This window comes from Phenylobacterium sp. (assembly GCF_030651755.1).
GTDB lineage: Bacteria > Pseudomonadota > Alphaproteobacteria > Caulobacterales > Caulobacteraceae > Phenylobacterium.
On sequence record NZ_JAUSBZ010000137.1, the window covers coordinates 1 to 51,972 of the forward strand.

At 68.0% G+C, this 51,972-nt stretch carries 44 protein-coding genes, 1 other RNA gene and 1 pseudogene; 15 read left to right on the forward strand and 31 right to left on the reverse strand.

The genetic code is table 11. The features are described from left to right. Positions 1 to 1,871 (reverse strand): putative PEP-binding protein (locus tag Q7V15_RS12745; protein ID WP_304756038.1); only part of this gene is annotated, 1,871 nt, incomplete at its 3' end. A gap of 88 nt (positions 1,872 to 1,959) precedes the next feature. Next, complete coding sequence (locus tag Q7V15_RS12750) at positions 1,960 to 2,238, reverse strand: metal-sensitive transcriptional regulator (protein WP_304756040.1); 279 nt, start codon at positions 2,236 to 2,238, stop codon at positions 1,960 to 1,962. Positions 2,239 to 2,334: 96 nt separating this feature from the next. Here Q7V15_RS12750 and Q7V15_RS12755 point away from each other — a divergent pair, with 96 nt between their 5' ends. Beyond that, positions 2,335 to 4,665, forward strand: a complete 2,331-nt coding sequence (locus tag Q7V15_RS12755) for a heavy metal translocating P-type ATPase (RefSeq protein ID WP_304756042.1) — start codon at positions 2,335 to 2,337, stop codon at positions 4,663 to 4,665. An 86-nt stretch (positions 4,666 to 4,751) separates the two neighbouring features. Continuing rightward, positions 4,752 to 6,440: an alpha/beta hydrolase gene (locus Q7V15_RS12760; RefSeq protein ID WP_304756044.1), complete on the forward strand. Its 1,689-nt coding sequence runs from the start codon at positions 4,752 to 4,754 to the stop codon at positions 6,438 to 6,440. A gap of 6 nt (positions 6,441 to 6,446) precedes the next feature. On the opposite strand, the gene Q7V15_RS12765 is transcribed toward Q7V15_RS12760, so the two are convergent. Beyond that, the gene (locus tag Q7V15_RS12765; RefSeq protein WP_304756046.1) at positions 6,447 to 7,067 is read right to left on the reverse strand and encodes a metalloregulator ArsR/SmtB family transcription factor; all 621 of its coding nucleotides are present in this window, start codon (positions 7,065 to 7,067) and stop codon (positions 6,447 to 6,449) included. A 92-nt stretch (positions 7,068 to 7,159) separates the two neighbouring features. On the opposite strand from Q7V15_RS12765, the gene Q7V15_RS12770 reads away from it, so the two are divergent. Beyond that, a complete protein-coding gene (locus tag Q7V15_RS12770; protein WP_304756048.1) occupies positions 7,160 to 8,578 on the forward strand; it encodes an MFS transporter in 1,419 nt (472 codons plus the stop codon). 1 nt (position 8,579) lies between these two features. Here Q7V15_RS12770 and Q7V15_RS12775 read toward each other — a convergent pair whose 3' ends face one another. Continuing rightward, on the reverse strand, positions 8,580 to 9,830 hold the full coding sequence (locus tag Q7V15_RS12775) for an aspartate kinase (protein WP_304756050.1): 1,251 nt from the start codon (positions 9,828 to 9,830) through the stop codon (positions 8,580 to 8,582). Between the two features lie 160 nt (positions 9,831 to 9,990). Between Q7V15_RS12775 and ubiG the strand changes: the two genes are divergently transcribed. From ubiG to Q7V15_RS12790, 3 genes are all read left to right on the forward strand, one after another. Next, complete coding sequence (ubiG, locus tag Q7V15_RS12780; RefSeq protein WP_370689811.1) at positions 9,991 to 10,749, forward strand: bifunctional 2-polyprenyl-6-hydroxyphenol methylase/3-demethylubiquinol 3-O-methyltransferase UbiG; 759 nt, start codon at positions 9,991 to 9,993, stop codon at positions 10,747 to 10,749. Between the two features lie 68 nt (positions 10,750 to 10,817). After that, entirely contained in the window at positions 10,818 to 11,789 is a 972-nt protein-coding gene (locus Q7V15_RS12785) for an alpha/beta fold hydrolase (protein WP_304756052.1), read from the forward strand. Between the two features lie 126 nt (positions 11,790 to 11,915). Next, the gene (locus tag Q7V15_RS12790; protein ID WP_304756106.1) at positions 11,916 to 13,001 is read left to right on the forward strand and encodes a Zn-dependent alcohol dehydrogenase; all 1,086 of its coding nucleotides are present in this window, start codon (positions 11,916 to 11,918) and stop codon (positions 12,999 to 13,001) included. 229 nt (positions 13,002 to 13,230) lie between these two features. Here Q7V15_RS12790 and Q7V15_RS12795 read toward each other — a convergent pair whose 3' ends face one another. From Q7V15_RS12795 to ctrA, 5 genes are all read right to left on the reverse strand, one after another. Then, on the reverse strand, positions 13,231 to 14,463 hold the full coding sequence (locus Q7V15_RS12795) for a TetR/AcrR family transcriptional regulator (protein WP_304756054.1): 1,233 nt from the start codon (positions 14,461 to 14,463) through the stop codon (positions 13,231 to 13,233). Positions 14,464 to 14,557: 94 nt separating this feature from the next. After that, entirely contained in the window at positions 14,558 to 15,928 is a 1,371-nt protein-coding gene (locus Q7V15_RS12800; protein ID WP_304756056.1) for a peptidoglycan DD-metalloendopeptidase family protein, read from the reverse strand. A 189-nt stretch (positions 15,929 to 16,117) separates the two neighbouring features. Beyond that, complete coding sequence (gene arsC / locus Q7V15_RS12805) at positions 16,118 to 16,474, reverse strand: arsenate reductase (glutaredoxin) (RefSeq protein ID WP_304756058.1); 357 nt, start codon at positions 16,472 to 16,474, stop codon at positions 16,118 to 16,120. A gap of 43 nt (positions 16,475 to 16,517) precedes the next feature. Then, complete coding sequence (locus Q7V15_RS12810; protein ID WP_304756060.1) at positions 16,518 to 18,914, reverse strand: M20/M25/M40 family metallo-hydrolase; 2,397 nt, start codon at positions 18,912 to 18,914, stop codon at positions 16,518 to 16,520. Between the two features lie 157 nt (positions 18,915 to 19,071). Next, positions 19,072 to 19,767, reverse strand: coding sequence for a response regulator transcription factor CtrA (gene ctrA, locus Q7V15_RS12815; protein WP_304756062.1), 696 nt, complete (start codon positions 19,765 to 19,767; stop codon positions 19,072 to 19,074). Positions 19,768 to 20,085: 318 nt separating this feature from the next. Here ctrA and Q7V15_RS12820 point away from each other — a divergent pair, with 318 nt between their 5' ends. The 4 genes from Q7V15_RS12820 to Q7V15_RS12835 are packed head-to-tail and all read left to right on the forward strand — an operon-like array spanning position 20,086 to position 24,135. Next, on the forward strand, positions 20,086 to 21,273 hold the full coding sequence (locus Q7V15_RS12820) for an SDR family oxidoreductase (RefSeq protein ID WP_304756064.1): 1,188 nt from the start codon (positions 20,086 to 20,088) through the stop codon (positions 21,271 to 21,273). Positions 21,274 to 21,320: 47 nt separating this feature from the next. Beyond that, the gene (fliI, locus tag Q7V15_RS12825; RefSeq protein WP_304756066.1) at positions 21,321 to 22,658 is read left to right on the forward strand and encodes a flagellar protein export ATPase FliI; all 1,338 of its coding nucleotides are present in this window, start codon (positions 21,321 to 21,323) and stop codon (positions 22,656 to 22,658) included. After that, positions 22,655 to 23,068 carry a flagellar export protein FliJ gene (locus Q7V15_RS12830; protein ID WP_304756068.1) on the forward strand — a complete coding sequence of 138 codons (414 nt, stop codon included), beginning with the start codon at positions 22,655 to 22,657 and terminating at the stop codon, positions 23,066 to 23,068. The genes fliI and Q7V15_RS12830 overlap by 4 nt, the downstream gene beginning before the upstream one ends. After that, positions 23,068 to 24,135, forward strand: coding sequence for an endo-1,4-beta-xylanase (locus Q7V15_RS12835; RefSeq protein WP_304756070.1), 1,068 nt, complete (start codon positions 23,068 to 23,070; stop codon positions 24,133 to 24,135). Before Q7V15_RS12830 ends, Q7V15_RS12835 begins: the two co-directional genes overlap by 1 nt. A 95-nt stretch (positions 24,136 to 24,230) precedes the next feature. On the opposite strand, the gene Q7V15_RS12840 is transcribed toward Q7V15_RS12835, so the two are convergent. The 11 genes from Q7V15_RS12840 to Q7V15_RS12890 form a co-directional block, all read right to left on the reverse strand. Continuing rightward, the gene (locus Q7V15_RS12840) at positions 24,231 to 24,626 is read right to left on the reverse strand and encodes a DUF4282 domain-containing protein (RefSeq protein ID WP_304756072.1); all 396 of its coding nucleotides are present in this window, start codon (positions 24,624 to 24,626) and stop codon (positions 24,231 to 24,233) included. A gap of 105 nt (positions 24,627 to 24,731) precedes the next feature. Beyond that, positions 24,732 to 26,819, reverse strand: a complete 2,088-nt coding sequence (gene flhA, locus Q7V15_RS12845) for a flagellar biosynthesis protein FlhA (protein ID WP_304756074.1) — start codon at positions 26,817 to 26,819, stop codon at positions 24,732 to 24,734. A 27-nt stretch (positions 26,820 to 26,846) separates the two neighbouring features. Then, positions 26,847 to 28,217, reverse strand: coding sequence for a sigma-54-dependent Fis family transcriptional regulator (locus tag Q7V15_RS12850; protein ID WP_304756076.1), 1,371 nt, complete (start codon positions 28,215 to 28,217; stop codon positions 26,847 to 26,849). Positions 28,218 to 28,244: 27 nt separating this feature from the next. Then, complete coding sequence (fliN, locus tag Q7V15_RS12855) at positions 28,245 to 28,580, reverse strand: flagellar motor switch protein FliN (RefSeq protein WP_304756078.1); 336 nt, start codon at positions 28,578 to 28,580, stop codon at positions 28,245 to 28,247. Between the two features lie 18 nt (positions 28,581 to 28,598). Further along, positions 28,599 to 29,249, reverse strand: a complete 651-nt coding sequence (locus tag Q7V15_RS12860) for a flagellar assembly protein FliH (RefSeq protein ID WP_304756080.1) — start codon at positions 29,247 to 29,249, stop codon at positions 28,599 to 28,601. Continuing rightward, on the reverse strand, positions 29,249 to 30,292 hold the full coding sequence (gene fliG, locus Q7V15_RS12865) for a flagellar motor switch protein FliG (protein WP_304756082.1): 1,044 nt from the start codon (positions 30,290 to 30,292) through the stop codon (positions 29,249 to 29,251). The genes Q7V15_RS12860 and fliG overlap by 1 nt, the downstream gene beginning before the upstream one ends. After that, entirely contained in the window at positions 30,289 to 31,932 is a 1,644-nt protein-coding gene (gene fliF, locus Q7V15_RS12870) for a flagellar basal-body MS-ring/collar protein FliF (protein ID WP_304756084.1), read from the reverse strand. The genes fliG and fliF overlap by 4 nt, the downstream gene beginning before the upstream one ends. Before the next feature lie 186 nt (positions 31,933 to 32,118). After that, on the reverse strand, positions 32,119 to 34,245 hold the full coding sequence (locus Q7V15_RS12875) for a serine hydrolase (RefSeq protein ID WP_304756086.1): 2,127 nt from the start codon (positions 34,243 to 34,245) through the stop codon (positions 32,119 to 32,121). Between the two features lie 45 nt (positions 34,246 to 34,290). Beyond that, positions 34,291 to 35,112, reverse strand: a complete 822-nt coding sequence (locus tag Q7V15_RS12880; protein ID WP_304756089.1) for a C13 family peptidase — start codon at positions 35,110 to 35,112, stop codon at positions 34,291 to 34,293. Between the two features lies 1 nt (position 35,113). Next, positions 35,114 to 35,584, reverse strand: a complete 471-nt coding sequence (locus Q7V15_RS12885) for a PaaI family thioesterase (RefSeq protein WP_304756091.1) — start codon at positions 35,582 to 35,584, stop codon at positions 35,114 to 35,116. A gap of 5 nt (positions 35,585 to 35,589) precedes the next feature. Next, the gene (locus tag Q7V15_RS12890) at positions 35,590 to 36,087 is read right to left on the reverse strand and encodes an SspB family protein (RefSeq protein ID WP_304756092.1); all 498 of its coding nucleotides are present in this window, start codon (positions 36,085 to 36,087) and stop codon (positions 35,590 to 35,592) included. Positions 36,088 to 36,231: 144 nt separating this feature from the next. On the opposite strand from Q7V15_RS12890, the gene Q7V15_RS12895 reads away from it, so the two are divergent. Continuing rightward, on the forward strand, positions 36,232 to 37,632 hold the full coding sequence (locus tag Q7V15_RS12895) for an MBOAT family protein (protein ID WP_304756093.1): 1,401 nt from the start codon (positions 36,232 to 36,234) through the stop codon (positions 37,630 to 37,632). A 10-nt stretch (positions 37,633 to 37,642) separates the two neighbouring features. Beyond that, positions 37,643 to 38,743 carry a hypothetical protein gene (locus Q7V15_RS12900; protein ID WP_304756094.1) on the forward strand — a complete coding sequence of 367 codons (1,101 nt, stop codon included), beginning with the start codon at positions 37,643 to 37,645 and terminating at the stop codon, positions 38,741 to 38,743. A gap of 39 nt (positions 38,744 to 38,782) precedes the next feature. On the opposite strand, the gene ssrA is transcribed toward Q7V15_RS12900, so the two are convergent. The 6 genes from ssrA to miaA form a co-directional block, all read right to left on the reverse strand. Continuing rightward, positions 38,783 to 39,143: a transfer-messenger RNA gene (gene ssrA, locus Q7V15_RS12905) on the reverse strand. Positions 39,144 to 39,155: 12 nt separating this feature from the next. Beyond that, entirely contained in the window at positions 39,156 to 39,980 is an 825-nt protein-coding gene (locus Q7V15_RS12910) for a hypothetical protein (protein WP_304756095.1), read from the reverse strand. A 9-nt stretch (positions 39,981 to 39,989) separates the two neighbouring features. After that, positions 39,990 to 40,538, reverse strand: a complete 549-nt coding sequence (gene ilvN / locus Q7V15_RS12915) for an acetolactate synthase small subunit (protein ID WP_293316491.1) — start codon at positions 40,536 to 40,538, stop codon at positions 39,990 to 39,992. A gap of 27 nt (positions 40,539 to 40,565) precedes the next feature. Beyond that, on the reverse strand, positions 40,566 to 40,874 hold the full coding sequence (locus tag Q7V15_RS12920) for a GIY-YIG nuclease family protein (RefSeq protein WP_304756107.1): 309 nt from the start codon (positions 40,872 to 40,874) through the stop codon (positions 40,566 to 40,568). 154 nt (positions 40,875 to 41,028) lie between these two features. Continuing rightward, a complete protein-coding gene (locus Q7V15_RS12925) occupies positions 41,029 to 42,831 on the reverse strand; it encodes an acetolactate synthase 3 large subunit (RefSeq protein ID WP_304756096.1) in 1,803 nt (600 codons plus the stop codon). 188 nt (positions 42,832 to 43,019) lie between these two features. Beyond that, positions 43,020 to 43,940 (reverse strand): tRNA (adenosine(37)-N6)-dimethylallyltransferase MiaA, encoded by a 921-nt coding sequence (miaA, locus tag Q7V15_RS12930; protein ID WP_304756097.1) that lies wholly within the window; start codon positions 43,938 to 43,940, stop codon positions 43,020 to 43,022. On the opposite strand from miaA, the gene serB reads away from it, so the two are divergent. Both serB and Q7V15_RS12940 read left to right on the forward strand, forming a co-directional pair. Next, on the forward strand, positions 43,939 to 44,832 hold the full coding sequence (serB, locus tag Q7V15_RS12935) for a phosphoserine phosphatase SerB (RefSeq protein WP_304756098.1): 894 nt from the start codon (positions 43,939 to 43,941) through the stop codon (positions 44,830 to 44,832). The two genes, miaA and serB, sit on opposite strands and share 2 nt — an antisense overlap. Before the next feature lie 49 nt (positions 44,833 to 44,881). Further along, on the forward strand, positions 44,882 to 45,553 hold the full coding sequence (locus Q7V15_RS12940) for an HAD family phosphatase (protein ID WP_304756099.1): 672 nt from the start codon (positions 44,882 to 44,884) through the stop codon (positions 45,551 to 45,553). 55 nt (positions 45,554 to 45,608) lie between these two features. Here the strand turns inward: Q7V15_RS12940 and hflC are convergent, their stop codons facing one another. Together hflC and hflK are read right to left on the reverse strand one after the other, a co-directional pair. Then, positions 45,609 to 46,508 (reverse strand): protease modulator HflC, encoded by a 900-nt coding sequence (gene hflC / locus Q7V15_RS12945; RefSeq protein WP_304756100.1) that lies wholly within the window; start codon positions 46,506 to 46,508, stop codon positions 45,609 to 45,611. After that, entirely contained in the window at positions 46,505 to 47,518 is a 1,014-nt protein-coding gene (gene hflK / locus Q7V15_RS12950; RefSeq protein WP_304756101.1) for an FtsH protease activity modulator HflK, read from the reverse strand. Before hflK ends, hflC begins: the two co-directional genes overlap by 4 nt. A 337-nt stretch (positions 47,519 to 47,855) precedes the next feature. Here hflK and Q7V15_RS12955 point away from each other — a divergent pair, with 337 nt between their 5' ends. Beyond that, complete coding sequence (locus Q7V15_RS12955) at positions 47,856 to 49,049, forward strand: Mrp/NBP35 family ATP-binding protein (protein ID WP_304756102.1); 1,194 nt, start codon at positions 47,856 to 47,858, stop codon at positions 49,047 to 49,049. Here Q7V15_RS12955 and Q7V15_RS12960 read toward each other — a convergent pair. The 3 genes and pseudogenes from Q7V15_RS12960 to Q7V15_RS12970 all read right to left on the reverse strand — a co-directional run. Next, a complete protein-coding gene (locus Q7V15_RS12960) occupies positions 49,046 to 50,506 on the reverse strand; it encodes an MFS transporter (protein WP_304756103.1) in 1,461 nt (486 codons plus the stop codon). The genes Q7V15_RS12955 and Q7V15_RS12960 overlap by 4 nt on opposite strands. Before the next feature lie 172 nt (positions 50,507 to 50,678). Continuing rightward, positions 50,679 to 51,584 (reverse strand): SDR family oxidoreductase, encoded by a 906-nt coding sequence (locus Q7V15_RS12965; protein ID WP_304756104.1) that lies wholly within the window; start codon positions 51,582 to 51,584, stop codon positions 50,679 to 50,681. Positions 51,585 to 51,665: 81 nt separating this feature from the next. Beyond that, a pseudogene (locus Q7V15_RS12970) lies at positions 51,666 to 51,972 on the reverse strand (hemolysin secretion protein D); the annotation flags it as partial.

Sequence of the window (51,972 nt, forward strand, 5' to 3'; positions counted from 1 at the left end):
GTCATGGGCAGCAGGGCGTCCAGGTGCCAGATCAGCGACGGCGCCTCGATCATGGCGCCCACGTCCAGACGGGCCGGCGCGGGCCGGCCGCGACGCTGGGCCCAGGCCACCTCGTGGTCCACCAGGGCGCGGGCGGCGCGGAACTCGTCCACGCTGGCCACCAGGGGGAACATGATCCGCAGGGCCCGGCCGCGCGCCGCGGCGATCAGGGCGCGCAGCTGCAGGCGCAGCAGGGCCGGACGATCCAGCCCCATGCGGATGGCCCGCCAGCCGAGCGCGGGGTTCTCCTCCCGCTCGGCCTCGAGATAGGGCAGCACCTTGTCGCCACCGAGGTCGAGGGTGCGGAAGGTCACCGGCAGGCCGCCGGCGGCGTCCAGCACGCGGCTGTAGAGGGCGGTCTGGGCGTTGAAGCGGGGCAGTTCCTCGGCCACCATGAACTGGAACTCGGTGCGGAACAGGCCGATGCCTTCGGCGCCCGTCTCCCCCAGGATCTCCAGGTCCACATCCAGACCGGCGTTCATCAGCAGGGTGACCTTGACCCCGTCGCGGGTGAAGGCCGGCGTGTCGCGCAGCTTGGCGAACTCGGCTCGCCGCTGTGACCGGACCTCGATCCGCGAGCGGATGGCCTGCACAACGTCCAGGCGGGGTCGCAGATAGGCTTCGCCCGTCTCGGCGTCGACGATCACCGGATCGCCCTCGGTCACACGGTCGCGCAGGCCGTCCAGTCGTCCGACGCAGGGAATGTCCAGGGCCCTGGCGACAATGGCCGCATGGCTGGCCGAGGAACCCTCTTCCAGCAGGAGGCCCTTCAGCTTGTGACGGTCGTATTCCAGCAGGTCGGCCGGGCCGAGGTTGCGGGCGATGAGGATGGCGTCTTCGGGAAGCTCCCGGGCCACGTGACCATCCCCGGCCAGATGGCGCAGCAGGCGGTCGGCCAGGTCTTCGAAGTCATGCAGCCGTTCGCGCAGATAAGGGTCGCGGGCCTGGCCCAGGCGCGCCCGGTGTTCAGAGCGGACCCGCTCCACCGCGGCTTCGGCCGTCAGGCCGTTGCGCACGGCGTCCTGCAGAGACCGGTTCCAGCCGCGGTCGTGGGCGAACATGCGGTAGGTGTCGAGCACCTCGTATGAGGCCTCCACCAGGCCGTGCTGGCCCTCCAGCATCTCGTCCAGCTGGGCCTGCAGGCTGGAGATGGCTTGGGTCAGCTTGGCCTCTTCGGCCACCACATCGTCGGCCAGAAGTTGCGAGGGCGCGACCGGCGGCTCATGCAGAACCGCAATGCCCAAGGCCAGGCCGTCGGAGAACTTCGCGCCTTTCAGACGTTCTGATCGGTGGGGGGCGATCTCGACCCCAGAAAGCTCGTTCTCTGAGATCAGCTCGCCGGCGACCATCTCGGCCAGCACCATGGCGATGATCTGGACGTCCTCGACCTCGTCCTCGGTGTAGATCCGTTCGGTGCGGTTCTGAACCACCAGCACGCCGATCGCCCGCCCCCCGCGCAGCAGGGGGACGCCGAGGAAGGCGTGATAGGGATCCTCGCCGGTCTCCGGGCGGTAGGAGAAGGCCGGGTGGTTGGGGGCGTCGGCCAGGTTCAGCGGCCGGCCCAGGCGCATGATCTCGCCCACCAGGCCCTCTCCGGGCCGCATGCGGGTCAGGTGGACGGCGAGGGGATCGAGACCCTCGGTGGCGAACAGCTCCATTTCGCCGCCGGACCGGCGCATGTAGAGGGAGCACACCTCGGCGACCATGGAGCGCGCGATGATGCGCACCACCATGTCCAGGCGCTCCTGCGCCGGCGCAGTGCGCTGGACGGCCTCGCGGATCTGCCGCAGCAGGCTCCGTTGACCCCGTATGACCGCGCCGGTCATCGCCATCTTTGGTCTGTCTCCTGTCCCTCAGGAATTTCTAGCAGCATCAGACGTCGGATCAGAGACGGAATTCGCCTCGCCGACCCCGTGGTGATCATCGTGTCGCCCGGCCGAGCAGTTCGATCAGTTCGCTGGCCTTGCGACGCTGCTCCTCGGCGTCGCCGCTGACGATGGCGCATTCGATACATTGATCCAGATGGTCCTTCAGAAGCTCGGTCTCGACCCGGGCGAGGGCGGCGCGCACAGCCTGCACCTGGGTGAGGATGTCGATACAGTAGCGATCCTCCTCGACCATGCGGGCGACGCCACGCACCTGCCCTTCGATGCGGCTGAGGCGATTGGCCAGTTTCGACTTCGCGTCTGCATCCTTCATGGGGCGCCTCCTTTGGTCTGGATAACATACCCCAGGCCGGTAATTGCGATATGCCCCTAGGGGGTATAAATTGCGGGCAAAGCCGGAGTTTTGACCATGTCGGAGTTTCACCACCATCACAGCGAACACCCGGCAAAGGCCGGGGAGGCCATCGATCCGGTCTGCGGCATGCGCGTCGATACCGCCGGCGCGCGGCATGTGAGCCAGCACGACGGCGAACCCTACTATTTTTGCTCGGCCGGCTGCCGGAGCAAATTCGAGGGCGATCCGACTCGATACCTGTCTCCCCGTGAGCCTGAACCCGCGGCCCCAGCCGGCACGATCTACACCTGCCCCATGCACCCGCAGATCCGCCAGGAAGGGCCCGGCGCCTGTCCGATCTGCGGCATGGCGCTGGAGCCGGACCTCGTCTCGGCCGAGGCCCTGCCGAACCACGAGCTGACCGACTTCACGCGCCGCGCCTGGATCGGGGGCGCGCTGGCCCTGCCGCTCTTTATGCTGGAGATGGGCGCGCACCTGCTTGGGCTCCATGTGCCGCTACCAGATGGGGTCGGCCCCTGGGTGCAACTGGCCCTGGCGACGCCGGTGGTGTGGTGGGCGGGGTGGCCCTTCCTGCAGCGGGGCTGGCTGTCCCTGCACACGGGCCAGCTCAATATGTTCACCCTGATCGCGCTCGGGGTGTTGACGGCCTGGACCTTCAGCGCCGCCGCCGTCCTGGCGCCCGGATTGATCCCCGCCGCCTTCCGGGACTCCCACGGGGCGCCGCCGCTCTATTTTGAGGCCGCCGCCGTGATCGTGGTCCTGGTCCTGGTCGGCCAGGTCCTGGAGCTGCGCGCCCGGGAACGCACGTCGGGCGCATTGCGCGCCCTGCTGAACCTGGCCCCAAAGACCGCGCTGCGGGTGGAAGCTGACGGGCAGGACGCTGAAGTTCCGGTTGACCAGATCGCGCCGGGGGATCGGCTGCGGGTCCGTCCCGGCGAGAAAATCGCCGTCGACGGTGAGGTCATCGAGGGGCGCGCCGCGGTCGATGAGTCCCTGATCACCGGAGAATCCCTCCCGGTCACAAAGGGGGTCGGCGACAAGGTGACGGCCGGCGCCCTGAACACCACCGGCGGCTTCATCATGCGGGCCGAGAAGGTGGGCGCCGAGACTCTGCTGGCCCAGATCGTCCAACTGGTGGCCCAGGCCCAGCGCAGTCGCGCGCCCATCCAACGCCTCGCCGACCAGGTTTCGGGCTGGTTCGTGCCGGCGGTGGTCGCGGTCGCCGTCGCCGCCTTCATCGGCTGGAGCCTGCTTGGGCCTGAGCCTCGCCTGGCCTACGCCCTGGTGGCGGCGGTCTCGGTGCTGATCATCGCCTGTCCCTGCGCGCTGGGCCTGGCGACGCCGATCTCCATCATGGTCGGGGTGGGGCGCGGCGCCCAGGCTGGCGTTCTGATCCGTGCGGCCGAGGCCCTGGAGCGTCTGGAAAAGGTCGACACACTGGTCGTCGACAAGACCGGCACTCTGACCGAGGGGCGCCCCGATGTGGTGGCGGTTACGCCCGTTGAGGCGACGTCCGAGGACGATCTGCTGCGGCTGGCGGCCAGCCTGGAGCGAGCCAGCGAGCATCCCCTGGGGGCGGCCATCGTCCGCGCCGCCCAGGCCCGCAAGCTGACGCTGAGCGACCCTTCGGACTTTGACTCGCCGATCGGCCGCGGCGTTCTGGGCCAGGTGGACGGACGCGCCGTCGCGGTGGGCAGCGCCGCGTTTCTTGCCGACCAGGGCGCGTCGGCGACCCCGCTGAGTGACGTCGCCGAGGGGCATCGGCGGCAGGGGGCCACCGTGATCTTTGTCGCCTTGGATGGCGCCCTGGCGGGCTTGATCGCCATCGCCGACCCGATCAAGGCCAGCGCCGGTCCAGCCATCGCCGCCCTGCATGCTTCGGGTCTGCGGATTCTGATGCTGACCGGCGACAATGCGGTCACGGCCCAGGCGGTCGCGGCTCGCCTTGCGATTGACGAGGTGCGGGCCGAGGTGTCGCCGCAGGACAAGGCGCGCATCGTCTCTGAGCTGCGCGAGGCGGGCCGTGTGGTGGCCATGGCCGGCGACGGGGTCAACGACGCCCCGGCCCTGGCCAGCGCTGATGTGGGCATCGCCATGGGGGCCGGCGCCGATGTGGCCATCGAGAGCGCGGCGGTGACCCTGCTGAGCGGCGACCTGTCAGGCGTTCTGCGCGCGGTCAGACTCTCCCGGGCGGTCATGGGCAATATCCGCCAGAACCTGGTCTTCGCCTTCGCCTACAACGCTGCCGGCGTGCCCCTCGCGGCGGGCCTGCTCTACCCGGCGTTTGGCCTGGTTCTGTCGCCTGCGATTGCGGCCTTGGCCATGTCGTTGTCTTCGGTCAGCGTCGTGGGCAACGCCCTGCGGCTACGCGGCCTCAAGCTTTGAGACCGGCCTGACGGCGCGGCCTGGACGGCGGGCCGCGCTGGGGCCATCTTCACCGCCAACAAACATAAGTCCTCGGGGAGGGGGCCATGCGTCTCGGATTGACGCTGCTGGCGCTGGGCTGGGTCCTGGCCCTGGGCGGCGGCTGGACGGCACATCTGGTTCAGAGTTCTGGCGGGACAGAGGTGCGCGACGTGCGCTTTCCGGCCGGCGATGGGGCGCAGCTCAGCGGCCTGCTCTATGTGCCGGCTGAGGCGTCCGCTGAGCGTCCGGCGCCAGCGGTTCTGCTCAGCCACGGCTATATCAACACCCGCGAAATGCAGTCGGCCTTCGCCATCGAACTGGCGCGCCGCGGCTTCGTGGTCCTGGCCATGGACATGTCCGGCCACGGCTATTCGCAAGGCACGGTCGGCGCCAACGCCTTCGGCGGCCCCGCGGCCTTCGCCTATCTCAGCGGCCTTCCCATGGTCGACCGGGCCAATATCGGTATGGCCGGCCACAGCCTGGGCGGGGCGCCGATCCTGTTTGCGGCCAAGGCCAATCCCGATGGCTACCGGTCCATGGTCCTGGTCGGCTCGACCCCGGGCATATTCGGCGCGCCGGACGGGGAAGGCCGCGCATTTCCGCGCAATCTGGCGGTGGTTTTCGGCCAATATGACGAGTTTCCGGACCTGATGTGGCAGGTCCCGAAGGGCGGCGACATCGTCAATGCGTCCCGGTTGAAGTCCCTCTTCGCCACCGATGCTCCGGTAGAGCCTGGCCGCATCTATGGCGACATCGCCGCCGGCGACGCCCGCTGGCTGCAGGTTCCGCCGATCACTCACCCCTGGGAGCATTTCTCCGGGTCTGGCGTGGGCGCGACCGTGGACTGGCTGCAGCAGACCCTGGAGGGCGAGGCGCGACCCTTGCCGGCCGACAACCAGATCTGGTTCTGGAAGGAGCTGGGGACCGGGGCGGGTCTGGTCGGGGCGGCGCTCCTGATGCTGGGGACCTTCCAGGCGCTGAGCGCCCTTGCCCGGCTGCCCGCCGCCCAGCCCCGGGGCGAGACGCGCGACCGCCGCTGGTGGATCGTCTTCTCCCTGACGGCGGCGGTTCCGGCCCTGACCTATTTCCCGTTCATGGCCCTTGGCCAGCTGTTCGCCGCCGGGCCGCTGTTTCCCCAGCAGGTCAACAACCAGTTGCTGGCCTGGGCCCTGCTGAACGGGCTGATCACCCTGGTGCTGGCTCTGATCGTGCGCGGCCCCGCGCCGCGTTTCCAGCATCGCTGGCTGGTCTCGCCCCTGATCGCCGTGGCCTCGGTGGGAATGGCCTATGGGGCGGTGGTGGTCTGCGACGCGCTCTTTACGACCGACTTCCGTTTCTGGGTCCTGGCGCTGAAGCCGCTGGACAGCCGTCAGCTGGCCTACGCCCTGGCCTATGCAGGGCCGTGGATCCTGTTCTTTCTGGTCAGCCACCGGGCGGTCGCCGCCCGCGTCAGCCTGAAGAGCCAGGGGGCCGGGGCGGAGATGGCGGCCTGGGCGCTGGCCATGAGTCTTGGCTTCGTCGCCCTCCTGGCCCTGGAGTATGGCGCGCTCTTTCTGACCGGGCGGCTTCTGACCCCGGCCGAGCCGCTGAACACCATCATCGCCATCCAGTTCGCGCCGCTCCTGGCCCTGATCGGCCTGATCGGCGCCTTCGCCTATCGCCGGTCCAACTCCTATGTCCCCGGTGCGGTGATCTGTGGCCTGTTCATCACCTGGTACATCGTCGGGGGCACGGCCACCCACTGGGCGGGGTAGCGGGGCCTAGGGCGGGGTCACCAGATAGGCGCAACGCCGCGCGCCCTGCAGAATGTGGTCGATCCGTTCCACCTTTGCCGGCGCCAGCAGGTCACGAAAGAGCTGGAGCTCAGAGCGGCAGAAACCTTGGCAGGCGCTCGCCGCCGCGCAGATCGGACAGTGGTTCTCCACCAGCAGGAAAGCGCCGTCCTGGGTTGACGACCATTCGGCCATATAGCCCTCGGCGGCGCGAAGTCCGGCCAGTCGGCGCACCCTGGCCTCAAGGTCGTCAGCCCCGACCATCGCCGCCTGATATCCTCGGGCGCTGTCGGACTCCCGCCGGGCGATGAGGCGGTTGAGCCCCTCGAGGCCAAACTCCTCACGCACCGCCGCCAGCAGCTCCACCGTGAGCTGAGCGTGGGTTTCAGGAAAGCGGGCGTGGCCAGCCGTGGTCAGGGTCCAGCTCGCCCGGGGCCGCCCGACCCCGGCGCGTTCGTTGCGGCCCTCGACCAGGCCAGCCTCGGCCAGGCGTTCGACCTGCTGGCGCGTCGCCTGACGGCTGATCCCCAGCCGGGCGGCCAGGGCCGCCGTGGTCGCCGGTCCGACGGTTTTCAAATGGGTCAGAATGTCATCGGCGGAGGAGGGCATCGGCCTCGCATAATTTGACAATTATCAGGTTGCGAAATCATTGCGGTAGCGCTAGCCAGGGTCAAGTCGTTTCGCAATTCAAAGCTTGTCAAATGCCCACCGCCGCCCCCGCAGCCGGGAGCTGGAAAGACGTCCTGGCCGAGGGCCGGTTCGCCCAGTTCGTGCTGATCTGTCTGGCGGTGTGGCTGCATGCCGCCGACAGCCTGGTCACCGCCACCATCATGCCCAGCGTCGGCGCCGACCTCGGCGGATATGCCTATTTCGGCTGGGCGACGGCGGGCTTCCTGTTGGGCTCGGTGGTGGCCGGGGCCAGCGCCGGCTGGCTGACCGGACGCACGGGGCTTCGCCAGGCCTTCGTCCTGTCGGCGATCATCTATGCCTTCGGCTGCCTGATGAGCGCGGCGGCGCCTGACATCTGGACCTTTCTGGGCGGACGCCTGGTCCAAGGGCTCGGCGGCGGCTGGCTGGCCGGGTTCAGTTCGGTGGCCATCGGGCTTCTGTTCCCCGACCGGACCCTGCCAAGGGTCTATGCGGCTGCCACCGGCATCTGGGGGATCGCCACCCTGATCGGGCCTCTGATGGGCGGCGTCTTCGCCGATGCGGGCCTTTGGCGCTGGGCCTTCTGGTCGTTCGTGATCCAGGGCCTGCTGGTGGCCGGCGCGGCGCTTTTCCTGCTGCCCAAGGGCGAGAAGGGGGAGGGCGGCGGCGTACCCGCCCTGCAGTTGCTGCTGATCGCCGGCGGAGTCGGCGCAATCGCCGCGGCGGACGTCCTGGGCGTGTTCAGCCTCGCGGTGATTCTTATCGCCGTGGGCCTGGGCGTCCTGGCGCTCAGCGTCAAGATCGACGCCCGCGCCAAGGTCCGGCTGCTGCCGGTCAGCTCAGGGGACTTCCGCACCATCGGCGGCCTGGGGTTCGCCACCATGTTCCTGATGACCGCGGCATCCATGGGGTTCACCGTCTATGGCCCGGCCATTCTCCAGACCACTCGGGGCTATTCGGCGCTGGCGGCCGGCTATGTGATCGGGGTCGAGGCCCTGGCCTGGACCGGTTCGGCCCTGGCCATCGCTCACCTCACCGGCGTCTGGCGCGGGCGCATGGTGCGCCTGGGGGCTGTGCTGGCCGCCCTGGGTATTGGCCTGTGTGTCTTCGTCATCGCCGAGGGCCCGCTCTGGACCCTGCTGCTGGCCGCGATCCTGCTGGGCTCGGGCTTTGGCCTGTCCTCGGCCTTCATGAACCAGATGGTGCTTTCGGCGCTGCCCGCCGAGGAGCGTGGCCTGGGCGGCGGGGCCATCAATACGGTGCGCTTCACCGGCGCGGCGGTGGGGGCGGCCGTGGCCGGCGCCCTCGCCAATCTGGCCGGTTTTGGCCAGGCCCTGACCTTCGCCAGCGCCAGCGCCGCGGCGCTCTGGGTGTTCGCCGCCGCCACGCCGGTGGCCGCAGCCGCCATATTCACCGCCTGGCGTCTCAGCCAGAAGCAGGACGCCGCGGGCGCGGCCGTTCAGCCAGCCTGACCTAGAGCTTGTCCAGCTCGTAGGCCGCATGCAGGGCGCGAACCGCCAGTTCAGTGTAGGCCGCGTCGATCAGCACGCTGATCTTGATCTCGCTGGTGGAGATCACCTGGATGTTGACCCCCTTGTCGGCCAGGGCGCCGAACATGGTCTTGGCGACCCCCGCATGGCTGCGCATGCCCACCCCGATCACCGAGACCTTGGCCACGTCCTCGTTCACCGCCACGTCCTCGAAACCGATGACCGACTTGGCCTGGCGCATGATCTCGATGGCCCGGGCGGCGTCGCGCTTGCCGACGGTGAACTCCATGTTCGCCGTGTCCTGGGTGCGGGCATGGCTCTGGACGATCATGTCCACGTTCACATTGGCGTCGGCCAGCCGTCCGAAGATCTCCGAGGAGACGCCGGGATGGTCGGGCAGGCCGAAGACGCTGATCTTGGCTTCGTCGCGGCTATAGGCGACGCCGCTCACGATGCGCTTTTCCACGATCTCCTCCTCGTCGCAGACGATGGTGCCCTGACCGGGGGCCTCTCCGGGTTCTACGAAACTCGATAGCACGCGCACGGGCATATGCTGGGCCATGGCCAGCTCCACCGAGCGCGTCTGCAGCACCTTGGCGCCCAGGGACGCCATCTCCAGCATCTCCTCGAAGGAGATCTTGGACAGCTTGCGGGCCTTGGATTCGATCCGCGGGTCGGTGGTGTAGACCCCGTCCACGTCGGTATAGATGTCGCAGCGCTCGGCCTTCAGGGCCGCGGCGATGGCCACGGCGCTGGTGTCGGAGCCGCCGCGGCCGAGGGTGGCGATGCGCCCGTCACGGGTCACCCCCTGGAAGCCCGCGATCACGGCCACTTCGCCGGCGTCCAGCGCCGCGGCCAGTTTTTCGGGCGGAATGTCCTCGATGCGCGCGCGGCCATGGGCGTCGTCGGCGATGATCGGGATCTGCCAGCCGAGCCAGGAGCGCGCCGGCAGGCCCATATTGCGCAGGGTCATGGCCAGCAGGCCCGCCGTCACCTGTTCGCCCGAGGCGACCACGGTGTCGTACTCGTCGTCCGAGGGGGGCAGCCCCTGGGCCGCGGCGCCTGCGCCATCGGTCCAGGCCACCAGTTCATTGGTCTTGCCGGACATGGCCGACACCACCACGGCCACGCGGTGGCCTGCGGCCACCTCGGCGGCCACAAGCCGGCCCACGCGCCGGATACGCTCAAGGTCGGCCACCGAGGTGCCGCCGAATTTCATCACCAGATGGGCCACGCCGGATCGACCCCCGCTAAAGAAGGCCGCCCTTCTACCGACGGCCAAGCCGCCCTGCAACGTAACATTCGAAGGTCACAGGCCGCCGCCGCCCGGCCATGGTCCGCCCGCAGGCGGGGGCGCCCTTCCGCAAGCCTCGCCGCACGCTATATGTGAGGCCATGTCCGCAAGCCCTGATCTCCGCTCCAGCATCGACCCCGAAGAGGTCGAGCGCTTCTCCCGTATCGCCGCCGAATGGTGGGACCCCCATGGCAAGTTCGCGCCGCTGCACCGGTTCAACCCGACCCGGCTGACCTTCATCCGGGACAAGGCGCTGGCCCAGTTTGGCCGTGATCCCCTGGCCCGTCGCCCGTTTGAGGGCCTGCGGCTGCTGGACATTGGCTGTGGCGGGGGCCTGCTGTCGGAGCCTATGAGCCGGCTGGGCTTCACGGTGACCGGCGTCGACGCCTCGGAGCGCAATATCGGCACGGCCAGCACCCATGCCGCTGAACAGGGCCTGTCCATCGACTATCGCTGCGCCACCGCCGAGCAACTGCTGGCGGAGGGGACGCCCCCCTTCGACGTGATCCTCAATATGGAGGTGATCGAACACGTGGCCGATCCGGGCGAATATCTGCGCAGCTGCGCCCAGCTGCTGGCGCCCGGCGGAATCATGATCGTCGCGACCTTGAACCGCACCCTGAAGGCCTTGGCCCTCGCAAAGGTTGGCGCGGAGTACGTGTTGCGCTGGCTGCCGGCCGGAACGCACGACTGGCGCAAGTTCCTCAAGCCTGACGAACTGCGCGGCTTCCTGGCGGGCGAAGCCGTGCAGGTGGATGGCCCCTATGGGGTGGTCTTCAACCCGCTCACCGGCCGCTGGTCCCAGGCCCGGGACAGCGAGGTGAACTACATGATGACGGTGACCCGGGCGGCGGCCTGACTTTCGGCGAACCCGAAGGGCGGCTTGAGCGTTGGTTGCTGCGATCAGGCTGGACCAGGGAGTTTCATGTGGCTCGTAAACGGCCAAAGGGTGTGGTCGGCGTTGGCTGGGCGTGCTTCGCCTCGGCCATGCTGGGGCGCACCGAGCATGCGCCCATGTCCAAGGACTATCCCGACACGATGGTGCGGCGCACCAGCTTCGAGGCCGGCGGCGATCTGGGCTGGCGGATCTCGGCCCTGGAAAGCCCCCGGGACCAGCCCGCGCCGTGGAAGATCGTCGTGGTCACCGGGTCACCCTCCTGGGCGGAGTATTGGGCGCCGGTCCTGGCCGCCCTGCCGACCGACCGGGAGATGATCGTGGTCGACCGCCCGGGCTTCGGCGCCTCGGAGCCTGCCGACCATGTGCCCGACCTGGAGGTGCAGGCCCTGGCCCTGTCGCCCCTGCTGCAGGCCGCGCCGGGGCAGAAGATTCTGCTGGTGGGACAATCCTATGGTGCGGCCATCGCCACCTTGATGGCCAGGCGGCACGGCCGCCGGGTGCGCGGCCTTGTCCTGCTTTCAGGCTACTATGGAGAGCCCGGCCCCACGGCGCGCTGGCTGCTGGACACAGGCGCCAAGGCCCTGGCCCTCATCCCCCGGGACCTGCGGAACGCGGTGCTTGAGGTGACGGGGCAGCCCGAACGGCTGGGTCCCGTGCGGCAGGCCCTGGGTGAGCTGCGGGTTCCCATCCACCTGATCCACGGCGATCGGGATGATTTCGCGCCCCTGGAGGCGGCCGAGCGGCTGATGGCCGACATCCGCGCCCGACGCTCCATCCGGCTCGAGCGGGTGGAGGGCGCCGACCATTTCATCAATGACGGCCCGGTTGACCGCCTGCTGGCGGCCCTGGACGCCTGTCTGCCGCAACCCCGGCGGCGACTGCCGCGGCTCAGCTGGCCGACCCTGACGAGACCGGACCTGGCGGGGCTGTGGTCGCGCTTCCCCTCAGCATGGCGCGGGCGCGCCTGGACAGGTCTGGCGGCCGGCCGCGAGGGCGCCTAGGCGGCCCAATTGGGGAAAACCCTCTTGGCCCATCTGACCTGAACGGCGATAACTCTTCCCCAAGAGGGTCCGATCAGCGGCCCTGAACCGCCCCGATCAGTGGGCGCTCATATGGGGAAGCACGACATGAAGGCCGCCGTTCTGCGCGAAGTGGGCAAGCCGCTTCAGATCGAAGACGTTCAGATCAACAAGCCCGGCCCGCACGAGGTGCTCATCCGCACCATGGCCGCCGGCGTCTGCCAGTCGGATCTGCACTTCATCGAGGGCTCATACCCCCATCCGCTGCCAGCCGTGCTGGGCCACGAGAGCGCCGGTATCGTCGAGCAGGTGGGCTCCGAGGTCCGCACCGTGAAGCCGGGCGACCATGTGATCACCTGCCTGTCAGCCTATTGCGGTCACTGCGAATCCTGCCTGACCGGCCGGATGAGCCTGTGCGTGTCCCCTGACACCAAGCGCGACAAGGACGAGGAGCCGCGTCTGATGCAGAACGGGGTCGGCCTGCCGCAATTCCTCAACCTGTCCTCCTTCGCCGAGCAGATGCTGATCCACGAGCATGCCTGCGTGGCGATCCGCAAGCACATGCCCTTTGACCGCGCCGCCCTGATTGGCTGCTCGGTGACCACGGGCGTCGGCGCGGTGATCCACACCTCCAATGTCCGTCCGGGCGAGACCGTGGCGATCATTGGCTGCGGGGGCGTCGGCCTGTCGGCGATCAATGGCGCGGCCATTGCGGGCGCTGGTCGGATCATCGCCATCGACATGGTGCCGGGGAAGGAAAACCTGGCCAAGGCGTTCGGGGCGACGGACTTCATCTGCGCGGCCGACACCGATGCGGTGAAGGCGGTCATGGAGATGACCAAGGGCGGGGTCCACCACGCCTTTGAAGCCATCGGCCTGGCCAAGACCGCCGAGCAGGCCTTCAACATGCTCCGCCGGGGCGGCACCGCCAACATCATCGGCATGATCCCGGTGGGTCAGACCATCAACCTGATGGGCGCGGCCTTCTTGGGGGAAAAGCGCATCCAGGGCTCGATGATGGGGTCCAACCGCTTCCCCGTGGACATGCCGCGCCTGGTGGACTTCTACATGTCGGGCCGACTCAAGCTCGACGATCTGGTGTCCCGCCGCTTGAAGCTGGAACAGGTCAATGAGGCCTTTGATGAGATGAAGCGCGGTGAAATCGCCCGCTCCGTCATCGTCTTCGACGCCTGAACGCCTGAAGTCGGGGCAGGTGGGGAAAGACCGACCCGGCCTTTCCCCTATTAGGCGTGTGCGCTTGTCCCACAGCTTGGCCTTGGGCAACCTTGGTCTACTGAGGTTCGGTCAACGACGTTCCTAGGGGGGAGATCGGCCGCGGCGGCATTGGTCCGCGACGATTCTGGGGGCGTCCAAAAGGGGCGGCGGCGGCCGCCCCTTTTTCTATGGCTGATGCCTCTGGTCTCTATTCCGGCGTGAAGAAGCCCATCAGGGCCGGGCGCACATAGGCGCTGATCACCGTGTCGACCGTGGCGTCCTCGCCCCAGTGCTCCAGCAGCAGCACAGAGTTGAACATCGCCATCACCAGATGGGCCGACAGCAGCGGGTCGACGGGCCGGATGGAGCCATCGGCGATGCCGTCGCTGATGATGCCTGAAAAGGCGTTGGCGATCTGCTGGAACCGCCCGGAAATCGACCGGCGAAGATCGCCAGGCATGGCCGACAGGGCGAAATGGCGCAGCATCCGGCCGCGCTCGCCACTGGTCTGGTGGCCGGTCAGTGAGGCGGCGATCAGCCATAGTCGAGCCCATCCGGTCGCTTCGGCGCGGCCGCGGGTCTTAGCCTCGTCGATCAGATCGAAGGTCCGCTCGAAACAGGCCTGGGCCAGTTCATCCTTGTCGGTGTTGTGGTGGTAGAATGACCCCTTGGTCACATTGAGAAAGGCAGAGATCTTGTCCACCGAGGCGCCGCGGTAGCCCTCGCGATTGATGATCTCGGTGGCGGCCACCAGGAAGCGCTCGCGGGTGACCTCGTCATTGAGAGCCAGGCTGGTCCCCAGCTCCAGCAGGGGGCCGGTCGGCTGGACCTGCCCAGGGGCCGCGAGGCCGTTGATCATCACGTCAGCGATGCGTTCGGCGACCCGGCCGAAATCGCCGATCTCGTAACCGGCGATCCAGGTGTCGGACCAGCACAGCTGGTCGATGATCAGGTGGGCCAGCATGTAGCGACGCGGCCCCGTCAGCCACGGTCCATCGGCCGGGCGCAACAGGCGCGCCAGCCGCTGACGCAGGGCCCGATAGGCCTCCACCAGTTCTTCGTCCTCGGGGGCGCCGATCTGGGTGATTTCGCCGAACGGGAGAAGACGCGGCGCCTCCCCCAGAACAATCCCGCGTCGGGTCTCGAAATAGGCGCCGACAAAGGCCCGCAGCCGCGCCTGGGCGGTCTCCTCCCGCTCAGCGCTTTCCAGCATGGCGTTGAAGCGCGACAGGGTCAGCCGCATGCACTCGGCCGCCAGATCTTCCTTGCGCTTGAAATAGTAGGTGAGGCTGACCGGATGCAGATCCATCCGCTTGGCGACCGCCGCCAGGGTGAAGCCGCTGACCCCCTGATCAATGAAGACCTTGCAGGCGGCGCTCAGTATCGCGTCGCGCCGGGCGGCGTAGCGGGCGCGGGTGGCGGGGCGGGTCGCGACAGTCACGGGACCTCCGGGTGGCGACGTTCGCACATCACCTCAGCTTAGGCCCGGGGCTCGGCTTGCGAAACCCTGACGCTGGGTTAGTTGCGCCGGGGGATCAGCGACGAAGATCAGCCAGGGCTATGGTGTCGATCTCGGCGGCGGCCAGCTTGACGGCTTCCGCCCCCGGCGCCGGACCGGCGTTGGCCAGCAGGCTGTTGATATGCTTGGTCTTGGCTTTGAAGGCCGCCAGTTCCCCCCCCGCCAGGATGGTGCCCTGGGGCACCTTGGCGCCGATGGGATTGACCCGCTGGCCGTTCTTCCAAACCTCATAGTGCAGGTGGGGCCCGGTCGACATGCCGGTAGATCCCACATAGGCGATCACCTGACCTTGCTTGACGCGCATGCCGGGACGAATCCCGTTGGCGAAGCGGGAGGCGTGGGCGTAGCCGGTTTCCCAGCCATCGGCATGGCGGACACGGACCCAGTTGCCATAGCCGCCCCAGCGTCGGGCCTCGACGACCACGCCGTCGCCGGCCGCCAGGATCGGCGTGCCTGCGCCAGCCCCGAAGTCGACGCCCTGGTGGCTGCGGTGGAAGCCCAACACCGGGTGCCGGCGGGGGCCGAAATTGGAGGTGATGCGGGCGCCGTCCACCGGCGTGCGCAGCAGGAAGCCGCGGATGTTCTTTCCGGACTCGTCGAAATAATCGACGTCGCCGTTATTGCGTTCGAAGCGGTAGAACTTGACGCCCTTGACCTCGGCGTATTCGAGCTCGCCGGTCTCGACCACCCGGCCGGACTCGGTGACCTTGCGCTCGAACACCAGCTTGAACTCGTCGCCCGCCTTGATGTCGCGCTGGAAGTCCAGCTTGTGGGCGAACAGCTTGACCACCTTGGAGGTCACCGACGAGGTGGCCCCCAGCTTGGCGGCGCTCTCATAGAGGGAGCCGTGAATCTGGCCTTGGGCGACCGTGGTTTCGTTGCGGATGGCTTCTTCCATCTCGCGCAGACGCAGGGCGCCGTCGAAGGTGCGCGAGAGGGTGACGGCGGTGGCCGGCCCGGTGCGGAGAGACAGGCCGATCAATCGCGCCTGTCCCGCCTCGCCCTGCGGACGGGCGATCGCGGCGTCAAAGGTCATGCCGGCCTTGATGTGGACCGTGTCCATCGCCTCGCCGAGGGTGCGGACCGCCTGGCGGGCCTCCTCAGGAGAAACGCCGGTGCGGGCGACAGCGGCTTCCAGGGTGTCCCCCGGCAGCACCTTCACCGCGACGCTTTCGGGCCGTGCGAAGCCGGGCAGGGCCTCGGCCTGGGCGAAGGCCTCATGCTGCAGGGCGCTGATGGCCGCGGAGTCCAGCAGCGGCGGGACGGGGGCCGTGGCCTCGGCTGCGGTGAGCTTCCAGCCCATGGCCAAGGCGCAGATGCCGCCCAGACCGACCATGAGGCGGGGCGCATAGCGCAGGCTCGGACGTCTGGGATCGAACTCTTGCATCGTGCCCCCCGTATTTAACGACGTCATAGTCTGGGTCACAAGTGACCGCACACGACGTGATGCAGCAAGTGGTAGGCCATGCCAAAGTCGCGTCATGCGGTTAACCGTTGGTAACTTTAAGAAGAATGGTCGATTTGTCGCGTCTTGGCGCGCCACGGGGGAAGTTGATCGCCTCGAGCGGGAGTGTGCTCACAGGAGGTGCACAACACGTTCAGCCGGGCGGCACAGGGCCGCGCCCTTGGCCGTGGCGACGATTGGGCGATTGACCAGGGCGGGGTCGAGGATCATGGCCGCAAGGATGGCCTCTTCCGAGGTCGCCGGGTCTGTCAGACCAAGTTCTGCGGCCCGGGAGCCGCGATCGCGCAACAGGCCGCGAATCCCGCCCTCGGAACGTTCAGCCAGGTCCTGCAGTTGTTCTTTGGTCCAGCCGACCTTGAGATATTCCACAACCGTCGGCTCCACACCCTTGTCTCGCAGCAGGGCGAGGGTGTCGCGCGAGGTTCCGCAGGCGGGGTTGTGATAGATCACCACGTCGGGTCGGCTCATGGCCAAGGGATAACCGACGCCGAGGCTCAAACCAAGCAAAGCCTTACCAAGAAAGCAATTTCGTCCCCGTCACGACGGTGGAGTCAGAGGTGTCGAACGCCATCACGTCCCGGGGCCGCGGCGGCAGGGGCGTGGCGCCGGCCGGCCAGCCCGGGGTGACGGCCCCGTAGCGAACCTCCAGCTGGCCGGCGTCATCCACGGGCTGAAAGCTAAGCTGAACGGGCTGGGCCTCGGCGTTCCATCGCAGCTGCGACCATTGGCCGGGCGTCGCCAGCAGGCCGGCCGGTCGCCCGTTGACGCGGACGTCGCTCACCGGCCCGGATGACCGCAGCTCCAGGATCAGGGTCGTGGCGCCGGGCGGCGGGGTCGCCGACAGGACCTGACGCCCCGCGCCGCCGTCCAGCTCCAGCTGAGGCGACGGCAGGGCGAGGGCAGGCGCTGTCGCGGCGTGGACCGGCCGCCGCCAGACCGGCGTCGCCTCCAGAGAACGGATCTCGCCGCCATCGGCCCTCAGGGCTCGCCGGCTCCAGTCACTGAGCTCCGGGGCGGCCTCCAGGCGATAGGCCCGGTCCTCGCCCTGGTCGACCAGGTACTGGACGATGGTGGCCCTCGGATAGCGTTCCGACCAGGGGGGATCGAGGCGCACAAGGGCCAGCAGAGCCAGGCCCGCGCCCAGCACCAGGAGGGCGGTGATCCGTCCCGCGCCGCCCATGCGCGGATGGGCGAAGGGCCAAAGCAAAAAGGCTGCGAGCCATGCGGTCAGCGCCAGCAGCTCGACCATGTCCAGATTGACGAACAGGGCGTGGATGGCGAAGGACAGCCAGCCCAGACCCACGGCCCCGATCAGGATCATCGGCAGGCGCAGCGCCAGCGGTCGCGCCGCGCCCAGGGTGCTGAGGGCCGCCCCGAAGCAGGCCAGCAACAGGGGCCAGGAGACCAGAAAGGCGGCCGTTGGCGCGAGGATCTGCAGGGCGACGGCCCCGGCCAGACCCGTGGCCAGCAGCCCCGTCCAGCTGGCGCCTCGCTGGGCCGGTCGTCCGAAGGCGGCCAGGGCGACGAGGCCCGCGGCGAGCCCCAGAAGGGCGCCGGGCAGGTCCCATCCGCCAAAGACCTGACACCCCAGACCTGCGGCCAGGGCCAGCAGCCCGGTGGTCAGACGCATGCCGCCCTTGGCCAGGGCCGCCGCCGCCAGCAGAACCACGCCCAGGGCCAGGAGAATGACCACCGCCTCGAACCGGGCGGCCTGGGCCAGGAGTTCGCGCTGCTCGAGATAGCCATAGCCCACGCCGGTGGCCTGGCGGGCGAACCGCAGCACCACGGTGGTCGCCACAAGGACATAGACGCCGGCCAAGGCGCCCTGGCCGGCGTCCAGAAGACGAAACTCTATCCGGGCGCGCCGCGCCCGCAACACCGCGAGACCTAGCAACAGGGCGGAAAGGGCGATCAGGATCCACCCTAAGGGGGCCTCATAGGCCACGGTCTTTCCCCCTGGCAGCGGGGCGTAGACCTTGTCTGGCCCCGTTCCCGGAAGGGTGTCGGAATAGGCCGTGGCCACTGTCGCGGCCAGGGCCTGGTCCCCCAGGTCCTGGAGTGATCTGCGCGACAGGGTCGCCACTGTGGCGGTGGGGCTGTGATAGTCGAATTGCCGGCCGGCGAAGGCGTAGTTCAGGCCGGCCAGGCCCATTTCCCGGGGAATGGTGAAGTCTGTGTCATTGGGCATCTGCTCATAGGCGAAGGCGGCCAGGGAGTTGGACGGCGATCCCGGCGTGACGCGGGCGAAGAGGTCCACTGTGGGGCCGCCGTTTGCGCCGGTCTGGAACATGTTGACCCGGCCCGCAGAGCCGCGGGCCTCCAGGTTGATGACGAAGCCGATCCGCTGGGCCAGGGGACCTTCGGCAAAGAAGGCCCGCGCCCCGAAAAGCCCAAGCTCCTCGCCGTCGGTGAGGATCACGATCACATCCCGTTCGGGCTGTCCTCGGGCGCGCAGGACGCCGATGATCTCGAGGATGGCCGCGACTCCGGCGGCGTCGTCCCCGGCCCCGGGCGAGAGGGGCACGCTGTCATAGTGGGCCATCAGGGCGAGGGCCGGCGCTGAAGGGTCCCGACCGGGCAACATCCCGACCAGGTTTTCGATCCGCGCGCCGTAGACATGGGTCTTGCCGCCGCGCTCCCGGGTGGCGAAGGGCCGGGCCACCTTAACCTGAGGCGTAAGGCCAAGAGCCTCCATCCGGGCGACCAGATGCTCGCGCACGGCGAAGTTGGCGGCGCTGCCGGTGGGGTGGGGCTTCCTGGCGATAATCTCGATGTCGGCCAGGGCGCGACCGGCGGAGAAGGCGCTCGCAGGCGCGTTGGCGGGCGCTGGTCGTGGACCCCGCTCTCCGAACCAACCGATAGCCGCGCCGAGGATCAGGCAGGCCACCAGCGCGATCGTACGTTCCATGGCGTCGCTTCCCCGTCTTGTTCTTTGCGGGGAACCTAGCCTGTTTTGAGGAACTGACTATTGCTGCTCGCCCCTGGGGATGAGCAGCGGACACGAAAACGCCCGCCGGAAGGAGCGGCGGGCGTGTCGCGGAGTGTCGTTGGCCTAAGGCGCCAGCTCAGGCGGCGGCGGCGTTTTCCTGAGGATCGCGCAGCACATAGCCACGGCCCCAGACGGTTTCGATGTGGTGCTTGCCCTCGGCGGCGGCGGCCAGCTTCTTGCGCAGCTTGCAGATGAAGACGTCGATGATCTTCAGCTCAGGCTCGTCCATGCCGCCATAGAGGTGGTTCAGGAACATTTCCTTGGTGAGCGTCGTCCCTTTGCGCAGGGAGAGCAGCTCAAGCATCTGGTATTCCTTGCCGGTCAGGTGGACCCGGGCGCCGTTCACCTCGACGGTCTTGGCGTCCAGGTTCACCACGATGTCGCCGGTGCGGATCACCGACTGAGCGTGGCCCTTGGAGCGCCGGACCACCGCATGGATGCGGGCGATCAGCTCGTCCTTATGGAAAGGCTTGGTCATGTAGTCGTCGCCGCCGGCGCCGAAGGTCTTAACCTTGGTGTCGATCTCGGCCGAGCCGGACAGGATCATGACCGGGGTGTTGATCTTGCCCACCCGCAGGGTGCGAAGCACATCCATGCCGCTCATGTCGGGCAGATTGAGATCCAGCAGAATAAGGTCGTAGTCGTAGATCTTGCCCAGATCGACGCCTTCCTCACCCAGATCGGTCGTATAGACGTTGAAGCCTTCTGACTTCAGCATCAGCTCGATGCTCTGCGCCGTGGCGCTGTCATCCTCAATCAACAGAACGCGCATGAGTCCCTCCTCGAACGACAGCGCAGCTTGGCGGTCCCATTTTGGAAACCCTCCAAGCCCCTCCCGGTAATCTTGCCGGTGAGTTAATTTAAGACCGGTTAATATTGAAAGGCCTCTGAGCAATTCGTTAATCCGATTTGAGAATCAGCGGCAAGCGCAGCGATGCGGCGGGGAGTCGCGGTCCAGTTGAATCTTTTGTGATTGGACGGATTGGCCGAACGGAGGGTGGCCCCTTTCGGAGGGAAATTGGGAACAGCCAAGCCTTCCAGCCGTTTGCAGAGAACCCCCAGAACGCCGCCGCCGCCAAAAGGACGTCCCATGCCCGTCAAGCTGAAGCCCCTGTCTGAACAGGTCATCGTCATCACGGGCGCCTCATCGGGCATTGGGTTGGCCACGGCGCGCAAGGCCGCCGAGGCCGGCGCCGCCGTCGTCCTCGCCGCGCGGAACGAGGGCGCCCTGAAGGCGATCGCCGAGGAGATCAACGCCTCGGGAGGCCGGGCCCACGCTGTGGCCGGCGATGTGGGCGATCCCGCCCAGGTCGAAGCCATCGCCCGCGCCGCCATCGCCCGTTTCGGGGGCTTCGACACCTGGATCAATGACGCTGGGGTCGGCCTCTATGGCGACCTGGAGACCGTGCCGCTCGCCGACCACGAACGCCTGTTCCGCACCAACTATTTCGGCGTGGTGAACGGGTCCCTGGAGGCGGTGAAGCACCTCAAGAGCCGCAAGTCCGGGGGCGCCATCATCAATCTGGGCTCGATTCTGTCTGACGTGGCCGTGCCCCTGCTGGGCGCCTATTCGGCCTCCAAGCACGCGGTGAAGGGCTTCACCGACGCCCTGCGCATGGAACTCGCTCAGGAGAAGGCGCCGATCAGCATCACCCTGATCAAGCCCAGCAGCATTTCGACGCCCTTCCCCGACCATGCCCGCAACTACATGGACAAGGCGCCGCGGGTGCCGCCGCCGGTCTATGCGCCCGAGGTGGTGGCCGAGGCCATTCTGCACGCCGCTCAGCACCCGACCCGGCACATAACCGTTGGCTCTGGCGGCCGGCAGATGGTCCTGCTGGGCGGCGGCGTCCCGGCGTTCGCCGACAAGCTGTTTGCGCTTACGATCCCCAAGCTCGCCAAGCGCAAGGGCGATAAGACCGTGGGGGACAATCTCTATGAGGCCGGCGCCGATGGCCGGACCCGCACCGACGCCTATGGCGGACGACGGTTCAGCATCTACACCCGCGCTCAGCGCCATCCTGGGGTCGTCCTCGGGGCGGGGGCCTTGGCCCTCATCGCCACAGCGGCCTATCTGGGTCGAGGCCCAATCATGCGCAACGCCCGCCTATGGCCACGAGGCTGGCGCGACCGGTGGTCGCACGGGCCATCATGCGGCGTCCGCTGGCGACGGCGAAACTCGCCGCGCGTCATCCAGGCAAGGCGCTCAAGCTCGCCGGCGCCCTTCGGTAGGCCTGAGGCCGGCGGGCGGCGTTTACGAATCTTCACCTGGGATTAAGCCGGCGCCGCCACCCTGGAGATCAGTGATTTCCGGGGGCCCCGCCTTTGCGCAGTCTAGTCGCCGCCGTCGAGCGTATCGATCCGCTTTCCGTCTCTGGCCGTGTGGCCGCCGTCAATGGGCTCCTCATCGAGGCCCGGGGCGGCGTCACGCGACTGGCCGTCGGGGCTCGGGCCGAGATCGAGCGGCTGGGCGCTCCGCCCTTGCCGGCCGAGGTGGTGGGGTTCCGAGACGCCCGCGCCCTGCTGATGCCTTTCGGCGCTGTCGAGGGCGTCGCGCCGGGCGCTGAAATCCGCATTGAGCCCGGCGGCTCGGCGGTGCGTCCCACCAAGGCCTGGCTTGGCCGCATCATCGATGCTTTCGGGGAGCCCATCGACGGCAAGGGGCCGCTGCCCCAGGGCCTGGCGGCCTATCCCCTGCGCGCGCCTCCGCCGCCGGCCCATGCCCGCGACCGCGTGGGCGCCCGCCTGGACCTTGGCGTCAGGGCCATGAACGTCTTCACCACCTGCTGCCGGGGCCAGCGCCTGGGGGTCTTCGCCGGCTCCGGCGTCGGCAAGTCCGTGCTGTTGTCGATGTTGGCGCGCAACGCCGACTGCGACGCCGTGGTCGTCGGCCTGATCGGCGAGCGGGGCCGGGAGGTGCGGGAGTTCATCGAGGAGACCCTGGGCGAAGAGGGCCTGCGCCGCGCCATTGTCGTGGTCGCCACCTCTGACGAGCCGGCCCTGAAGCGTCGGCAGGCCGCCTATATGACCCTGGCCATCGCGGAGTTCATGCGCGACCAGGACATGGAGGTCCTGTGCCTGATGGACTCCGTCACCCGCTTCGCCATGGCCCAGCGGGAGATTGGCCTGGCCGCCGGCGAGCCGCCGACCACCAAGGGCTATACCCCCACCGTCTTCACCGAACTGCCCAAGCTGCTGGAGCGGGCGGGTCCTGGTCCCATCCGCCCCGACGGTACAAGGGCCGGCCCCATCACCGGGCTGTTCACCGTGCTGGTGGACGGGGATGACCACAATGAGCCCATCGCCGATGCGGTCAGGGGGATCCTGGACGGCCACATCGTCATGGAGCGGGCCATCGCCGAACGCGGCCGCTTCCCGGCCATCAATGTGCTCAAGTCCATCAGCCGGACCATGCCAGGCTGCCATCAGCCGCACGAACGCCAGATCGTCACCGCCGCCCGCCAGGCCCTGTCGGCCTACGCCAATATGGAGGAGCTGATCCGCATCGGCGCCTACCGTCCAGGCTCCGACCCGCAGGTGGATCAGGCGATCGCTCTGAACCCCGCCCTTGAAGGGTTCCTCAGCCAGGACCAGGACGAGGCCACAAGTCTCGAAGACTCGTTCGGCGCCCTGGCCCACATCCTTGAAGGCGCCGTCGCATGAGCTGGGCCCAATCCCTGGTGAAGCTGTCCACCTATGAGGTGGAAGTGCTGCAAAAGCGCATGGCCGAGATCAATCAGCGCCGTGCCGACCTGGAGATGCGCCTGTTGATGCTGGAGGCCGAGGGCGAGGCCGAGGCGCAGAACGCCCAAGCCAATGCGGACGCCGGCTGGTACCATATTGGCTTCCTTGACGGTCTGCGGGCCAGGCGGGCGGCCGTGTTCGAACAGATGAAGGCCCTGGCCCTGGAAGAGCAGGGCGCCCGCGACGCGCTCAATGGGGCCTTCGAAGAGCAGAAGAAATACGAGCAGGTGGCCGAGGAGATCCGGCTGAAGCGGTCACGTGAACTGGCCCGCCGGGATTCTGCGGCCATGGACGAGATGGGCCTGCGCCGGGCCGCCGCCGGTCGGTGATGGGTTCGGCCTCTCTCTACGGCCTCAGCCGCCGCAGTTTTCTGGGCTCGGCCCTGGCTCTGGGCGCCTGCCAGCCCGCCGCCCAGTCCCAGACGCCGGTCGTCAGCCTGCCGCCGCTCAAATCCATCGCGCCCTTCCCGGTCGGGACCGCCGTCCAGGCCGTCCATCTGACCGACCCCGCCCTGGCCCGGCTGATCGTCGCCCAGGCCTCCCAGCTCACCCCGGAGTGGGAGATGAAGATGGAGTACATCGTCCGCGACGATGGGACCTTCCGCTTCGATGCCCCCGACGCCATCGCCGCCTTCGCCCGGACCCACGGCCTTGGTCTGTTTGGCCATACCCTGGTCTGGTACGCCCAGACCTCTCCGGCCTTTGAGCGGCTGGACGAGGGCCGGGTGAGCTTTGCTCAGGCCTATCGCAACTACATCCATGCCGTGGTCGGCCGCTATCGCGGCCAGGCGGTGGGCTGGGACGTGGTCAATGAGGCCGTCGCCGAGGATGGCGAGGGCTGGCGCGACAGCCTGTGGAGCCAGAGGCTGGGCGCCTTCGAGCACATGGTGCTCGCCTTTCAGAACGCCCGGGAGGCCGACCCCGCGGCCAAGCTGTTCCTGAACGACTACAATCTCGAATGGATTCCCAAGAAGCGCGCGACCTTCCTGCGCCTGGTGGAGCGGCTGTTGGCGGCCGGCGCGCCCATCGACGGGGTGGGCACCCAGACCCATGTGGCGGCCGATCAGGCGCCCGGCGAGATCGCCCGCACCATCGCCGAGCTCGGCCAGTTCGGCCTTGCGGTGCATGTGTCGGAGTTTGACGTCTCCTTGAGCCGCGCGCAGGGGTTCATGCCCAACCGGGCCGTTCTGGAACGCCAGCAGGCCGCCCTCTACGCCGAGGCCGCCGAGGCCTTCATGGCCCTGCCGCCCCGTCAGCGGTTCGCCTTCAGCTTCTGGGGCCTGCGTGACAGCGAGTCCTGGCTCAAGCGTGAGGACGCCCGCGACACGCCCTTGCCATTCGACAATCAGGGCCGGCCAAAGGCCGCCGCCGCCGCCTGGGCCGCCCAGGTCGGCTAGGGCGCGTTCCGATGGGTGGGAATCGGTTGTCGGAGCGAAACGCGCTCAAACTCTGAGGCCTCGCCCGCGCCCATGGGCGGGGCGCTGAATCAGCATCAGTTCTGCGGCGTCGCTGGACGAGGCGCCGGGGCGCGCGGGGGCGCCAGCCGCTCGGCTTCGGCTTGCTGACGCAGGACGTGGAGATCGTCGCTGAGCCGGAAGATCGCCACATAGAACTCACAGAACGAACGCCACAGAAGGATCAGGGCGCCGACCACCAGCAGGCCGGCCACCAGGACGGGGATGGCGAGCATCAGCCCCATCATGCTGTCTTCGCGCAGGGCCACGCCCACGGCCGCGCCAATCGTGCCGAAGGCGCCCAGGGCGATCACCCCCAGACCCGCCCAGTAGATCAGGTGGATCACGGAGTTCGTCATCAGCCGGTCGAACGTCAGGAGGTCCCACATCAGGGAGGCCCCGGCGCCGCGCTTGGGTTTGGATCTGCTGGCCATTCGTCATCCAACGCTCTGGGGACCAAAGGACGTCCCGCGCGCCAAACCGCTACCAGTCGCGGACGTTCCGGGCAACTTTGGAAAGCTCGCCGCTTCCGTGGCGGCCTAGATCGTGCCCAGGGTTTTCAGGCGGGCGCGGGGATGAACCTCGTTCTGGCTCATCACCGGGGTCTGGCCGCGGAAGCGCTCAATGATGGAGCGGACATAGGGGCGGATGGCCGGGCTGGTCAGGAGGACCGGCGTTTCGCCGCTGAGGGCGGCGCGCTCGAACACTTCGCGCACCCCGCGGATGAAGTCCTGGAGACGGGAAGGCGCCAGGGCCAACTGCTTTTCTTCGCCGGGTCCGATAAGCGCCTCGGTAAAGGCGTTTTCCCACTCCGGCGACAGGGTGACGATGGGCAGGGCGCCGTCATCACCGCGATAGGCGTAGGAGAGCTGGCGCGACAGGCGCGCGCGCACCTGTTCCACCAGCAAGGCCACTGAGCCCGTGTGCGGGGCGGCCTCGCCGATCCCTTCGAGGATCGCCGGCAGGTCGCGGATCGAGACCCGCTCACGCAGCAGGGCCTGCAGGACCCGCTGGACAGTGGTGGCCGTGGCGATCGCCGGGATCAGGTCATCGACCAGCTTCTTCTGTTCGCCAGGCAGGTCCCTCAACAGCTTCTGCACCTCGGAATAGGACAGGAGCTCGGCCATGTTGTCCTTGAGGATCTCGGTCAGGTGGGTGGTCAGCACCGTGGCCGGATCGACGATGGTGTAGCCGCGGAAGGTGGCTTCCTCGCGAAGGGAGTCGTCGATCCAGGTGGCTGGCAGGCCGAAGGCCGGCTCGCGCATCTGCTCCCCCGGGATTTCCACCTGGCCCCCGCGGGGGTCCATGGCCATCAGCGAACCCAGGCGCACCTCGCCCTCTCCGGCGTCCAACTCCTTGATGCGGATGCAATAGCCCTGGGAGGGCAGCCGCATATTGTCGAGGATGCGGACCGAGGGCATGACGAAGCCGTACTCGGCCGCCAGGGTCCGGCGCAGGGCGCGGATCTGATCGGTGAGCCGGCGGCCCTCCAGGTCATTGATCAGTGGCAGCAGGCCATAGCCCAGCTCGATCTTGACCTCGTCGATAGCCAGGGTCTCGCTGATCGGCTCTTCCTGCGGCTCGCCGGTCGGCTCGATGACCGGGGCGGGCGGAGGCTCCAGGGACTTCCGACCCCGATAATAGGCCAGCGCTCCGGCGGCCAGCGCAACGGCGGCGAAGGGCAGGAACGGCATGCCCGGCACCAGGGCCAGCACCCCAGACGAGGCCGCCACCATGCCAAGGCCGACCGGGTTCATGGCCAGCTGCGCCACCAGGGCCTTGTCGGCCGAGCCCTCGACCCCGGCCTTGGACACCAGGAAGCCTGCGGCGATGGAGATGATCAGGGCGGGAATCTGGCTCACCAGACCATCGCCGATGGTCATGATGGTGTAGCTCGCCGCGGCGTCGCCCACAGGCATGCCGTGCTGCATCACACCGATGAGGATGCCGCCCAGGATGTTGATGACCACGATGATCAGGCCGGCAATGGCGTCGCCGCGGACGAATTTCGAGGCGCCGTCCATGGCCCCAAAGAAGGTGGATTCCTGCTCCAGATCCTTCCGGCGACGCTTGGCTTCCTCGTCTTCGATCAGGCCCGCAGACAGGTCGGCGTCGATGGCCATCTGCTTGCCAGGCATGGCGTCTAGGGTGAAGCGGGCGGCCACCTCGGCGATCCGTCCAGACCCCTTGCTGATGACCACGAAGTTCACGATCACCAGGATGATGAACACGATCAGCCCGATGACGAAGTTGCCCCCCATCATCAGGTTGCCGAAGCCCTCGATGATCTTGCCCGCCCCGTCGGTGCCCTCGTGGCCATGGGCCAGGATCAGCCGGGTGGAGCCGATGTTCAGGCCCAGCCGATAGAGGGTGGTGACCAGCAGCACTGTCGGGAAGGCGCTGAACTCCAGCGGCTTCTTGATCAACAGTGAGGTCATCAGGATCAGGACGGCGCTGGTGATCGACAGCACCAGCAGGGCGTCCAGCAGAATCGCCGGGATCGGCAGGATGAGCAGGACAATGATGCTGACCGCCCCGACGGCCAGGGCCACTTCCCCACGGGCCAGCCAGCCCAGCATCTCGCGGCCGGTGGGGTATGGGGCGGACGGACTCGGGGCCTGGGCCATCAGTGACTCTCGACTTGCCTTGCGGCCTTAGGCGGCGTTGGCGCCGGCGCCCTGGGGCGCTGGCACGGCGACGCCGGCTTCGGTGTATTCCTTGAGCTTGTTGCGCAGGGTGCGGATCGAGATCCCCAGGATATTGGCGGCATGGGTGCGGTTGCCGGCGCAGTGTTCCAGAGTGTCGATGATCAGCTGCTGCTCCATCTCGGCCACCGTCTGGCCGACAAAGCCGCGCTGGGCGGCCTCGGCGGCGAAGGTGGCCGCCTGGGCGGTGCGGGCGCCGGCGTCGGCCGGCGCCAGGGGCTGACCATCGGGGAGGCGCACGGCCTCCTCGGTGATCTCGTCGCCCACCGACAGCAGAACCGCCCGGTGCATGGCGTTTTCCAGCTCGCGGACATTGCCCGGCCAGCGGTGGGCGGCCAGGCGTCGCCGGGCCTCGGCCGAGATGGGTTTTTCGGCCATGCCATTGGCGGCGGCGTACTTCTTCACAAAGAACTCGGCCATGACCAGGATATCGCCAGGCCGGTCGCGCAGGGCCGGCAGGCGCAGGTTCACCACATTGAGGCGATAGAGAAGGTCCTCGCGGAAGGTCCCTTCCTTGACGGCCTGGGCCAGGTCGCGGTTCGAGGTCGCCAGGATACGGATGTCGACCCGTACCGGCTTGGCGCCCCCCACACGGTCGATCTCCCGCTCCTGGATAGCGCGCAGCAGCTTGGCCTGCAGGCGGGCGTCCATCTCGGAGATTTCGTCCAGCAACAGGGTGCCGCCATTGGCCTCCTCAAACTTGCCGATCCGACGGGCCAAGGCGCCGGTGAAGGCCCCCTTTTCGTGGCCGAAAAGCTCACTTTCCAGCAGGTTTTCCGGGATTGCGGCGCAGTTGACCGAGATGAAGGGCTTGGTGGCGCGGCGGGACTTCTGGTGGACGTAGCGGGCCACCACTTCCTTGCCCGAACCACTCTCGCCGGTGATCAGGATCGAGGCGTCGGAGGTGGCCACCTGGTCGGCGAGCTTCAGTACCGCCTGCATGTTGGGATCACGCACCACCATGGGCCGATTGTCATCGGCGACCGCGGCCAGGACCGCGGCGATCAGGGCGGCGTCCGGCGGGAGCGGGATGAACTCCTTGGCGCCGGCGCGGATGGCGGCGGCGGCCCGGTCCGGGTCGGCGCCGACCCCCCAGGCCCCCACCCGCACGCGGATGCGTTCAGCCGCGGTGGCCGCGAACAGGGCGGCGATGTCGAGGTCATCATCCACCAGCAGCAGAGCGGCCCCTGGGCCCGCGCGTAGAGCATGGGTGGCGGCCGCGACCGTCTCCACATGGCTCACCTTGGCGCCGGCGCCCATCGCCATCTTCACCGCTGCCGAGAGCTGTCCGTCCAGTTTTCCGACGACCAGAAGCCGCATGTTCAAATCTCCTTACGCGCCGCCGCCTTAGGCCGCCGTGTCGCCGTCCTTGATGATTTCCGTCATCGTCACCCCGAGGCGCTCGTCGACGATGACGACCTCCCCCCGGGCGACCAGGCGATTGTTCACATAGATGTCGATGGCCTCGCCGACCTTGCGGTCGAGTTCGAGGATGCTGCCCGAGGACAGTTGCAGGAGCTGGGCGACGGACATCTGGGCCCGGCCCAGAACCGCCGAGATGCTGACAGGAACGTCGAAGACCGGCGCCAGATCGCTGGCCGCCTTCTCCACGCCCTCAGCGCCGTAGTCCACCACGGGAAGATCCCCCGGTCCGAGCTCCTCAAGTTTCAATTCGTCAGACATGCTTGGTCCTTTCGCCCGTCAGGCGTCGCCGCCGGGAATGAGGGGTTCAGCGTGAAGGCCTTCGGCGGCCAGGGCCGCGTGCAGGGCCTCGGCCACCCGCTGGACGGCGGCGGCCGGATCGAAGCGGGCTGCTCCGTCGCCGAAATCGAGGGCGAAGGCGGTCGGCCCCAGGTTTGGATCGTTGCGCACCTGAATCTGGCCGGAAAAGCCGATCGCCTGCGCGGCCTGGGTCAACAGGGGTTCCAGCCCCTCGGCCATGGCCGGCGCCACGGTCACCAACAGGCGCGGGGCGGTCTCGATTTCACGGGCCAGAGAGTCCAGGGCCGCCTGCAGGGGCGCCCGGGGAAAGGCGTCGAGGGCGGCGTCGGCGATCGACTGGCCACAGGCCAGCGCCAGTTCGGCCGAGCCCACCCGATGGGCGTGGGCGACCTCGGCCAGGCGGGGCAGGGCCGCCTGGCAGGCCTGGGCGATCTGCGAGAGGGCTGCGGCCTGCTGGGCTTCGATCCGCGCCATGGCCGCCTGCTCGCCCTCGACATAGGCCTGGGCGCGAATGACTTCGACCTCTTCCAGGGGATAGATGCGCTTGGGGCGTGCGGAAGCCTGCGCCACGGCGCCGGCGTCGTCGAAGACGGTGTCGAAATCGAATTTGCGCAGGACGGGCTCGGTCATCAGTAGATCAGCTCGTCATCGCCGCCGGCGCCGGCCAGCATGATCTCGCCCTTCGCGGCCAGGTCCTTGGCCACCTGGACCATCTTCATCTGCGCCTGATCGACATCCTTCAGCCGGACGGGGCCCATGCCTTCCATGTCCTCGCGCATGATCTTGGCCGCACGCTCGGACATGTTGGAGAAGAACATTTCGCGCAGGGCGTCCGACGCCCCCTTCAGCGCCAGGCCCAGCTGATCCTTTTCGACCCCGCGCAGCAGGGTCTGGACGCCACCCGGATCAAGCTTGGACAGGTCTTCGAAGACGAACATCAGGGCCCGGATGCGCTCAGCGCTTTCGCGGTTGCGCTCTTCCAGCGCGGCCATGAAGCGCGACTCCGTCTGACGGTCGAAGGAGTTGAAGATATCCGCCATCATCTCATGGCTGTCGCGCTTGGAAGTGCGCGCCAGGTTCGACATGAACTCGGTCCGCAGGGTCTGTTCGATCTTGTCCAGGATCTCGCGCTGCACGGGTTCCATGCGCAGCATGCGAGTGACGCACTCCAGGGCGAAGTCCTCGGGCAGGGCGGCCAGGACCCGGGCGGCGTGCTCGCCCTTCACCTTGGACAGGATGACGGCGACGGTCTGGGGATATTCGTTCTTCAGATAATTGGCGAGGACCGCCTCGTTCACATTGCCGAGCTTGTCCCACATGGTCCGACCCGCCGGCCCGCGGATCTCCTCCATCAGGGCCTCGACCTTGTCGCTCGGCAGGAAGGCCTGCAGCAGCTTCTGGGTCTGCTCGAACGATCCCATGATGGTGCCGGCGCCGGACATGCCCGACACGAACTCCACCAGCAAAGCCTCGACCACATCGGCCGCCACGGTGCCGAGGCTGGCCATGGCCTGGGAGACCTCCTTGATCTCCTCCTCGTCCAAATTCTGCCAGATGGTGGCGTGATCCTCGCCAAGCGCGAGCAGGACCACGGCGGCCTTTTCCGGCCCGCTCAGCTGGCTGGGATCGGTGATGGACTTGTTCCGGCCGCCGCCACGCACAACGAGACTCATGCGGATTCGTGGAGCCAGCTGCGCAGGATCGAGACCGACTGCTCAGGATGGGTCTCGACGAAGTCGGCCACCCGCTTGACCGACGAGGCCTTCACCTGGCCTTCGATCCGCGCGATGTCGATCTTCTGCTCCAACTCCCCCGGATTGGGCAGGGCCAGGGGTTGGCCGGTCTCGGGGTCGACCGCGACCTGGACGGTCTGGCCGTCGGGTGTGGTGGTGACCACCCGCGTGATGGTCTGCATCGGCAGGCCGCCGCCTGATCCGCCGCCCGCGCTCTTCAGGAGCGGGCGAACGACGAAGAACACGATCAGCAGGGCGACGATGGCCAGGATGGCCAGCTCGACGGCCCGCATGATGTCGTTCTTGTCGAAGTCGGTAAGGGGGTTTCCCGACTCGACCCCGCCCATTTCCACCGGACTATCGAAGGGCATGTTGATCACGGTGACCTGGTCGCCGCGCTCTTCATTGTAACCGACGGCGGTGCGAACCAGCTGTTCGATCCGGGCCATCTCGTCTTCGCTGCGCGCGGCATATTCCCCGGGTCGGCCGTCTTCGCCGATGGGCCGGACGCCATCCACGGCCACCGCCACAGAGAGGCGTTGCACCCTGCCGGGCTCATTGACCTCGGTGCGCACCTTCTTGGAAATTTCGTAATTGGTGGTCGACTCCGTGCGGCCGCTGGCCGAGCCCAGGCCGCCGCCGGCTTCAGGCGCGCCCAGGCCGCCAGGGATGTTGGCGTCGGCGGTGACCATCCCGTTGTTGTTGGCCTCGGTCTCGTTGGCGTTTTCCTCGACCGTCTGCTCCGAACGCACCACCTGACCATCGGGGTCATAGGTCTCTTCCTGCAGGGTCACCCGCGCCAGATCCAGTTCAGCGGTGACATTCACCCGCGCCTTGCCTGGGCCAACGACGCTTTCCACCATCGCCTTGACAGTCTTGGCGATGCGTTGTTCGACCTCGCTCTTGCGGCTGTCGGCGATTTCGCCGGCGAAGCTCTCACCGCCAGCCGACAGGGTCTTGCCATGCTGGTCGACGACCGTGACCCGGGCCGGTGTCATGCGCGGCACGGCGCCGGCCACAAGGTTCTGAACGGCGCGAACCTGCTCCGGCGTCGGGGCGCGGCCGCCGACGCCCATGGTGATGGAGGCCGAGGGTTCCTCAGCGGCTTCCTCGAACAGCTGGCGCTTGGGCAGGACCAGATGGACCCGGGCCGAGGTGACGCCGTCCAGGCCGCGGATGGTGCGGGCCAGCTCCCCTTCCAGGGCGCGCTGGCGGTTCAGCTGCTGGACAAAGTCTGTCTGGCCCAGGGCGCTGGAGTTGTCGAAGATCTCATAGCCCACCGAGCCCGCTGTCGGCAGGCCCTGGCTGGACAGCAAAAGTCGGGTGGAGGCCACTTCATCGCGGTTGACCAGGATGGTCGAGCCGTCGCCCTTCACCTCGTATTTCACCCGGGCCTGCTCCAGGGCCTGGGTGATCGAGCCCGCTTCGCGCATGTCGAGGTTGGAATAGAGCAGAGCCTTGGGTTGGCCCAGATTCATGGTCACAGCGATCAGGGCCGCAGCCACGCCGGCGCCAATGCCGAGAATGGCGGCCAGCCGGCCGATCCCGAACCTTTGCAAGGCGGCTACAAACTGATTCAAGGCGCGTCCCACCCCAAAACCCTACGCCCGGCGCCCACTTTGGGCCGGCCGCTAGGCAGGATTTACCCAGTCGATGGTAAACGCCGCGTTTAAGTCTTGGCATTGCGGCCCCTGCGGCGAAGTTTGCCGGCGGGACTTGATGTCGCAGCCCGGGCGGGGCGCGCCCGCCCCCGGCCCGGTCGCGATTTAGCTGCTCCAGGGTGTCAGGGCGCCCCAGTGGAACAGCACCACGGCGAAGGCGGCATAGATCAGGGTGGTGGCTGTGAAGGCGAGCTTGCGCGCCACCGGCCAGCTGTCGAGGCGACGACCGCCGCGCCAGATGCTCAGCAGGGAGGCCAGGGTGAACAGGGTGAGCACAGCGGCCACCAGGGCGCAGGCCGAGGCCAGGAGCAGCCGCGCGCCGGGCCAAGTGTAGACGACTTGGGCTGTGTCCGACGCGCCCATGATCCAGGCGCCGAACAGACCCATAGCCAACAGCCATAGGGCCGCCTGGATGGTCTGGACCAGGCTGGCCTGACTCTGGATCTGTGTCTGGCGCAGGTCGCGGCGGTTGCGCAGGGCCAGCCCCACCAGGGTGGCGATCGCCGCCAGGGCGGCAAGGCCCGCCAGCCAGGTCAACATGGCGGGGCGGCTCCAGAGGCCGACGCGCTGAAAGCGGACCTCGTTGAAGGTCCCCTGAAAGGCCGTGGCCCGGCCGCCGGCGATGTCGAACACCATCCGGTCAGGTCCAGTTGTGGAAATAAATCTTCCTTGGGCGGGGTCCCCGTCGGGAAGCCAGGTTTGCGATCCGGTGAGGCGGTGGGTCACCAGACGTCCATCCCGGGTGACCTGGACGCTGACGCCCGAGAGAATGAATCCCACGAAGCGCTCCAGGCCCACATAGGCCCGACGGGTCCCCAGATAATGGCCTTCATACCGGCCAGCCAGACGTCGCAGGTCTGGATGCCCCGTCTGAGGGGGGGCCGCCGCCGGTCCATAGAACTGCGCCACCACCTGGGCCGGAAGCCGGGCGGCCAGTTCCGCGCCGTTCTCGGTGTTGACGCTGATGAACACCCCAAGACCCAGATCCGGGACCATCACCATGTTGGAGGCGAAGGACAGGGTGCCGCCCGCATGCCCGTAGCCCTTGCGCCCCCCAGGGAGGGGGTAGGCGATGAAGCCGTGGGGCCAGTCATTGATGCCGGCCTCATTGGGCCGAAGCGGCGTGCGGAAGGCCCGGGCCGTCGCCGGACCAAAGAGTCTGGCGTCCTCGCCGAATGCGCCGTCGTTCAGCAGGACGATCATATAGCGGGCCATGTCGGCCGCCGTGGACGAGGCCGAGCCCGCCGGAGCCAGGTGGCCCAGATATTCAAAGGGACGCACCTGGAAACCCTGGACCGGCGACCAGCGGAAGCCGTCGGACAGGTCGCGGGCGAGGTTTTCGGGCATGGGGGCGGGAATGCCCTGACGCGGCGGATGGGGCTCACGGAAGCTCGTGCGGGTCATCCCCAGGGGACCAGTGATTCGCCCCTCCACCAGTTCTTCGAAAGGGCGTCCCGACACATAGACCAGGGCCTGTCCCGCCAGTCCGACGCCGTAGTTCGAATAGGTGGGGAACTGTCCCGGTTCGCGCACCCGGCGGGGGCGTTCCTGGCGCAGATACTGGGCCATGGGGCGCTCGCGATCAAAATTCCGCTCCATCAACTGGCCGAGGACGCGGTCCTCGAATCCCGGGGAGTGGTCCAGCAGATGGGCCACCTGGACCGGCTGGGCGAAGCCTTGATCGCGGATCTGGAGCTGTTCAGGCAGATAGAGGTTGATCGGGGCGTCGATCCTGATGCGCCCGGCCTGAATCTCCTCCATCAGCAGGATCCAGGTGAAGGTCTTTGAGATGGAGCCGATGCGGAACAGGGTGCGGTCCGGGTCGACCTGCCGCTGCGGCGAGAGGCTGGCGTGGCCATAGCCCTTTTTCAGAATCACCTGACCGTCTTGCACCACCGAGACCGTAACCCCGGCGATGCGGTCCCTGGCCATGGCCGAGCCGATCACCCCGTCCAGATAGGCCTCCAGCTGGGCCGGGTCGACAGGGGTTACGCCCTGGGCCGTGGGGCTGTCGATTGCGGCGGCTGCGGCCGCGGCGCCGTCCGCCGAGGCCGCAGGCGGCCCAACTGGTCGAGGCGCGGGCCTTGGCCGGGCTGGCGAGCGCGGGGCGGGGTTGGCCAGGGCCTCATAGGGGATGGGCCCGTCCGGCAGGGCGGGCTGAGCCTGTCCAGGCAGAGGCAGGCACAGGGCCGCAACGAGCGTCACCACCGCAAGCTTGGGCAAGAAGCGCATCACCGGAACTCGCTCTGTCTGGAAAACTCCCCACGAAGCTCCCTTCTAGGGCGCCGCGACGGGGCCTCCAAGGCGCAGCGTCTCTGCTTGGCGCGCGCCTGCGAAGGTCAATAGGGGAAGCAGGGCGCGAAGCTGTGGACCAATCCACACCTGCGGCTCCGAAGGGGGGCTGACGCCCTCCGTTTTCTCGCGTTCGGCGACGCAGGCGCCGACGGCGCGACTCAGGGCGATGAAGTCCGCCACCTGGTCGATCGCGCTCAGGAAACAGGCGTCGAAATAGGGATAGGTGTCAGCCTCCCCGCAGCCAAATGAGGTCCGGTCTGGCCGGGCGGCGGTCAGGATCATCCGGTTGGGCTTGGCCAGGGCCGGGACAAAGACGCCGGAGAAACAGGCCGAAATCACCACCACCGTGGGTTTCTCCCCACAGCTGCGGTCCAGCATCAGACCAAGAATCTGCGGCGCCAGGATCTGGTCGTCGACCAGGACGCCCCGGGGGTCTCCATGAGAGGTGAAATAGACCAGGCAGCCCCTTGCGGCTGGGGCCAGGGTGCTCAGGCTCTGATAGATGGCCCGGGCCGAGGCCTTCTGCGGGCGCTGCCCCCTGTCGCCCTCGGGACGGACGGAAAACTGCGCCACCTGACTGTCGTCGAGTCCGAGGCCGATGATGGCGCGTGAGATGTCTCGACGGGCGTTGTCAAAGGCCTTGGTGGGACCGCCCAGGGACCCCTTGTCGTCGCCAGCCACCACCACCGCGACCCAGGACTGGAAGGGTTCGGCCAGGGCGACCGCCGGCCAGGTCATGCCGCAGGCGAGGCCGAGCGCCAGGGCGCAGATCCGAAACCTCAGACCGGCGCGCTGGCGGGCCAAGTCAGGTCTTGTAGGTCTTGAACGGGGTGGGCAGGGCCGTCCCCGTGGCCTTGGCCAGCAACCGGCCTTCGGGATCAAACAGCTCGCCCTCGGTGAAGGCGATGCTGCGGCCCCATTTCAGCACGCGACCGATCCCCTTGATCTGCCCAGGCATGGCCGGACGGAGGAAGCTGGTCTTCATCTCCAGGGTCGGCGCCACATGGGTCATGCCCGAGGCGACCATGCAGGCCACCGACATGGCCTCGTCCAGCATGGCGCAGAGATAGCCCCCCTGGATCTGCTTCATCGGATTGAGCAGGAGCTCGGCCTTGGCGTCGAAGGCCACCTCAACCATCTTCTGGGCCTGGTTCACCGCCACCATCTGGAAGCCGAGGGTCTGGGAGCCGGTCGGCTGGTTCTTGGTGCGCAGGAAACGGGCCAGGATGGCCTCGTCGGTCAGAGCCTCAGGCTCAGTAGCGGCGACGTCGGTCATCGGGCCTATTTCTTGCGGAAGTGATCGAGAGAGATGACCTTTTCGGCCGGATCGATGGGGGGATCGGGCTCCCCGGCCGGTTCCGCCGCATTGGCTTCGCCGGCGACCGCGGCCGCAGCGCCGCCGTCGCCGCCAGCCTCGAACTGCAGCAGGAACTGCACGCTCGGGTCATAGAAGCGCGACACCGCCGCATAGGGCACCGACACCCGCTTGGGCTGGCCGCCAAACTTCAGGGTCACCGAGAAGAAGGTCTCGCCAGGCGCCAGGTCCCAGTACTGGTGCTGCAGGACGATGGTCATCTCGTCGGGATATTTCGACAGCAGATCCACAGGACCCGACACGCCCGGCGCGTCGGTCTTGAAGGTCACATAGAAATGGTGGGCGCCGGGCAGGCCCTCGGGCGAGGCCGCGCGCTTCAGGGCGGCCTTGACCACGCCGCGCAAGGCTTCCTGGGCCATCGCTTCGTAGTGCATCTGGTCTTGGGCCGGGGGCTCTTGGGCCATGGGGTCTCCGCCTGGGGTCTGCTGGCCGGAGGGTAGCGTTTCGGCGCCGTGGCGCAAGCGCCCGTTGCGTGGCAGGCGAGCCATGACGGTGGTTGGCGCGGGGAAACGGATTGGCTAGTGTCTCGGCCGCGGCGGGGGCCGGTCATGTTGTTCGCGTCGCCGAGCTTTCTTTTCGTATTTCTGCCGCTGTGCCTGGCCGCCTATTTCGCCAGTCGCACCATGGCGACCCGCAATGCGGTCCTGATCGCCGCCTCCCTGATCTTCTACGCCTGGGGCGAACCGGCCTATGTGGCCTTGATGGCCGCCATGACGGTGTTCAACTATGGCGCCGCCCTATGGATTGACGCGCGGGACGGCCCCTCCCGAAAGACCGCGCTGCTCCTCGCCGTCGGCGTCAATCTGGCCGCGCTCAGCCTGTTCAAATATGCCGGCTTCCTGGCTGACAGCCTCAACCTGGTGTTGGCGCCCGCAGGGTTGGGCGTGCCCCGACCGCAGATCCCACTGCCCCTGGGCATCTCCTTCTTCACCTTCCATTGCCTGTCCTACCTGATGGACACCTATCGGCGGCGGTTTCCCGCCAATCGGGACCTGCCGCAGGTGGCGCTTTATATCGCCCTGTTCCCACAACTGATCGCCGGACCCATCGTCCGCTACAAGACCATCGCGCGGCGCCTGGTCCTGCGCCGTCACAGCCTGGGACGCGCCTCCGCCGGGATGCGAATCTTCATCATCGGCCTGGCCCAGAAGCTGCTGATCGCCGACACCCTGGCGCCGGTGGCCGACGCGGTGTTCGACCAGACCGCCCAGCCGGGCCTGGCCGAGGCGTGGCTGGGCGCGGTGGCCTATACCCTGCAAATATATTTCGACTTCGCCGGCTATTCGACCATGGCCATCGGCCTGGCGATCATATTCGGGTTCAACCTGCCGAGAAACTTCCGCACCCCCTACGCCTCGACCTCGATCACCGAGTTCTGGCGTCGCTGGCACATCAGCCTGTCCACCTGGTTCCGGGACTATCTCTACATCCCCCTGGGCGGTAATCGCGGTCCGGACTGGAAGACCTGGCGCAACCTGGTGATCGTGTTTCTGCTGTGCGGCCTCTGGCATGGGGCGGCCTGGACCTTCGTCCTTTGGGGCGCCTGGCATGGCGCCTTCCTGGTGCTGGAACGCATGGGGCTGGGGGCGGTCCTGAAGGCGATCCCGCGGCCCGCGGCCTGGCTCTATGCGCTGATGGTGGTGATCCTGGGCTGGGTGCTCTTCCGGGCCGAAAGCCTGGGCCGGGCGGTCGAGGTCTGGGCTGGAATGGCCGGCCTGCGGGGCCTGGGGGAGTTCAGCGCGGCCACGGCGATCGCCTTCCAGCCCATCCATCACTGGCTGATCCCGGTGGCCGTCGCCCTGGCGGTGTTCGGCCTGCCCTGGCGGGTGCGATCGGGCCAGAGCGGACGAGCCTGGATCGACACCGCCATGATCCTGCTGCTGCTGGCCCTGGCCCTGCTGCGGGTGGCGCAGGGCACCTACAGCCCATTCCTCTATTTCCGGTTCTGAGGAAGGCGCCATGTTCAGTCCTCGCCGATATCTGATCCTGATGGTGATGGCGGTCCTGGTGGTCCCTGTGATCGCCATGCCTCTCGTCCCGTTCCAGACCGTGTCGCGGGAAGAAAACCGCATGCTGGCCTCGCCGCCGGCCTGGCCACAGGATGCTGAGGCCTGGCGTCTGGCGCCCCGGGCCGTGGACGCCTTCCTTGCCGACCACTTCGCTCTGCGGGAGGCGGCCATCTGGGTCGGCGCCCGCCTGGAGCGACGTCTGGGCGTCACCACCCCGGCCCAGGCGATGGCGGTGATGGGAGAGGGGGGGCAGATGTTCCTCACCGAGGGCCTGCTTCGCTCCACGGGTCAGGACACCGATCCCCAGCGGGCCGGCGACTATGCCGATTTTGTCTGTCAGGTGGCCGCGCGCCTGGCGGCCCGGGGAACGGTCCTGGCCACCGGACTGGCCCCATCGCCCGGGACCATCCTCACCGACCAGACCCCGCCCTGGGCGCGGCCGGCGGTCACGCCCAGCGATCATGATCTGATCCTGGCGGCGCTCAGCGCCTGCGGCGCTCCAGTGAGTGACCTGCGCCCAGCACTACGGGCCGCCGCGGACTCCGCGGCCATGTATCGCCGTTTCGACAGCCACTGGACCCCCAAGGGCGCGCTGGTGGCCTACAACGAAATGGCCGAAGCCCTCGGACGTCCGGACTGGCGTTGGGCTCATGAGGATCTGGCCTGGGCCGAGGTGCGGGTCGACGACGGGGACCTGCCGCGCATGGCCGGCATGCCGCCGGCGATCGAAACCCTGGAAATCCACGACCGCACGGGCCTCACGCCGAGGATGACCCGTCAGGCGCTGGACGCCTATGGCGGCCCGATACCGGCCTTCTCCGTGCGGAGCGGGACGGAGGGGCCAAGCGTCGTCATCATCGGAGACAGCTTCACCGCCGACTTCTTCCCTTCCCTGATGGCCGAGCGCGTGGGCCGCCTGGTCTGGATCCACATGAATGGTTGCGGCTTTGACTGGCGGGTGATCGAGGACGCCGCCCCAGACTACGTGCTGCTGCTGCCGGCCGAACGCAACGCCATGTGCCACGGGGTCCGACCCAAGGGCTGGGGCTGACAAGCCTTAGGGGCAGGGGCAGATTTCGATTTGGGGAAAGGTGGAGGGGTTCTGTTGCAAGGCCCCCTCCCGGCCCCGCCTAGCGCTGCTAAGACACTAGGAGTTTAGGTCGAAATCTATCGGACCGCTTACGCAGCCAAACGGACTTCTTCAGCGAAGTTATCGTTCGCATTTAGATTAAGGCCCGAAACGGTGGGCCAAGCCGAGAGAAAGCAACACCTTTAGACGTCTGTCGATGCTGATCGGCCCCAGATTTCCCGGCGATACCCGGAGAAGGATTTGGTGGAGCCGCCGGGAATCGCACCCGGGTCCAGTCCGCTTATGACGTGCGCGTTTATCTCCATAGTCCGGCGAACCGGACAGGTTGAATATAGGGCGGGGCCGGCTGAATTTGAAGGCCTTTCGCGAAACCTCAGGGGTTTGGCGGCCGATCGGCGGGCTTGATGCGGCCGCCGCCGCCGATCAGGGCCCCATAGGCGGCCCGCTCCCGGGAGAAGTCCGCGCCATTGGGGAGCAGAACATCGATCCTGGGCTCGTGGCCCAACGCCGCCCCGACGGCGGTTTCCAGGAGCTCGGCGACCTCGCCCACCTCGGCCTCATCGCAGTCGCGGCGCAGGGCGCCGCCCTGGCGTTCGGTCAGACGGATCAGGTCAAAGGCCACGCCGTCCAGGCAGATGGAGCCGACGCTGGCGTTCCCCTCCTGGGCGACGGCGTCCCGCGGGCTGTCCCAGACAGATGCGGCCGCCAAGGCCTGGATCCGCGCCCGGTAGCCCGCCGGCAGCTCCATGTCGAAGCCGACCCGCCGGGCGATATCTGGCTCACAGCAGGCGCGGCCGGCGCGCACCTGGACGAAGGCCTTGCCGTCCCGCCGGGCGGTCAGGCGGATGACCATCTGCTCAACGCTGTTGGAGGGCCTGCGCCAGACCTCGATCATCGCCTCGCCGCCATAGACCACCTGCGTCTGCAGGGGCGGCAGGCCCCACAGGCGATAGAGGGTCGGCTCGATGGGGGTGACCACAGGGGCTGGGCCGCTGCGGGGCAGGCGGCGCCTGGCCATCGGGTCGGCGGCGTCGGACAGGGCCGGGCGCTCGGCGCTCCACCATTCGCCGGGGTCGGGCGGGGGATAGGGCCAGGCCGCGCCGGGCGGGGCGGCGGTTGGCGCCTGGGCAAGGCCAGGTGTGGCTGCCATGAGACTGAGGGCCAGACCGAGGGCCGCCCGCTGCGTCTTGGTCGCCATGCCGTGCTCCTAAAGGGCGTCGGCCCCCCGTGTGATGGAAAGCACGCCGGTGCGTGACAGTTCCACAAGGCCGAGCGGCCGCATCAGTTCGGCGAACTTGTCGATCTTGTTGGGCGCGCCGGTGATCTCGAAGACGAAGCTCTCATGGGTAGTGTCGATCACCCGGGCGCGGAAGATGTCGGCCACCCGCAGGGCCTCGACCCGCTCGGCGCCGAGGCTCTTGACCTTCACCAGGGCCAATTCGCGTTCGAGACCATTGGGGTCGCGGGTCACGTCCTGGACATGGCGGGTGGAGACCATCTTCTCCAGCTGGGCTTCGATCTGACCCAGCACATGTGGCGTGCCGCGGGTGACGATGGTCACCCGGCTGGTGTGAGCATTGCGGTCAGTCTCGGCGACCGTCAGGCTCTCGATATTGTAGCCCCGGGCGGCGAACAGCCCGACCAGCCGGTGCAGCACGCCCGGCTCGTTGTCCACGAGCACGGCGAAGGTGGCGAGGTTCTCCACCTCGGCCTTGTGGTCGAGGTCATAGACGGAGGCGGGCTGGGGATCGGGCATCAAGGTCTCTTCCATACGTACGGGAGATCAGGTGTCACAGGCGCTGGCTGAGGGCAACCGTGGCTGGCCGCTTCGACGACGGCTCAGCGCGCTTACGGTGGTCCAGTCGCCGGAGGCGAGGGCTTCCTTCTTGGCGCGGGACCAACCCTTGACCTTTCGTTCGAAGGCGATGGCGTCGGTGATGCGCTGGAACTCTTCGCACCAGACAAGGGTCACGGGACGACGCCGTTGCGTGTAGTCGCCGCCTTCGCCAGCTTGATGTTGGCTGACGCGAGTCTGGACATCCTCACCGCGGTGCGAGCCGACATAGTATGAGCCGTCTGCGCACCTCAGCATGTAGACCCAAGCGCTCACGCCGCCGCCCTCGTCCTTCGAGGCCCGCTGCGCGGGCGCCTCAGGATGAGGGCGACTGGAACGCCCTGCCTCATGGCCTCACATACCTTCCTCATCCTGAGGTGCGAGCGTAGCGAGCCTCGAAGGACGCAAGGCCTCACACCAGCCGCTTGCCGGCGTCGTCGATGATGGAGCCGAGGTCGCGGGCTTCCTGGGCCAGGATCATCTCGTTGTGCGCCTTGCCCGACGGGATCATCGGGAAGCAGTTCTCTTCCTTGGTCACCCGGCAGTCGAACAGCACCGGACGGCGGACGGAGATCATCTCGGCGATCTTGTCGTCCAGTTCGCCGGGATGCTCGGCCCGCAGGCCGACCGCGCCGAAGGCCTCAGCCATTTTCACGAAGTCCGGCAGGCTTTCGGAATAGGAGTGCGAATAGCGCTCCCCATGCAGCAACTGCTGCCACTGGCGGACCATGCCCATCCACTCATTGTTCAGGATGAAGATCTTGATCGGCAGGTCGTACTGAATGGCCGTCGCCATCTCCTGCATGGTCATCTGCACGCTGGCGTCGCCGGCGATGTCGATGACCAGGGAGTCCGGGTGGGCGATCTGCACGCCGACGGCGGCCGGCAGGCCATAGCCCATGGTGCCCAGGCCGCCGGAGGTCATCCAGCGGTTGGGGTCTTCGAAGCGGAAGTACTGGGCGGCCCACATCTGGTGCTGGCCGACCTCGGTGGTGATGTAGACGTCCTTGTCCTTGGCGTGGTGATACAGCCGCTCGACCGCCTGCTGCGGCTTGATGAGCTTGGAGTCCGGCGTGTAGGCGAAGCAGTCCCGCGCCCGCCAGACCTCGATCTGCTTCCACCATTCGTCCAGCGCAGTCTTGTCCACCGACAGGCGCATGGCCTTCCAGGCGGCGATCATGTCCTCCAGCACGCTGGCGGCGTCGCCGACAATGCCCACGTCGCAGCGGACGTTCTTGCCGATCGACGAGGCGTCAATGTCCACATGGATCTTGCGCGAGGTGGGCGCAAATGCGTCCAGCCGGCCGGTGACCCGGTCATCGAACCGGGCGCCCAGGGCCACCATCACGTCGCAGTCGTGCATGGCGTGGTTGGCCTCGAAGCTGCCGTGCATGCCCAGCATGCCCAGCCACTTGGGGTCTGCGGCCGGGAAGGCGCCCAGGCCCATCAGGGTCGAGGTCACCGGCGCGCCAGTCAGTTCGGCGAACTCCCGCAGGAGTTCCGACGCCCTGGGGCCGGCATTGATGACGCCGCCGCCGGTATAGAGGATCGGCCGGCGCGACTGGGCGATCAGGGTGACGGCTTCGGCGATGCGGCCGGCGTCGCCCTTGACCTGGGGGCGGTAGTCATGGGCGTGGGTGACGGCCTGTGGGCCCTGGTAGGCCGCCTTGCCGAACTGCACGTCCTTGGGGATGTCGATGACCACCGGGCCAGGGCGGCCCGAGGTGGCGATGTGGAAGGCCTCGTGCATGATGCGCGGCAGGTCGTCGACGTTCTTGACCAGATAGTTGTGCTTGGTGATCGAGCGGGTGATGCCGATCGTGTCGCACTCCTGGAAGGCGTCGGTGCCGATCAGATGGGTGGCCACCTGGCCGGTGATGACCACCAGCGGAATGGAGTCCATCAAAGCATCGACGATGCCGGTGACGGCGTTGGTCGCGCCGGGCCCCGAGGTGACCAGGACGACGCCGGGCTTACCGGTGGAGCGGGCGTAGCCTTCGGCCGCGTGGGTCGCGCCCTGTTCATGGCGGACCAGGATGTGACGCAGGCGCGGCTCGGCGAACAGCGCGTCATAGATCGGCAGCACCGCCCCGCCCGGATAGCCGAACAGGACCTCTACGCCCTGGTCGATGAGCGAGCGGACGACGATCTCGGCGCCGCTCATCATCTCGGTGTCGGCGGCTTCGGGGGCGGTGATGGTCTGGTGGGCGGTCATGGCAGTGGCCTTCTTAGGCTGGCCTTCAGGGCAATAAAAAAGGCCCGCTGGGGGGCCTGGTGCAAGCGACCTCGTTCGCGCCGATCGAAATCGGCCCGTCTAAGGTCGCCACTTAAGTACGATGCTGACGCGCACGCGCGTTCTCCAGATATAGGGTTTCCCGCTCATCGCATGCTCACGCCGGGGCGTCAAGGCGCGCTCCGAGCAAGAAACTGCCTCCATTGCGCCTCGGGCTCGGTCTCCGTGACCCGGGGCCAGTCCGGCGTCTGGTTGCGGAACCAGGTGGCCTGGCGCTTGGCGTAGCGGCGGGTTTCCTGCTGGGCGGCGGCCAGCGCGGCCTCCCGGTTCATCTGGCCCGCCCGCCATGCGGTGATCTCCCGCAGCCCCAGGGCCTTCATCACCGGCAGGGCGGGATCAAGGTCACGGGCGAGCAGGGCCGAAACCTCGTCGAGCGCCCCGGCCGCGAACATGGCGGCCAGGCGGGCGTCGCAGCGGCCATAGAGCGCCTCGCGGGGCGGATCGACGACGAGGCCCCGCCAATCCTCCGCCGCCAGCGGCGACGTGGTGGCCGACTGCAGGTCGGACAGGGCCTGGCCGGTGGCGAGATAGACCTCCCAGGCGCGCACCAGCCTCTGACGGTCGCCAGACGCGATTCGGGCCGCCGCCGCCGGATCGACCTGCGCCAGCTCATCGCGGAAGGCGGCCTCACCCAGGGTGTCGAAGGCCGCGCTGGCCTGTTCGCGGACCTGCGGCGGCGCGTTCGGGATTTCCGCCAGGCCGTGAGTCAGGCCGCGGAAGTAGAGCCCCGTGCCGCCTACCAGGATCGCAGGTCGTCCCCGATCCCGGATCGCCGCGATGATTGGCAGGGCCGCGCGCAGCCAGCGTCCCACCGACCAGGCTTCTGCGCCGTCAGCCACGCCGAACAGGTGATGCGGCGCCTGGGCCATCTCTTCTGGCGTCGGCCGGGCGCTGAGAATCGTCAGGTCGCGGTAGAGCTGGATGGAGTCGGCATTGATGATCTCGCCGCCAATTTCCCCGGCCAGGCGCAGGGAGATCGCCGTCTTGCCGCTTGCCGTCGGCCCGCCGATCAGCCAGATGCGGGGCTCCATGGAAATCGCTCTCACCCTTGTCAGTCCGCAGGAGGCCGCGCTCGCCGCGGCCACCGTCCAACTCACCCAAGCGCTCGCAGGCGCGCAGGCCCGCGTCAAGGAACCCCGGCCGCTGGGGCCCGGCGCGGTGGACCTGTCGGTGGAGGCCCAAGCCATCGCGCCGGTGCGCGCCGCTGTGCAGGCCGCCCTCTCGGACCTGCCGGTGGACGCCTGCGTCCAGCCCTGGGCGGGACGGCGCAAGCGGCTGCTGATCGCCGACATGGATTCCACCATCATCGGCTGTGAGTGCATCGACGAACTGGCCGACTTCGCCGGCGTGAAGGACAAGGTCTCGGAGATCACCGAGCGGGCCATGCGTGGCGAGCTGGATTTCGAGGCGGCCCTGCGCGAGCGGGTGGCCATGCTGAAGGGGCTGCCGCTCTCAGACCTCCAGCGGGCCTATGATGAGCGCGTCCGGCTTAATCCAGGCGCCCGGACCCTGGTGCGGACCATGGCGGCCGGCGGCGCGCGCTGCGTGCTGGTCTCCGGCGGCTTCACCTTCTTCACCAGCCGGGTGGCGCAGGCCGCGGGCTTTCACGCCCAGCGGGCCAACACCCTGATCGAAAACGGCGACGTCCTGGCCGGAGATGTGGGCGTCCCCATCCTGGGCCGTGAGGCCAAGCTGGCCGCCCTGCGCGAAGAGGCCGCCGCCATCGGCGCGGACCTGTCGGCGACGCTTGCCGTGGGCGATGGGGCCAACGATCTGGCGATGATCGAGGCTGCAGGACTCGGTGTCGCCTACCGGGCCAAGCCGGTGGTCGCCGCCCAGGCCCACGCCAAGGTCGATCACGCCGACCTGACGGCGCTGCTCTACTTCCAGGGCTTCACCGCCCAGGACTTTGTCACCGACTGAAGCAGGCCTTGATTTCGCGCGGCCGGCGGCCTGGGCTAAGAGCCTGTCCATGACCTTGCCGCGTCCCGTTTCCGCCGTCGTCTTCGATATGGATGGCCTGCTGATCGACTCCGAACGCCTGATGCTCCAGGCGATGCAGGGCGCGGCCCTGGCCCTGGGCCGGGACATGCCCTTCCCGGTGTTCCAGAGCATGGTCGGCCTGACCCACGCCGCCAGCGACGGCATCCTCATCCGCCATTTCGGCGATGGCTTCGCGCTGGACGACTATGTGGCCGATGTGCGGGCGCGGTTCGTCGAGGCTCACAACGCCGGCGTCGCCCTCAAGGCGGGCGTCATCGAGATGCTCGACCATCTGGACGCGGTCGGCGCCCCCCGGGCGGTGGCCACATCCTCGCGCATGCGATCGGTGGAGACCCACCTCGGCCATGCGGGCCTGCTCTCCCGGTTCGACGCCTTCATCACCGCCGAAAGCGTCACCCACGGAAAGCCGCACCCCGAGCCCTATCTGAAGGCGGCGGCCGCCCTGGGTATGGACCCCCGCGACTGCATCGCCCTGGAGGACAGCCACAACGGGGTCCGCGCGGCGGCGGCGGCCGGCATGATGACCATCATGGTGCCCGACATGCTGGAGCCCAATGACGAGATGCGGGGTCTCTGCGTGCGCATCGCCCAGGACCTGCACGAGGTCCGTGACCTGCTGGCGGTGATGGTCGGCAAATGAAAAGCCCCCGATCCGGCTAAGGATCGAGGGCTGATCGTCTTGGCGTCGCCGACGCTTATCGTGTTCCGCCCGGGCCCCGCTCGAAGTAGCGGAAGAAGGCGCTGTTGGGCGACAGGACCATGGTCGCGTCCCCCTGACCGATGGAGGCCTCATAGGCCTGCATCGACCGGTAGAAGGAGGCGAAGCCCGCATCCCGGCCAAAGCTGGTGGCGTAGATGCGCGTCCGTTGCGCATCGCCTTCGCCTCGGGTGCGGTCCGCGGTTTCCTGGGCCGTGGCCAGGGTGATGGTCACTTCCTTGTCGGCCTCGGCGATCCGTTCGCGCTTCTGCTGTTCGCCGACGGCGCGGATCTGGGCGGCCTGCTGTTGGCGGGCGGTCTCCATCCGGCGGTAGGTGGCGGCCATGTTTTCCTGCGGCAGGTCGGCCCGGCGGATACGGACGTCGATCACCTCGATGCCGAGCCGCGAGGACGCCGCCCGGGCGCGAACATCGGCCAGGGTGTTGGCCATGACGCCTGAGCGGGCGCCGGAGATGATGTCGCTGGAGGGCGCTGAACCCAGCACCTGGCGCAGGGAGGAGTTGACCAGTCGCTGAATACGGTCGCCAGCGGTCCGGTCGTCGCGCAGGGTGCGGTAGTACTGCAGGGGTTCGCTGATCCGGTAGCGGATGAAGGCGTCCACCACCAGGCGCTCCTGGTCGGCGGCGATGACCTCTTCCTCTTCGGTTTCGAGGGCGATGTTGCGCTTATCGAACCGCAGCACCTGCTCCATGAAGGGGATCTTGACCTTCAGTCCCGCCGTGGCCTCGGAGCCCGCATTGACGACCCGGACGGGGTCGCCCAGACGGACGACGATAGCCTGCTCGCGCTGATCAACGATGAAGAAGGTGTTGGCCAGCACGATCAGGGCCACCACCGCGGCGATGGCGTAGGGAATGTAGCGACGGTCCATCATCATTGGCTGCTCCTCGCGCCGGGGGCGGCCGATCCGGTCTCAGCCGGAGTCGCGGTGACGTTCGGTGTTCCGGTCCGAGGCCGGAAGACGTCCGGCGGCAGGATGATCGGGGCGCTGGCGCCGTCGGAATCGACGATCACCTTGTTCGAGTTCTGCAGCACGCGCTGCATGGTCTCGATGTAAAGGCGCTCGCGGGTCACAGCCGGGGCGGACCGATATTCGGCATAGATTTGGTCGAAGCGCGCCGTCTCACCGGTGGCTTCCCGGACAGCCTGCTCGCGATAGGCCTCGCCGGCCTGGGTGATGCGCGCGGCGTCACCCTTGGCCTCGTTGACCACCCGGTTGAAGTAGGCCTCGGACTCGTTTCGGGCCGACTCGGCGTCCTGGCTGGCGTTGAACACGTCACGGAAGGCCGCGATGACCTCGGCCGGCGGGTCAGCATTGCGGATCTGGACCTCGACGACGCTGACGCCAGCGCCCCAGGAATCCAGGGTCTGCTGCATCAGTTCAGCCGCCTGGGCCTGCACCGGACCACGGCCGCGGGTCAGGATGAAGTCGAGCTGCGAGCGGCCGACAACTTCGCGCATGGCGCTTTCGGCCACGGCCTTAACCGACTCCTCAGGATCGCGGATGGTGAAGATGAACCGCGGAGCGTCCGCCACCCGCCAGGTGACGCTGAACTTCAGGTCGATGATGTTCTCATCGCCGGTCAGCATCAGACTTTCCTGGGCGTTGGCCGATTCCGAGGTGCCGCCGATATCGATACGGTTCAGGGAGGTGACGGGCACCTTTTCGACGCGCTCGATGGGGGCGGGCAGGGCGTAGTTCAGGCCAGGGCCAGCCGAGCGGGAATAGGCGCCGAAGGTGGTCACCACGGCCTGCTCGTTGGGCTGAACGAGGTACAGGCCCGACAGCGCCCAAAGCGCGAAGGCCACGGCCGCGACCGCAGCTATGGCGCCGGGACGGATCTGATCGCCACCGGGCCCGCCGAAGAACCGTCGAAGACGGGCCATGAGCTGCTCAAGCAGCACGTTCAGGTCAGGCTGAGGTCCGCGAGGTCCGCGGGGACCGCCGCCGCCAAGGCCGGGCCGCCTCGGGCCACCCGGTCCGCCGGAACCGCCGGAGCCGCCGCCTTGTTGTGGCGGGGTTCCCCAGGGGCCGGGATTTACGTTGTCATTCCAGGGCATTCTTTTTGTGCGTCGTCTTTCTGGGTCGCGTCGTCGGGGGACGTCGTTGGGGTCGGCGTATCTCGGCGCGGCCGCGATGTTCGGTCCGCAGGGGCGGACTTGTAAACCGGCGCTTACAGCCGGATATGTGACGGCCAAGCCGCCAAAGCAAGCCGAAGACGACATGAACACATCACGCCTGCCTGACCGCGACGCCCTGCTGGCTCAGCTCGAAGGGGTCATTGACCCTCGCAGCGGGAAGGGTCTGGTGAGCGCAGGGCTGGTCCAGGGCCTCTCGGTTCGCGCCGGCCGGGCCGGGTTCATGATGGAGGTGGCGCCAGGCCTGTTGGAGCTCTACGAACCCCTCCGCGCCCAGGCCGAAGCGGTCCTTCGACAGACGCCCGGGGTCGAACAGGCGCAGGTGGTGCTGACCAATGCCGAGGGCCATGGCGCCCCGCCGCCGCACCCGGCTCAGCGCACAGCCAAGGCGGCGTTAGACCCGCTCGCCGAGCCGCCTCTGGCGCCCGGGGTGACCCGGGTGCGCCGGGGGGCGCGGCTGGCGGCCGATCCCCAAGCCACCCCGTCGCCGCCCCCTGACGCCCTCCGGCCGGCCCATGTGCGCCGGGTGATCGCCGTGGCCAGCGGCAAGGGCGGGGTGGGGAAGTCCACCGTGTCCGTCAGCCTGGCGGCCGCCTTTGCGGGTCTTGGTCTGCGGGTCGGTCTGCTGGACGCCGACGTCTATGGTCCGTCGGCGCCGCGCATGCTGGGCGTGGATGGAGACCCGGAATACCATCCCGAAAAGAAGCTGATCCCCCTGGAGGCCTGGGGGATCAAGGTCATGTCGATCGGCTTCATGGTCGACGAAGGCGCGCCGATGATCTGGCGCGGTCCCATGGCCTCCTCGGCGGTGCGCCAGATGATGCACGAGGTCGCCTGGGGCTCGGAAGAAGAACCCCTGGACGTCCTGATCGTCGACATGCCGCCGGGTACGGGCGACATCCAGCTGACCCTGATCCAGAAGATGAAGCTGGACGGCGTGGTCATCGTCACCACGCCGCAGGAGATCGCCCTGATCGACGCCCGGCGCGCCGCCTCCATGTTCCAGAAGACCGCGACACCGATCCTGGGCCTGATCGAGAACATGGCCTATTTCGCCGATCCGGCGACCGGAACCCCCATCCCGATCTTTGGCCAGGGGGGCGGCGCAATCGAGGCCGAACGGCTGGGCGTGCCGATGCTGGGGCAGATCCCCATCGACGTGGCCCTGCGTCAGGCCTGCGACGACGGTCGTCCCTTGGGCGCTACGGCGCCTGACAGCGGCCCGGCCAGGGCCTTCCGTCAGGCGGCCGCCATGCTGCGCGGGCGGCTGGGCCTCTAGCTCTTGCGGGGCTCCACCAGGGGGGTGGCGATGGAGGGCTCGCTGGCCAGGGTCTCGATCACCGGCGCGTTGTCGTAGAGCGCCTTGTCGTAGAGGGCGTCGCGTTCATCCAGTTCCTGGCGGATCTCGCTGTGACGCTCCTCGCCCAGCTTGTAGCCGACGAAGCACAGGCCCCCGAGGGCGACGAAGAAGATGGGGCCCACCAGGAAGGCGTACTCCAGGCCGCGCACCGCCTCGGGTGTGTTCACCGCGCCGTCGGTGGCGATGTAGCCCACCCGATCGAGAACCGTGAAGGTCAGGAAAACCGCGAAGGCGCCGGAGATTTTCGAGGTCAGGGTGGTGATGGCGTAGAGCAGGCCTGAACGCTCCTTGCCCTGTTCGAGGCGGACCTCGTCAGCCACATCGGCGGTCATGGCCCGGGTGAGCACCTGGAAGCCGGCGGCCAGGAAGCCGGCGGTGAACATCTGGAAGGCGCCGATCATCATGTCGCCCTTGGGCAGGAAGGGCAGGGCCACCAAGGCGAGGGCGTAGCCGGTGGTGGCCACCATCACCGCCCGGTGCTTGCCGATGCGCATGGCCAGACGACCAAGCAGCGGCGCGCCGCCGAAACCAGCCAGGATATAGACCGCCAGCAAGGCGCTGGCCTGGCTGGTGGTGAAGCCGCGGCTGTCGGTGAAGAAGAAGAGGTACAGCGCGCTCATCCAGCCGGGACCAAGCGACAGACACAGGTCGGCCAGGACGATCCGCCCCATGGAGGGCCGCGCGATCAGCCGCCAGTATTCTTTCAGCTGGAACTTCTGCTGGCCCGGCACGTCGGGGGAGATCTTCTCCGGCGTCAGGGCGACCACCAGCCAGACGGCCAGGGGGGTCAGGATCATGACGAACCAGCCCATGGCCGGCACGCCCTCGGACTCCGGACGGCCGAGGGCGGCGACGATGAAGGGCATCAGCAGGACCAGCAGGGCGCCCATGACGCCCACGGCGGTCATGATGGCGAACACCCTTGAGCGGTCATTGTAGCGGGGGGCCAAGGTGGCGGCCCAGGCGGCGTGGGACAGGTGCAGGATCGAGGTGCCGATATAGAGGATCAGCAGCCAGAAGATCAGGCCGGCCACGCCGCCTGAGGGCGAGATGAACAGCATGAAGATGGCCAGCATCAGCACCGGCGCGCCGATCATCGTCCACAACCGGTAGCGGCCGAACCGCGTCCGCGTCCGGTCCATGGCTAGGCCCAGAAGCGGATCAAGGGGGATGTCGATCATCCGCACGAAGGCGAAGGCGGTGCCCACCGCGAGCAGGCTGATCCCAATCTCGCTGGCGAAATGCCGGGGCAGATAGACCGACATAGCGATGGTCAGCGCCGACAGCGGCAAGCTGGTGCAGGCGAAGGCGAGGATGGTCGACAGCTTCAGCTGTGACGGCGGTGCTGCAGCCGCGGCTGCGTCGGTGGTGGCCACTCGGGCGTCTCCCCAGATCTATGGTGACGCCTCTGACGGGCGCTATCCGTGGCTCATAGGTTACGCGCGATCACCTGCGTCAAGGCAAGGCCCATTTGAGGTTGAGAGGCAAAAGAAAACGGGCGGCCCCCAGGAGGACCGCCCGTCGTCAGATCAGGAGCAAGGACGGGGTTTAGCCACCCGACAGCTTGCGGAAGAACTTCTGGCTCTGCTCGCCGCCGGCGGCGTAGGCCGCCTGGCCTTCGGGGTCGGCGATCTTGGACCAGTTGTCGCGGACTTCCTCGACCGACAGACCGCCTTCGCCCAGATAGACGCCTTCGGTCTCATAGATGCGCGACAGGGCGAAGGCGCCCGCGCCGGCGGTGAGGATGGCGCCGGTGGGGGCCTCTTCCGAGCAGAGGTAGACCACGCCCGGAGTCACATATTCGGGCTTCAGGCGCTCGAGGATCGCGGGAGGCATCAGATTCTCGGTCATCCGCGTGGCGGCCACCGGGGCGATGGCGTTGACGTGGATGTTGTTCTTGGCGCCCTCGAGACGCAGGGTGTTCATGAAGCCGATGATGCCCAGCTTGGCCGCGCCGTAGTTGGACTGGCCGAAGTTGCCATAGAGGCCCGAGGACGAGGTGGTCACCACGATGCGGCCGTAGTTCTGCTCGCGCATGATGTCCCAGACGGCCTTGGCCGGCTTGACGGTGCCCATCAGGTGGACGTTCAGCACGAGTTCGAAGTCCGCGATCTCCATCTTGGCGAAGGACTTGTCGCGCAGGATGCCGGCATTGGCGACCAGGATGTCGATCCGGCCCCACTGGTCCATGGCCTGCTTGATCATCAGGGCCACGCCGGCGTCGTCGGTGACCGAGGAGCCATTGGAGATGGCTTCGCCGCCGGCGGCCTTGATCTCTTCGACCACCGCGTCGGCCGCAGCCGAGGAGCCGCCCGAGCCGTCCACCGATCCGCCCAGGTCGTTGACCACGACCTTGGCGCCGCGCCGGGCCAGTTCCAGAGCATGCTGACGGCCAAGCCCGCCGCCCGCGCCCGTCACAATGGCCACTTTACCGTCGAAGCGGATGTCCGCCATGGAAGTCTCCCGATATCAGGTGAAGGAATTGGCGGCGTTGTGCGCGGCTGACCCCTTCTCCGTCAAGGCGTTGGCGCGTTCTCAGGTGGCCGGGACGACCCCCGCCGCGGCGGTCTGGGCCGGGCGCAGGAACTTCACCAGCACCCGCTGGCCGACCAGGAAGGGGGCGCCGTCGGCGCTGACCACCACCTCGACCACCCGCTCGTCGGCCCGTTCGGTGGGGTCGTCAGAGACCAGCTTGCGGGCGCCGAACACGGCGGCGCGGCGCAGCACCTGGCCCTTGAAGGTCTTGGTGGGATCGGCCTCGGAGGCGATCTCGACGGTCTGGCCCAGGCTCACATGGGGCAGGGCGCCCTCGGCGATCTCGGCCCGGACGATCCGCTGGCCG

Coding starts and splice junctions, on each gene's coding strand:
- Q7V15_RS12860 (WP_304756080.1), bottom strand. CDS start 29,249: ATGACCGAGCCCGTCCTGCGCAAATTCGATTTCGACACCGTCTTCGAC.
- Q7V15_RS12925 (WP_304756096.1), bottom strand. CDS start 42,831: ATGACCGCCCACCAGACCATCACCGCCCCCGAAGCCGCCGACACCGAG.
- Q7V15_RS12790 (WP_304756106.1), top strand. CDS start 11,916: ATGAAGGCCGCCGTTCTGCGCGAAGTGGGCAAGCCGCTTCAGATCGAA.
- hflK (WP_304756101.1), bottom strand. CDS start 47,518: ATGGCCCGTCTTCGACGGTTCTTCGGCGGGCCCGGTGGCGATCAGATC.
- flhA (WP_304756074.1), bottom strand. CDS start 26,819: ATGGCCCAGGCCCCGAGTCCGTCCGCCCCATACCCCACCGGCCGCGAG.
- serB (WP_304756098.1), top strand. CDS start 43,939: ATGGAAATCGCTCTCACCCTTGTCAGTCCGCAGGAGGCCGCGCTCGCC.
- ubiG (WP_370689811.1), top strand. CDS start 9,991: ATGTCCGCAAGCCCTGATCTCCGCTCCAGCATCGACCCCGAAGAGGTC.
- Q7V15_RS12955 (WP_304756102.1), top strand. CDS start 47,856: ATGAACACATCACGCCTGCCTGACCGCGACGCCCTGCTGGCTCAGCTC.
- Q7V15_RS12750 (WP_304756040.1), bottom strand. CDS start 2,238: ATGAAGGATGCAGACGCGAAGTCGAAACTGGCCAATCGCCTCAGCCGC.
- miaA (WP_304756097.1), bottom strand. CDS start 43,940: ATGGAGCCCCGCATCTGGCTGATCGGCGGGCCGACGGCAAGCGGCAAG.
- Q7V15_RS12885 (WP_304756091.1), bottom strand. CDS start 35,584: ATGACCGACGTCGCCGCTACTGAGCCTGAGGCTCTGACCGACGAGGCC.
- Q7V15_RS12755 (WP_304756042.1), top strand. CDS start 2,335: ATGTCGGAGTTTCACCACCATCACAGCGAACACCCGGCAAAGGCCGGG.
- Q7V15_RS12820 (WP_304756064.1), top strand. CDS start 20,086: ATGCCCGTCAAGCTGAAGCCCCTGTCTGAACAGGTCATCGTCATCACG.
- Q7V15_RS12890 (WP_304756092.1), bottom strand. CDS start 36,087: ATGGCCCAAGAGCCCCCGGCCCAAGACCAGATGCACTACGAAGCGATG.
- Q7V15_RS12900 (WP_304756094.1), top strand. CDS start 37,643: ATGTTCAGTCCTCGCCGATATCTGATCCTGATGGTGATGGCGGTCCTG.
- Q7V15_RS12835 (WP_304756070.1), top strand. CDS start 23,068: ATGGGTTCGGCCTCTCTCTACGGCCTCAGCCGCCGCAGTTTTCTGGGC.
- Q7V15_RS12810 (WP_304756060.1), bottom strand. CDS start 18,914: ATGGAACGTACGATCGCGCTGGTGGCCTGCCTGATCCTCGGCGCGGCT.
- Q7V15_RS12770 (WP_304756048.1), top strand. CDS start 7,160: ATGCCCACCGCCGCCCCCGCAGCCGGGAGCTGGAAAGACGTCCTGGCC.
- hflC (WP_304756100.1), bottom strand. CDS start 46,508: ATGATGATGGACCGTCGCTACATTCCCTACGCCATCGCCGCGGTGGTG.
- Q7V15_RS12840 (WP_304756072.1), bottom strand. CDS start 24,626: ATGGCCAGCAGATCCAAACCCAAGCGCGGCGCCGGGGCCTCCCTGATG.
- ilvN (WP_293316491.1), bottom strand. CDS start 40,538: ATGCCCGATCCCCAGCCCGCCTCCGTCTATGACCTCGACCACAAGGCC.
- Q7V15_RS12765 (WP_304756046.1), bottom strand. CDS start 7,067: ATGCCCTCCTCCGCCGATGACATTCTGACCCATTTGAAAACCGTCGGA.
- Q7V15_RS12850 (WP_304756076.1), bottom strand. CDS start 28,217: ATGCGGCTTCTGGTCGTCGGAAAACTGGACGGACAGCTCTCGGCAGCG.
- arsC (WP_304756058.1), bottom strand. CDS start 16,474: ATGAGCCGACCCGACGTGGTGATCTATCACAACCCCGCCTGCGGAACC.
- Q7V15_RS12920 (WP_304756107.1), bottom strand. CDS start 40,874: ATGCTGAGGTGCGCAGACGGCTCATACTATGTCGGCTCGCACCGCGGT.
- Q7V15_RS12965 (WP_304756104.1), bottom strand. CDS start 51,584: ATGGCGGACATCCGCTTCGACGGTAAAGTGGCCATTGTGACGGGCGCG.
- Q7V15_RS12830 (WP_304756068.1), top strand. CDS start 22,655: ATGAGCTGGGCCCAATCCCTGGTGAAGCTGTCCACCTATGAGGTGGAA.
- Q7V15_RS12910 (WP_304756095.1), bottom strand. CDS start 39,980: ATGGCGACCAAGACGCAGCGGGCGGCCCTCGGTCTGGCCCTCAGTCTC.
- Q7V15_RS12895 (WP_304756093.1), top strand. CDS start 36,232: ATGTTGTTCGCGTCGCCGAGCTTTCTTTTCGTATTTCTGCCGCTGTGC.
- fliG (WP_304756082.1), bottom strand. CDS start 30,292: ATGAGTCTCGTTGTGCGTGGCGGCGGCCGGAACAAGTCCATCACCGAT.
- Q7V15_RS12875 (WP_304756086.1), bottom strand. CDS start 34,245: ATGCGCTTCTTGCCCAAGCTTGCGGTGGTGACGCTCGTTGCGGCCCTG.
- Q7V15_RS12940 (WP_304756099.1), top strand. CDS start 44,882: ATGACCTTGCCGCGTCCCGTTTCCGCCGTCGTCTTCGATATGGATGGC.
- ctrA (WP_304756062.1), bottom strand. CDS start 19,767: ATGCGCGTTCTGTTGATTGAGGATGACAGCGCCACGGCGCAGAGCATC.
- fliN (WP_304756078.1), bottom strand. CDS start 28,580: ATGTCTGACGAATTGAAACTTGAGGAGCTCGGACCGGGGGATCTTCCC.
- Q7V15_RS12800 (WP_304756056.1), bottom strand. CDS start 15,928: ATGCAAGAGTTCGATCCCAGACGTCCGAGCCTGCGCTATGCGCCCCGC.
- Q7V15_RS12760 (WP_304756044.1), top strand. CDS start 4,752: ATGCGTCTCGGATTGACGCTGCTGGCGCTGGGCTGGGTCCTGGCCCTG.